This is a genomic window from Hyphomicrobium sp. 802 (assembly GCF_000526135.1).
GTDB lineage: Bacteria > Pseudomonadota > Alphaproteobacteria > Rhizobiales > Hyphomicrobiaceae > Hyphomicrobium_B.
On sequence record NZ_JAFM01000001.1, the window covers coordinates 4273197 to 4329135 of the forward strand.

Consider the following 55939-nt stretch of genomic DNA (forward strand, 5'->3'; position numbering starts at 1 on the left):
GGCACGGTGACGACCGTGGCAGACCAGACATTGGATCGCCCGGCGTCCACCGCTCCGAACGCAGCCGGCTTACCGTCAGCGCATTAGGATCCGGACGAGAAAGCCAAACCTGCCTTCCGCGCGTTTCTCCTCAACGAAACGGCGCGAGTTCGTCGTGAAAAAATTGCGAGAAGGGATTGGTTGCGGGGGCCAGATTTGAACTGACGACCTTCAGGTTATGAGCCTGACGAGCTACCGGGCTGCTCCACCCCGCGTCACCAAAAAACGCAAGGTCTTCGAGACATATGCGCTTTGCCGGATAAACAATGCCGCTCGTTGGAGCGGCAGGAGGGGCCGTATAGCACAAAAAAAACGTCTGGGAACCCCCAACGTCGAAATTCTTCGGCATCCTGTTGAGAAGGCCCGAATTACGGGCCTCGCGCGCACCTGCGCCAATCGCTCAGTGATGGCACAGGCTTGTTGCGCCGCCGTCTGACGAGGCTCAGGGGAAGTGCTGCAGCCGCAGCGTGTTGACCGTCAGACCCGATTGGTCGAGCGCCTGGGCGATGAGGTACGTCGGCGTATCCCGACGCTTCGGCTGGTAGCTGGCGGGCTGCACACTGGCTGTCTGGCGGTGCATCGCGCGGTGTGCCGTCCGACTGGACTTTGCGGACCTGACCGCCTTCGCCTGATGATGGTGACGCTGGCGATGCTCGATCGCGCGGCCGAGATTGCCCCCCAATCCCATATAGCCCGTCGACCAGCCGCCGGTTAGGGCCAATGAAGCGGCGTCGCTGAGGCTCTGCGCGACACCGGCCTGAGCGCCGGAAAGCGAAAGCGCGGCGGACAAGACGAGAGTGGGGAAAAGCCGGGGTATCTTCACGGGTTCAATCCGATGTGAAAGAGATGTCCATTGATTTCGAGTCCGCAGTGTTTCGGTTAACAAAAGATTAATTTCAATTCATTTCAATACAATTGGGACGATAAATTTTCATTTTTATGGATTCGGTCATTTATTCTCAGCTCCATTTCGCTCCAACCCACAATCTGAGATTCCAGGTGCGTTCCCGCTCCCGTTATGGTTTTTGCAATTCTGGGCACAAACGGATTACCGGCTGCGATTGGCCACAAAGAAAATCAGCAGCAATATAATTCCGATTGCGGTGCCCGTTGCGGCCGTCGTCGACCAACCGCCCCAATGCAATGTAATTGTTCCGAGCACTGATCCGATAGCGCCGCCAATGAAATTGATCGTCATATAAATCGCATTTACGCGTCCGCGTACTTCCTGGGGCACCGAGAAAATGATGCGCTGGCTCGTGATCTGATTGGTCTGAATAGCAGCATCAAAAAGAATCGTGATCACGACGAGCGCTGCGAGCCATTGCCAGCTAACTGCCAAATCTGCCGCGTAACTGGTGGCGGCAAGAACCGACATGGCTCCGATCGTCATGATGCGCGTATAGCCGCGGTCGGCAAAGCGCCCCGCAATCGGCGCAGCCAACGCTCCACCAGCACCTGCCAGTGCAAAAAGCGCGATGCTCTGCTGGCTCATACCGAATTGATCGGCGAGCATGATCGGGGCTGCCGTCCAGAACATGTTGAATGCAGTGAACATCAGCGCTTGATACAATGCCCGCTCGCGCAGGATTGGCATGCTGCGAAACAAGCCGACCATCGACCGCAGAATATGGAAATAATGCTTGCCGGTTGCTGGGCGATGGCTCGGCATTATTCGAAATAGCGTCGAACCGATCACGATCATCAATATCACCGAAAACCAAAAGACCGCGCGCCAACCGAAATGCGCCGAAATGAAAAGCGCGGCCGGGCGCGCCAGCATGATGCCGGTCAAAACGCCTGCCATCACATTGCCGACGATGCGGCCTCGCTTGGCCTCGGGAACGAGATGGGCGATGAATGGCAGGAGAACTTGCGCTGCTGTCGAGCACACGCCGACAATGAACGACGCCACAAAGAACGGAAGCGCGGATTGCGACGTGGCCGCGCCGACAAGGCCCACCGTTGTCAAAGTCAGAAGTGTCAGAACCAGACGCTTGTTCTCGACGAGATCAGCCAGCGAGACGAGCAGAAACAAGCCGACGCCGTACCCGATCTGAGTGACGCTCGAGATCGAGCCCGCAAGATCTGGCGTAATGTGGATCTCTTTGCCGATCTCGGCGATCAACGGCTGCGCATAATAGAGATTGGCGACGAGCGCTCCGGCAGCAATCGCAAATATCGTAATGAGCGTAGCCGAAGGCTCGGCGGTGCGCTTGTCTTTCGTCTGGACGTTCAAAGGACAACTCGCTGATATCAGATTTCAATGACGATTCAGCCCGCGCATCGTTCCTTGCAAACGACATCCGGCTTATCCGGAATTTGCGTCCAAAGCTTCTTGAGAGGCGGTGCATGGCGACAATTTCTCGCCGCGCGGGCAGGGCGGCGAACAGATAGTCGAGCGGGCCCGCATAAACAATGTGACGAATTCCGCCTCGGCGGGGAGATAAGCCAAAATATCTTCGCGTCGCTTGAAGCAGCTCAGGATATTATGCCCTATAATTCGAATACGGCATTCGGTTTCCGCCGCATTCTCCTGACGGTGAATATCCTCCACCTAGGAGGAGCCAACCGTTTGCCCCGGAATCTCCGCTTCAGTAGACACGCCACATCACAGGCGGATGCAATCGGCTTATCACAATTACGCGGGTGATTTTAAAACGGCCGGACGCGGCTTCGGCGTTCGATTATCGCATTTCACGACAGCAGCATAAAAGGACGAACATGCAAACAAAAGCCTATGCCGCGGCGGCAGCAAAGGCACCGCTTGGACCTATTACGATCGACCGTAGAGATCCCGGACCAAAAGACGTTGTGATCGACATTCTCTTTTGCGGGGTTTGTCATTCCGATCTTCACACCGCGCGCGGTGAGTGGCCCGGCATTCTTTATCCGTGCGTTCCGGGCCACGAAATCGTCGGCCGCGTCACGGCCGTCGGTAAGGACGTGACCAAGTTCAAAGAGGGCGATGTCGCCGCCGTCGGCTGTATGGTCGATAGCTGCCGGACCTGCGACTCCTGCGAGCACGATCTGGAGCAATATTGCGAGGGGCCGCACAGCTTCACCGGCACCTATAACGGCGCGGCGAAGGGCGGACTGCCCAATACGTTCGGCGGCTATTCAAAGCGGATCGTGGTCGATGAGCACTTCATACTGCAGGTCCGACACAAAGAAGATCAGCTTGCGGCCGCGGCGCCGCTGCTTTGCGCAGGTATCACGACGTGGTCGCCGCTGAAGCATTGGAACGTTGGGCCTGGCAAGAAGGTCGGCATCGTCGGCATCGGCGGGCTCGGCCACATGGGCGTCAAGCTCGCTCACGCACTCGGCGCGCATGTCGTGGCCTTTACGACGTCGGACTCGAAGCGGCAAGCCGCGCTCGATCTCGGCGCGGATGAGGTCGTCGTGTCGAAGAACGCCGACGAAATGGCAGCGCATGCCGGCACGTTCGATTTCATCCTGAATACGGTGGCCGCGTCGCATAACCTCGATGCATTCACCAATCTGCTCAAGCGGGATGGCGCGCTGACGCTCGTGGGCGTGCCCGAGCATCCGCATCCCTCGCCGTCAGTCGTTCCGCTTATCTTTGGGCGGAAGTCGATTGCGGGTTCGTTGATTGGCGGCATCGCAGAAACGCAGGAGATGCTCGATTTCTGCGCCGAGAGAGGCATCACCTCGGATGTCGAGATGATCTCGATGAAGGACATCGACCACGCTTACGATCGTATGCTCAAGAGCGACGTCAAATATCGCTTTGTCATCGACATGGCGACGTTCGACTGACGCACAGGGCGCCGGCGGTCAAGCCGGCGCCAATGCCTTGCTTGCCGCAAGTGTCGGCACGTTGCGAGCCCTGAAGAAATCAATCACCGCGCGCACAGCAGCCGACATGTCCCTTTGGCGCGGATAGGTCAGATACCATCCAGGAAAGTGCGGTGAGAACTCTTCCAGCATTGGCACGAGCTTTCCCGTTGCGATCAGAGGTCGGACGTCCGACTCCGTCCAGAATGCAATGCCGACACCTTGCGTTGCGGCGTGGATCGCCATCTCGGCGCATGAGACCGTCAGCGGACCGTTGACGACCACCGACATCCAGTGACCGTCCTTGAAGAATTCCCAGTTGTAGATTCCGCGCCGGCCCGACCACCGCCAATTGATACAGCGGTGCTTGTTGAGTTCGCTCGGATCTCTCGGAATGCCGTGCTTCGAGATGTATTCGGGCGATGCGACAGCGCACATGCGGAGATCGTCACCCAGCTTAATCGCGACCATATCGTCTTCGAGAAGTTCACCCAATCGAAGTCCGATATCGAAACCTTCGTCGACGATATCGATGACGGCGTCGTCGACGGTGATATCGAGCACGATATCGGGATGCTCGGTCGCAAACCGGCCCAGATGCGGGGCGATCAGCGTGGCGGCCGCTTTGCGCGGTGCGAGAAGCCGCACCGTACCGGCCGGAACGACGCGCAAATTCTGCACGTCGCGCACGGCCTCTTCCATTTCCTCAAGCGCCGGCTTGAAGCGCGCCAGCAGGCGCTGCCCCGCCTCTGTTAGAGAGAGACTGCGGGTCGTGCGATTGAGCAAACGGACGCCAAGCCGCTTTTCCAGCTCGCGGATCGTCTGGCTCAATGTCGATGGTGAAATTCTGAGATGAGCGGCCGCCCGCGCAAAATTGCCTTGCTCGGCAATGGTTACGAAGGCGCGTAGCTCAGCGAATTCGCTTCCGCGCATTATATACTCAAAGCCAAAGGAGGTATTCGGATTGCCTCATATTATATCGGCACATGGCAGCTATTAAATGTGGCCGATGTTCGCGGAAGCCGGATTTTTTGTGCTTTCGACGCGAATTCCCCCCGAACATGGTTGAGAGGTGGCGCTGTGCTGGAGAAACGCAAGCTAGGCACGCAAGGGCTCGAGGTTTCGGCGCTCGGCCTCGGATGCATGGGCATGAGTTATGCTTACGGAGCCGCGGACGACGCGGAATCCGAGGCAACGATTGCGCGCGCGATAGAACTCGGCTGCACATTCCTCGATACGGCAGAGGCTTATGGGCCATTTACCAATGAGACGCTGCTTGGGCAGGCGCTCAAAGGCAAGCGGGATCAGGTCGTGATCGCGACGAAGTTCGGCTTCACATTTGACAGCAACGGCATCTCCGGAACCGACAGCCGACCAGCGCACATTCGCGAGGTCGTCGAAGCATCTCTTAAGCGGCTGCAGACGGACCGCATCGACCTTCTTTATCAGCACCGGGTCGATCCGAAGGTTCCGATCGAGGATGTCGCCGGGGCCGTCAAAGAGCTGATCGCAGAAGGCAAGGTGCTTTATTTCGGCCTCTCGGAGGCGAGCGATGAAACGATCCGCCGGGCGCACGCGGTGCAGCCGGTCTCGGCGCTACAGAGCGAGTACTCGCTGTGGGAGCGCAGCATCGAAGAGCACATTCGGCCAGCATTGTTCGAACTCGGCATCGGTCTCGTGCCGTTCAGTCCGCTCGGGCGCGGATTTCTGACGGGCAAAGCAAAGCGTGCTGAAGACTATCCGACCAACGATTATCGCTCGCGCAATGATCCGCGCATTCAGGGGGCGAATTTCGACGCGAACATGAAGATCGCCGAGATCGCGCGCGAGATTGCGGTCGCCCATCATGCAACGCCCGGACAGGTTGCCCTGGCGTGGCTGCTCGGCTGCAGTCCACATATCGTGCCGATTCCGGGGACGAAGCGGCGCGTCTATCTCGAAGAGAACCTCGGCGCGGCGAAACTTGAATTGACCACCGAGGAGACCGAACGTCTTGATGCTGCAGCAAAGTTGCTCGGTGTTGCGGGCGCGAGATACACGGAACGGATGATGTCGTTCGTCGATATTTAATGAGGAAACGGACTACTCGGGTTTTGGTTCTTTCTTGAGAGTCGAGCCCGCTTCCTTGAACTTCATCAAGTGAGCGTCGTCGGCGGAGCCTTTGGTTTCGGCGACGACGCCAAATTCCAGCGGCTCATCCTGCGCGTAGCGCTTGCCCAGGCGATAGGCGATTTCGGCGCGTGCCGTCTCGACGCCGAGATAAAACGCGTGGCCGGGATCGGCGCGGGTATCGAGATGCGGGTAAAGCTGGAACGGATCGTCTGAGACGTGATGGCCGTCGCGGTTGTAAATATGAATGCCATCTTCCGCGACCTCGATGCGATAATTTTGGTCGCGAATTTCCGACGCGAGCGATCTGATCTCTTCCGGCGTCGAGGCGAAACCTTTGCGATCACGCAAAGCCATGAGACCCGAGCCAAAACCTTGCGGCAGTGCATTGGCCTTGCGAGCGGCGAAGTACTCGCGGCGGGCGCGGTCGAATTCCTTGATCGCTGTCCGGCAATGCGGGCTCACCTGCACGGCAAGCACCGCCGTGATGTGAAGCTCGGAGCACATGCCCATCAGGATGGCGTTGATGCCCGTGGTGTCAGCGTCGGTCAATTCCGTGACGTTACCAATGCCCATCAGGATCGGAATGTCTGGGCGGCGCTTGCGCAGGTCGTAATAGCGCGCGACGGATGCCGTGAAGCCATAGTGGATCGGATCGAGGATCGGGTCGGCATAGAAGGGGCGGCCCTTCGCGATCATGATATCGATGACGCGATCCAACGAATCCATGTCGGCGGCACCAGCCGAAATGAGGATCGGCGCCGCAGGGCCTTCGTCGACAATCGAGATCGTCTTTTCCGATAGCGAGAAAAGATAGTCGGCCCCTGCGCGCGTGGCACGCGACAGCTCTTCCGGGTTAAAGGAATCGACGCTGACCTTCGCACCATCGGCATGCAAGGCTGCAATGGATGCTTCCAGATGCGGAAACGGACTGTCCGGCAGGCAGCCAAGGTCGATAACGTCGGCACCGTCAGCGCGATACTTGCGTGAGCGTTCGACAATCTGCTCCGGCGTCATCAGAGTTGCATCGACGATTTCGCCGAAGATTTTGACGTCCTGCTCGGACAGGTCGATCTTGCGGGCAGCATGGCCGAGATACTCAGGCAGATCGGCGATCTCTTCCGGGCCGCGCTCAAAGCGTGTGCCGAAATGGTCGGAGAGGCGTTCGAGATCGCCACGAAAACGGCCGGGCATGATGACCCGGTCAGCGTGCTCGGGCAGCTTCAGGCGGCGCTCGACGATTTCCGTCGTCATCAGGGCTGCGACCTTGACGCCGATATTGGCGACGACGGGCTCCAGGTCGGGATCATTGAGTTCTTCAGCGACGCGCTTGACGCGCGGCTCGGCCAGCGATCCGGTTACCAACACAATGCGCTTGGCCATCGACGGGCATTTCCCTTTACGAATTCGACCACCGTGAATTGGCACCGAATGCGGCCTCGTGCAATGTCCCGCATGTGCCCCATCGACAAATCGGCAGATTTACGGTTTCCGTCGCCCGTCACATTGGAGAAGCCTTGGCATGAAGAAAGTTCTGCTCATCGGGATTGGCGCGGGAAACCCCGACTACATCACCATGCAGGCGGTGAAGGCGCTGAATGCGGTCGATGTGTTCTTCTTTCTCGACAAAGGAGAAGTTAAGGCTGATCTCGCCAATCTCCGACGGGAAATCTGCGATCGCTTCATCGAGGAGAAGTCCTATCGGATCGTGGAGGTTCCAGGGCCGGTGCGGGACCAGGGCGGCGATTATAAATCCGGTGTCCATGCATGGCATCGCGAGAAGGCGCAGATCTTCAGCTCGCTTATTGCGGATGAACTGAAAGACGGCGAGGTCGGCGGGTTTCTCGTTTGGGGCGATCCCTCCCTTTACGACAGCACGATACGCGTCATCGACCAGATCGTAGCGCAAGGAACGCTCGCTTTCGAATATGAGATCATTCCCGGCATCACGGCCGTCCAGGCATTGGCCGCCGAGCATAAAATCGCGCTCAATCCGATCGGCGAGCCGGTGCACATCACCACGGGCCGCAAACTGCTCGAAGGATTGCCAGAAAAGGTCGATACGGCCGTCGTGATGCTCGATAACGGCTCAGGGCTCCGCGCGCTGATTGACGAGAACGTCGAGATTTTCTGGGGCGCCTATCTCGGCACGCCAGATCAGGTCCTGATCTCCGGCAAACTGAAGGAATGCGTCGACGCAATCGAGGAAGAGCGCGCGGAGGAACGGGCACGGAAGGGCTGGATCATGGACACCTACCTGCTTCGGCGCGCGCCTCCCCGGCCGTAACGAGGTGGAATTTTTGTCAGTGCTGACCTTCGAAGTCGTCCCAGGGTGGTGATTTGCCGAAGCGATCGACGAGAAAATCAATGAAGACTCGGGTTTTCGCGGCCAGATAGCGGTTCGGCGCGTAGAGTGCGTGAATAGTGAGGTCTGATGGCCGATTGTCGGGAAGGACGAGCTTCAGCCGTCCGGCAGCAATGTCCTGGCCCACGATAAATGTCGGCAAGTTTGCGATGCCGATGCCTTGCACGGCTGCGTCGCGCAGCACATCGCCATTGTTCGATGCCAGGCACGCGCCGATGGCGACGGAGACGGGCTGGCCCTTCTCGGTCAAGTGCCAGCGCTGCATCGATGTGGTGTGGCCGTAGCTCAGACATTTGTGATCGACCAGTTCGGCGGGCGTCTGCGGCATTCCGTGTTTTTCGAGGTATCCGGGCGAGGCGACGATCACGATCCGGGCCGGTGCGATCCGGCGGGCGATGAGGCTCGAGTCCGTCGGCGTCCCGATCCGCAGGGTGACGTCCGCGCCTTCTTCCAGCGGGTCGATGAAGCGATCGGTCAGCAGGAGTTCGACCTTGAGGTCATAATAGAGGGTCATGAAGTCGGAGATGGCCTTGCCGAGGTAGAGCATGCCGAACGACATCGGTGCGTTGACCTTCAGGATGCCCTTTGGCTCGTCATGGAGGCGGGAGACCTGGGCCTCGGTTTCCTCGATCTGGGAGAGGATGGAAACACAACGCTCATAGTACGCAAGGCCGGCTTCGGTCGGGGTCACGCGCCTCGTGGTGCGGTCCAGGAGACGGGCGCCCAGCGCCTGCTCGAGCTCCATGACGCCCTTGCTGACGGCCGAGCGGGTCAGCCCCAGGCGACGCGCCGCCTCAGCGTAGCTGCCGCTGGAGACGACTTTCACCAGCGCTCTCATGGCGTCGAGCTTGTCCATTTGTATCCAAATCGGAAACAGATTGCTCATATATTGATATATTGAGCGATTTTCGTCAACGAGCCATATTCAGAACGTCGGAGGGCTGATGCCTCCGCACAAAGCGAATTTCAAAGTGTCTGGAGGCATGCATATGACGAAGGTTTTGGTCCTCTATTATTCCAGCTACGGCCACATCGAGAAGATGGCGGAGGCGGTGGCGGCAGGCGCGCGCGAAGGCGGCGCCGAGGTGACGATCAAGCGAGTGCCCGAGCTAGTGCCGGAAGAGGTCGCGCGGCAGTCGCATTTCAAGCTCGATCAGGCGGCGCCGATTGCGACGGTCGATGAGCTTCCGAACTACGACGCGATCATCATCGGCGTGCCGACCCGCTTCGGCAACATGCCGGCCCAGATGAAAAACTTTCTCGATCAGACGGGTGGTCTCTGGTTCGGCGGCAAGCTGATCGGCAAAGTCGGCAGCGTCTTCTCATCGACGGCTACGCAGCACGGCGGTCAGGAGAGCACGATCCTGTCGACGCATACGGTTCTGCTTCACCACGGCATGGTGATCGTCGGACTGCCGTACTCGTTTCAGGGGCAGATGGGCGTCAGCGAAGTGACCGGCGGCTCGCCTTACGGCGCGACAACGATCGCGAACGGTGACGGCTCGCGTCAGCCCTCGGCCAACGAACTTGCAGGCGCCCAGTTCCAGGGCCGTCACGTCGCGCAGATCGCGGCCATGCTGAAGGCGTAAGCCTCACCAATTCGGACCGTTGCCGAATTGGCGACGGTCCGCTTCCACCGGCTCCGATTGAAGCGCCGGATCGACCCTCCACATAGCAGATCAACCTAGTGACATCTCGTGCGAACGAGAGAAAGGACAAGCCATGTCTGGTATTCACCACATCACTGCGATCGCTGGCGATGCGTCCCACAATCTCGACTTCTACACGCGCGTTCTCGGCCTTCGCCTGGTCAAGAAGACCGTCAACTTCGACGATCCCGGCACCTATCACCTCTACTTCGGTGATGAGACCGGCACGCCCGGCACGATCCTGACGTTCTTCCCGTGGGCACATGCGTCCAAGGGCCGGAATGGAGTCGGGATGGCGCAGCAGACGATGTTTCGCATTCCCGAGACCGCGATTGGCTATTGGACACACCGCTTCGTCGAGAAGGGCGTGCCGCATGAGGCGATCGAGAAGCGCTTCGGACAGTCGGTCCTGCAGTTCACAGATCCGGACGGCATGAGCCTCGCTCTCGTCGGCGTGGCTGGTGCCGAAGCCGAGGCCGCTTGGACCGGCAGTGACGTTGCAGCGGAAAACGCTATTCGCGGTTTCCACGGCATCCGATTGTTGCTTGAAGACGTGAAGAGCACGGGCGATATCCTGACGGATGTGTTGGGCTTCACGGAAGCGGGCAGCGAGGGCAACGTCACGCGGTTCGTGGCGAAAGGCACGAAAACCGGAAGCGTCGTCGAAATCCACGAGGCGAAGGGCTTTCTTGCGGCTCGCATGGGCCGGGGCTCTGTCCATCACGTCGCGTTCCGCGCGGCGTCGGATGAAGAGCAGGCCGAGATGCGCAAGAAGCTCGTCGAGAACCATCGCATCCAGGCGACGGAACAGATGGACCGCAACTACTTCCGGTCGATCTACTTCCGCGAGCCGGGCAGCGTGATTTTCGAGATCGCAACCGACCAACCAGGCTTTGCCGTCGATGAGCCGGTGGCCACCTTGGGACAGGCATTGAAACTGCCGTCGTTCCTTGAAGGTCAGCGGAAGGAAATCGAGGCAGTGCTGCAACCGTTGGAGAAGGCAGCATGACGACAAACGTCATTCGTGCGGGCGCACCTTTGGGTGCCGCCCGTGCGGCGATGATCTTGGTTCACGGACGTGGAGCAAGTGCCGAGGGTATGCTCGGCCTTGCGGACGCATTCGAAGCCAGCGACATCGCCTATGTCGCTCCGCAGGCGCGTTCGGGCAGTTGGTATCCGCAGTCTTTCATGGCGCCGATTGCCCAGAACGAGCCGCATCTCAGCAGCGCTCTGAAAACGCTTTCGGACGTCGTCGCGGATGTCGAGCGGCAGGGCGTGCCGTCCGAGAAGATCGTGCTTTTAGGATTTTCCCAGGGCGCGTGCCTCGCGCTCGAGTTCGCAGCCCGGAACGCTCGCCGTTTCGGCGGCGTCGCAGGCTTGAGCGGCGGCTTGATCGGACCAGAAGGAACGCCGCGTACTTATGCAGGCTCTCTCGCGGGCACGCCGGTATTCCTCGGATGCAGCGATGTCGACTTTCACATTCCGCTCAAGCGGGTGAACGAGTCGGCAGAGGTTCTTAAGGCGCTCGGCGGTAACGTGACGGAGATCATCTACCCCGGCATGGGCCACACGATCGTGCAGGACGAGGTTGAGCACGTTAAGAAGATCCTCAGGGATCTCTAACGGCCGCACAGGACAGGTGTTGGAATGGACTTCGACTTCGAAACACTTGCAGCGGACGATCGCTACAAGCTTCTCACCAGCACGATCGTTCCGCGGCCCATCGCCTGGGTAACGACACGAGCAAAGAACGGCGCCCGCAATGCGGCGCCGTTCAGCTTTTTCAACGCCATGGGCAAGGACCCGGCGCTGCTTGCCGTCGGCATCATGACCGACGGCGACGGCAGCATGAAGGACACCGCCCGCAATATCCTCGACACGGGGGAGTTCGTGGTCAATCTCGTGCCGCGCGTGGCGGCGGAGGCGATGAATTTAACGTCGCTCGATGCGCCGCCGGATGTCGACGAGCTTGCATTGACCGAGCTTGAGACGGTCCCGTCGCTCAAGGTCAATCCAGAGCGGATTGCGATCAGTCCGGTTTCGTTCGAATGCCGGCTGCATACGCCGCTCATATTTTCCAACCAGCTGCTCGCGATTGGCGAAGTCGTGCAGGCACATATTGCCGACGAGGCCATGCTCGACCCGGCGAAGCTCTATGTCGACACGCCGAAACTCGATCTGATCTCGCGGCTCCACGGCCGCGGGCTCTATGGAACGGCGGAGACGGCGTTTCAGATGCAGCGGCCCCGGTCGCATGACGCGCTGAAAAAGGAAAAGGCGCGAGATTGATCTCGCGCCTTTGTCCGAATTTCGTTAGTGGACCGCGAGCGTTTCTTACGCTTCGTGCGGAATATTCCGGGTCGATTCGAAGAGGAACCACACGCGGCGTTCGGCTTCGTCGATCCAGTTTTCGAGAAGGCTCGCCGTAGCGACATCACCATGCTCGTCGCAGAGATCGTGGAGCTGGCGCATTTCGTCCGCCAGCTGCAGATTGTCGTCGCGAAGCTCTGCCAGCATATCGTTCGGCGAAACGAAATCGGCGTCGTTGTCGAGAATGCGCTTTTGGCTGTTGATCTGGCCGATGGAGCGGATCGTCGTACCGCCGAGTTTGCGGGCGCGTTCAGCGATATCGTCCGTCGCCGCAAAAATCTGCTCGCTCTGATCGTCGAGAAGCAAATGGTAGCTCCGGAAATTCGGGCCGGACATATGCCAGTGGAAGTTCTTCGTCTTGATGTAGAGCGCGAAGAAGTCGGCGAGCAGCGCCGAGAGCGACGCGGAGATATCCTTGATGGCGTTGTCAGAGAAGTGCGACGGCGTATCGAGTGGAGCCTTACGCCGGGATTTGGTCGTATCCGCTTTCATGTTCATCTCTTCCTTGGCTATGCGTTGGGGGGGTGTGAAAAGGGCTTTGTAATTGATCAGGCGGTAGATACCGCCACATTGATCGAGGTCATCCGGCAGCCTCCTCGACGACGACTTTAATCAATGAGCACATTTTTTCTACGGTTGGCTGAATGGCGGGCGGAAGGTCATATCTTTTCGCGAGCCAGACTAAATCCTGATACGAAATCCATGTCGCGGAGCGCTCGTCCTGCCAGACCAACGCCTTCAGAGGCAGGTCCAAGCCGATGGTCTGCTCACTTTGCATAAGCACGGTGCCCGCCTTCGGGTTTCCGAAGAATAGCACTTCTGTCGGTCGGAGATCGAGGCCGGCTGCCGTTGCGCCCGCTTCATGGTCTATGCGTGCAAAAACCGTCATGCCGTGGCTGGACGCGGTCGCCGCCAGCCGGTCGGCCGTCTCCTTTGGACCATGGGAGCTTTGGAGAGTGATCAATCCTTCGACCATTTTTGCCGACGCTTCTTCCGGTTCCGGCGCGAGATTTTGGGGCCGCCACTGTTAGCTCCGACCGCCGGTCATTGTCCACCGGGCCCGACGCAAAATCGTGCATTCAGAAAAATTGCGACAAATGCCACCGCTTGGCGGCTCTCGCGGGTGACGACATTCGGGCGGTCGTCTAATCGTGTCTGGACTAATCCGACTCAAAGAGGGGAAGAATGATGCCGCGCCTTATGACGCTGCCGGCCGTGCCGGCCGTATTGAGTATTACGGCTGGCTACGTCGATACGTCGAGCTTTCTCGCTTTGAGTGGGCTCTTCACTTCACATGTAACGGGAAACTTCGTGACGCTCGGGGCATCGCTTGCCCAGGGTTCATCGGATACAATTGCCAAGATATTAGCACTGCCGCTTTTCTGCGCGGTGGTGTTTGCGACGCGACTACTGCGTTTCCAGCTTGAGAAAAGCGGCCTGCCGATTCTCGGCATCTGGCTTACGCTTCAATTCATTTTGATGACGATTGCCGGCGTGCTTGCCGTTCGCTACGGCCCCTTCCCCGATGCGGATACGGTTCCCGCCGTCGCTGTCGGTCTTATTCTGGTCGTGGCGATGGCCATTCAAAATGCGTTCCATCGCATTCACCTTGCGAACTATCCGCCGACGACCATCATGACCGGGACGACAACGCAGGCGATGCTCGATCTTGCCGATCTCGTTCATGGCGTGTCCGTCGATAAGAAGCCAGCCGTGACGGCACGGGTCACCAACTTGCTCAACGGCATCGTGGCCTTCGCGCTCGGTTGCGCAGCCGCTGCCGTGACTTATGCTCACGTCAAAGAGTGGGTTTTCATCGGCGCTCCAATTTTCGCAGCGATGACGATCGGCTTCTATATTCGGGAAAAGTCTATCGGCGCGCGATCTGGGTCGGCATGAAAAACGCCGACATTCGTCTGGCAGCGTTTCCGTATTGCATGTGCCGGTATCAAGCGTGGGCGTGGGCTTCCGTGTAGCGCGGCGCCGGCTTGCTAAGGGAGAGATTGGGACGAAGCGCCAGACGCGCGGCATTGAGATCGTTCCAGTCCTTGATGTTTGGTAGCGCCGGGATCGTGACCAATTCGCCGAGGTCCAAGCCTGCGAGCGCCGCATCGACCATCGGCTCGACGTCCATGATCATTTCCGGCGGATATTTGTTGACGTCGATGCCTGCACGTTCCCAGATTTCCGTTCGCGTCGCGCCGGGAAGGACGGCTTGAACGCGCACGCCGGCATCCGATAGCTCAGTATTGAGCGTGAGGGACAGATTCAGAACGTAGGCTTTCGAAGCGCAGTAGACGGCGCTGGCGATTTCAGGCGCAAGAGCCAGGACCGATGATACGTTGATGAGAGTGCCCGACTTTTTTCCGGAGAAGTTGGCAGCGGCAGCCGACGCCAAATGCGTCACCGCAGTGATGTTCAGATCAATCAGCCGGTCGGTGAGGGCGAGGTCGGCATTAGCCATGGCGCCGTTGTAGCCCATGCCCGCATTGTTCAGCAGAAGCGTTATCGCTTTGTCTTCCCGCAACCGCTTGGTGATAGCGGCGAGATCGGTTTTCGAAGTCAGGTCGGCCCCGGCGACCTCGACCGACCTGCCGGTTTCGGATTTGATGCGTTGGGCAAGTGCCTCGAGCCGCTGTGTATCCCGTGCCACGAGAAGTAAATCATACCCACGCTTGGCAAGCCGATCTGCGTACACAGCGCCGATGCCGGATGAGGCGCCGGTGACAAGGGCCGTTCCCTTAGAGTTCGACATTTGACGTTCCTTTTGTTGTCGTCGTGTGGGTCTCGAAATGGCGGGGTTTCGCCAATATATATATTTTATAAATCATATAAAATGGTGCACAGAATTATCATCCTGGCCAACCGGCCTAGCAGCGGCCATTCAAAATTTCGTCAGGTGTCCAACAGGGCGTCCCGCACCGCCTGCATAATCTCGTCGGAGACGGGCGAGCCCTTCGTCGATCGCGATAGAACCACTGCCCCAACGAGCATGGCGATCTGTGCCAAAGCGTCTTCGCGCGCGGCGGCTTTGTCCTTCCTTTTACGTGACAGAAGCGGTGTCAACCGCTCGACCATCACGTTAAAACCGGCGGCAAATGCCGTTCTGATCTGGCCTTTGGGGTTTTCGCGTGCCATGTCACCGCACATGGCGGCGGCCGGACAACCGAGGCCGATTGCGTCGCGGTGTGCTTTCGTCGTGTAGCGTTTGATAAATTCCACACGCGCTGATTTTTTATCGGCGCCGTTGCGTTGCTCGATCCCATCGTAAATGCTGCGGCGCTCTTTAAACGCGCGTTCACAGGCCTCGGCGACGAGCGCCTCTTTCGAATCGAAATGACCGTAAAATCCGCCGTGTGTCAGGCCGGCTTCGGCCATGACGGCGGGAACGCTCACGCCGTCGATGCCGTACTCAAGAAAGAGCTTCGATGCTGCATTGAGCACGTCTTCGCGGTGTTGATCTGCTTCCTTGCGCGATACTCGCGGCATTCTTTTTTCTCCTTGGGCCTAAGCGTGGGTCGACGCGCCGTTGCGTTGGCCCATGACCAAGCAAGTCTCTGTCCCGTGAGCGACAAGGTTCCCTTCCTTGTCGAAAACCTTCCCTTCCGAACTCGCAATGCGACCGCCGAGCGAAAGCACGACGCCTTCACACCGCAGGACACCCGTCGAGGCAAAAACTGGACGCACGAAATTGGTCTTGAGTTCCAGCGTCGTATACGATTGTCCGGCGGGCAACATGGATTGAATAGCACACGCCATTGCGGTGTCGAGAAGGGTTGCAATCCAGCCACCGTGAACCGTCCCCATCGGGTTATAAAATTGCTCAGTTGGCGTCCCTTCGAAAACGATACGGCCGATCTCAATCTCTTTCGGCAAAATTCCAGTCGCGCGGCTGAATGGCGGCGCGATAAGCGCACCATCCCGCAGCGCAACAAGAAAATCCAATCCCGACATCGCTCCCGCAACATGGGGCGACACAATCCCGGTCTTCATCGGCTCATCCAATTTCGTTTTCTCCCGGCGCGCGTTGAGGTGCGTCAACATTCGGCGTTGCGGGGCGATGCACTCACTTGCATTACGTCTATCATATATTATGTCGGCCATCATGAATAGCCAAGAAGGCGGAGGAGCCCCACCAATGCGTCAGGACCCGATTGTCATCGTATCTGCGGTTAGGACGCCTCTTGGGCGGTTTCTGGGCGATCTTGCCCCGCTCCAGGCTTCGGAACTCGGCGCGCACGCCATCCGAGCCGCACTGGAACGGGCTAAGCTGGCGCCAGAGAAAGTGGACGAGGTTCTTTTCGGTAATGTGCTGACGGCGGGACAGGGGCAGGCGCCGGCACGGCAAGCAGCACGCGCTGCCGGACTGCCCGATGCGACGGGTGCGACGACCGTAAACAAGGTTTGTGGGTCAGGCATGAAAGCCACGTTTCTCGCCCACGATCTGCTCGCCGCGGGCTCGGCCGATATCGTCGTCTCGGGTGGCATGGAATCGATGTCGAACGCGCCCTATCTGCTGCAGAAGGCCCGTGCGGGTTTTCGCGTTGGGCACGGACAGGTGCTCGATCACATGCTGCTTGACGGCCTCGAAGATGCTTACGAAAAAGGCCGCAGCATGGGCGATTTCGGCGAGGCAACGGCTGAGGCCTATCAGTTCACGCGGGCGGATCAGGATACGTTCGCAGTCGAGACACTGACGCGCGCGCGCTCCGCTATTCAGTCCGGGGCATTCAAAGCCGAGATTGCTCCGATCAGCATCGCGACCAAAGAGGGCGAGAAGGTCGTGGCCGATGACGAGAACCCGCTCAAGGTCTCACCGGAGAAAGTGCCGAAGCTGAAACCGGCGTTCCGGCCGAACGGCACGATAACCGCGGCCAGCTCGTCGGCAAACGCCGATGGGGCGGCAGCTCTGGTTCTAACGCGCCGCTCGCTTGCAGAGCGCGAAGGACTACCGATCCTTGCTGAGATCCGCGCACACTCGACGCACAGTCAGGAGCCGGCCTGGTTCACGACCGCGCCAATTCCCGCCATTCGCAAAGCCTTGGCAAAGGCCGGGTGGGAGGCTGGTGACGTCGATCTTTACGAGATCAATGAAGCGTTCGCGGCGGTCGCGATGGCCGCGCAGAAGGATCTTTCGATCGCGCGCGATAAGCTCAACGTCAATGGCGGCGCGTGTGCACTCGGACACCCGATCGGTGCAACGGGCGCGCGGTTGATCGTAACCCTGCTGCACGCGCTTGAGCGGCAGGGAGCGACGAAAGGGATCGCGTCGGCGTGTATCGGCGGTGGCGAAGCGACCGCAATCGCTATCGAGCGCGTTCAGCATTGAACTCTGCGTGAGATGGGCCTCAGGAGAGGCCCATCCGTGACTGGAGCCGATCGGTCGAAGCTCTGATCAGGCGATCTGAGACGATGCCGATAAAGGCGATGGCAAAACCGGCGGTCAAACCGCGACCCGCATCGGCCTTGGCAAGCGCGATGAAGACCTCCTGGCCGAGATCGCGCGTTCCAATCATGGCGCAGATAATGATCATGCTCAGCGCCAGTAGCACGGTCTGATTGATACCGAGCATGATCTCGGGGAGCGCCAGGGGAAGCTGCACGCGCCAGAACATCTGGCGTGGCGTGCATCCAGATACGGTCGCAGCCTCAATCAGGCTTTCGGGAATCTGGCGAATGCCGTGGTTGGTGTAGCGAATTGCCGGAACGATCGCGAACAGGACGGTTGCGATCATGGCGGTCACGTCGCCTACACGGAACAGCATGACCACCGGAATGATGAAGCAGAACGACGGCAGCGTCTGCAAGGTGTCGAGGACCGGCGTCAAGAACGCCGCGAAACGATCGCTGCGCGACGCAAGGATGCCAATCGCAATTCCGAACACGGCACAAATGATCGCCGACACGCCGCAGAGATAGAGCGTCGCCATCGACTTTTCCCAAAGTCCCGTGACGGCGCAGAATGACGTCATCAGAACGACGAGCACGGCAAGGCGCATACCGGACAGACGATACCCTGCCAGTCCGACGAGCAGAACCATTCCGAGCCAAGGAAAATCGACGAGAAAATCTCGGATCGGGTTCAGGATATAGAGCAGCAGGAAGGTGCGGAAAGCTTCGATGGCATCGAAGAAATGGATGTTGATCCAATCGACGGCCGCCTTCCAGTAGGGAGCAGTCGAAACCTTTATAGCGGCCGGGACGGCTGCGAACGCCGGCACATAGACGCTCAAAATCGTGGTGACAGCGAGAATGGCGACGGCCAGCGTCAGCATCGGGTTTCGCTGTATGAAGTTCTGGTCCTGCACGTGCATGGCGGGACGCTGACGGGCCGCCGCCTGACTCAACCGATCGAGAACGATCGCAAGCGCGACAATCGCAAGGCCGGCTTCCATGCCCTGGCCGATCTTCAGCGCTCGAAGAGCGAGAAGCACATCATAGCCGAGACCACCGGCGCCGATCATCGACGAGATGATCACCATATTCAGGGCCAGCATGATCACCTGATTGACGCCGACCATCAATGTCGCGCGCCCTGAGGGAACCAGCACCCACCACAATTTCTGGCGTTGCGTGCAACCGACCATTTCGCCGAAATCATCAATCTCGTGAGGCACGCGCTTCAGCGCAAGCACGGTGGCGCGCACCATCGGTGGCATTGCGAATATGGCAGTTGCGAGCATGCCCGACACCGGACTGTTTCCGAACAGGAGCAGCATCGGAATGAGATATGCGAACGTCGGCATCGTCTGCATCAGATCGAGCATCGGCTGGATGATCGTGCGATCGATCCAAGGTTTCCGAAAGGCGACGACGCCAAGCATCAACCCAACGATAACGCACAACGGCACGCTGATAACGATGAGTGCCAATGTCAGCATGGCGCTCGTCCACTGCCCGAAGAGGGCGATGTAGAGCATGCAGGCTGCGGCCAATGCCGAGAGACGCCAACCACCGAATTTGTAGCCCGCGATCGCAAATGCTGCGCACACACCGATCCACGATAGACGCGGTAGAACGACCGCCGTGGGGCCGTAACCGGACTTCCAGCCCTTGGCGAGTAGGTCAATCGCCCATTGCAGTGGCACGTTGAACACGTCGGTAATGCCGCGCGTCAACCACATGAAATTCGACTTGAGCCACGCCATGATTGCCGAGATCCACTTGGAAATCGGGATAATGGCGGCGTCGGGGTACTTAACGGCCCACGGGGCGACGCTCGGAATGAGATAGAGGATCGCGACAACGGCGATGGCCACAATCCAGATCAACGTCGGGGTAGAGATGGCGGACGGCCGGATGGGCGCCGTCGTGTCTGCGACGGTCATACACGTGCCTCTTTAGCGAAGTCGCGATCGGCAAGGATATCGATAACGTCATCGGGCGTCACTTCACCGAGCGGTCTGCCATCGGCGGCGGTGACAAGAAAGTTCTTGCGGACACCGACGATGCGAGCCGAAAACGATGAGATCTTATCTTTTGCGCCGACTGTTCCGCCGTAGTCGGCAGATGGCGAAACCGGGCGCATCAGACTTGCTGCCGACATCACCTTCGAGCGCTGGACGTCGCGCGTGAATTCGGCGACGTAGTCTGTTGCGGGATGGAGCACCAGTTCTTCCGGCGTGCCGATCTGTATGATTTCCCCATCCTTCATAATGGCGACGCGGTCGGCCAAGCGGATCGCTTCATCGAAATCGTGAGTGATGAAGACAATGGTTTTCTTCAGCACGCTTTGAAGGCGCAGCAGTTCGGCCTGCATCTCGCGCCGGATCAAGGGATCGAGCGCGGAAAACGGCTCGTCGAGGAACCAGATTTCCGGTTCGACCGCGAGGCTCCGCGCAATACCGACGCGCTGCTGCTGGCCGCCTGAAAGCTCACGCGGATAAAACTGCTCGCGCCCGCTGAGGCCGACAAGCTCAATAACTTTGCGCGCGCGTGCCTCGCGCGTCTTGCGTTCGACGCCTTGAACGGAAAGCGGAAAAGCGATGTTTTCGAGCACCGTCAGATGCGGCAGCAGGGCGAAGTGCTGAAATACCATACCCATGCGGTGACGACGGATCTCAATCAATTCATCAGGGGATGCTTTCAGCAGGTCGATGCCGTCGAGTTCGATCTTTCCCCACGTGGGCTCAACCAATCGAGAGAGACAGCGAACGAGCGTCGACTTGCCTGAGCCGGACAAGCCCATGACGATGAAATTTTCGCCGCGACGAACTTCAAGCGACGCATGCCGGACGGCGCCGACGAGCTGGGCTTTGCTCAGGTCTTCGGATGTCGGTGCGCCGTTGTGTTTCGCCAGAAAATTCTTCGCGCCTTCGCCGAAGACTTTCCACACATCCTGGCACAACAGTTTAACCGGACGATCGTCAGTCGCCGACGTCGTATCATCGCGCAGGGGCGCTTGGGTGTTCATTTTAGGATCGCTCCATCGCGCCAAGCGCGCCGTGTGGCCTCAAAAACAGACGGGAACCGACAGCCTGCGATGGCACACCGGTTCCCGTCGCGTCTTCACTCAATGCTGCAAAGGAAGATCAGCCGAACTCTTATTTCGCCCATTCCTTCCACTTGGCCTCGTTGGCATCGACCCAAGCCGCGGCGACGTCATCCATCGACTTGCCGTCGAGATCGATCTCACCTGACATCTTGTTCAGTTCGTCAGTATCGATCGTGTAGTTTTTGGCGACTTTGTAAGCGACGGGCCATTTATCTTTCAGGCCTTTCCAGGAGTACTTCCAGATTTCGCCGTGCGGCTTGCCGCAATCGTACTTCTTATCCGGGTTCACACCCCACTTCGGGTCAGTGTAGCAGGCCGGTTCATATTCCGGAAACTGAACCCACTCGCCTTTGTATTTCGCCGGGGCCCAATGCGGTGAATAAATCCAGAGCATGATCGGCGCTTTGCGCTGATAGGCGGAATCGAGTTCGGCAAACATCGCGCCGTCGGTGCCTGCGTGGACAACAACGAACGGCAGGCCGAGGGCTTCGACGCGCTCGTCATCAAAACCTTCCCAGGTCACGGGACCGCCGAGATAACGGCCCTTCGGCGCCGTATCGGGCGTCGAGAAGGCTTCGGCGCACTTGGGATCCTTCAGAGCTTTCCAATCAGGAAGGCCGGGGCACTTTTCTTTCATGTACTCCGGGAACCACCACTCTTCCTTGGCTTTGGGACCAAGCTTGCCGAGCCGCTCGGTCTGGCCCGTGGCGTCGGACGCCTTCATCGCTTCGCGCGCGGTCGTATCCCAGTACTCGACGCCGATATCGATATCGCCGTTCGTCAGGCCGGTGGTGAGGCTCGAGAGATAATCGGCCGTCGGGTATTCAACGTTGTAGCCGAGTTTGGTGAGAATGCCGCCAAGGATCTTGGCGTTGAGATTGACGCTCGTCCAATCGAACAATGCAATCTTGATTGGATCTTGCGATTCAGGAGCGCCCGCCATGGCTTGGCTAAAACTCGCCAGCGATACGATCGCGGCGCAGGCCCCCCCGGCCAAAACGCGTTTGACGGCAGTGTACATAGATCAGCCTCCAAGCCAAATCAGTTGAGGTCGAATTGCAGAAATCGCGTGCAGTGACTTTCCTGAGAGTGATGATTTTTGAATTATGATACCTATTTCAAAGTGTGTTCAAGGCCAAATTCAGGGCAGTTGGTGCAAATATAAGCAGCACGCGCGCGAATAAATGTTTCATAGAAAGTCGTCGTCTCACGCCGATTGCGCTGCAGCCAACCGCGCTCTTTGACCGATAGAATAACCCAAAAAAGAAAGCGAACGCAGATGACTTGCTCTGCGTTCGCTCCGATGAAATGCGTTGACCGATTATCGACCCTGAAGCGGCCTATTGCCGAATGGTCCGCATAAAATTGCGATAAAGCATTTCGGCATCCGCAGCGAAATTCGCGGTGTGGGGTTTAGCAGCTTCAGCCATGCGCGGCAGTGCACCAGGTCCATGCGTGCGTTCCAGCGCTTGCGCGTAAGCCGGGATATTTCCCCAGTCGTCGATCGTGTTGTCTTCGATTTCGACGTGATACTGCATGCTCCATGCCGTCTTGCCGACACGCATCGCCTGGCAAGGACAAATGTCCGATTTGGCAAGCACAACGGCGCCTTCAGGCGGCTGCGCAACGCGCACGGAGTGCCACTGAACAGCTTTGAATTCCTTAGGCAGATTGCCGAACACCGGATCGCTTTCGGCTTCCGTCGTCAGGGCGACATCGAGAATGCCAATTTCAGGCGGACGTTGCGGTCCGCATGTGCCTCCCAGGGCATCGGCCAGGAGCTGATGTCCGAGGCAAAGCCCCATGAAGGGTTTTTCCAATTCGCGAACCCATCGGCGGATCGCGCGCTTTTCATCGACAAGCCACGGGCATTCATCGACATCCCAGACGTCCATTGGGCCGCCCATCACCCAAAGCGCATCGTAGTTTTCAAGCGCCGGAATCGCAGCTCCTTCGTCGAGTTCGACGGCATCCCAAGCGATGCCGTCGGCGGCGAAGAATTTGCGAAAGATGCCTGGATGCTCACAAGCGATGTGCTGAAAAACAAGAAAGCGCACGTTTCCCCCTATTCCCTGTTCATGTACGTCATGATCGACCGGCCGACGACGCCAGGGCGCAAATATACGATGTGAACTCATCCGTCATCAGCGCTTCGATGCCCCTGGTTATTGGATGCCAGAGCTTCACAGGCCCGAACAAACGCGAAATTCCCCATATATTTCATATATGTCGCATAACCGTCATGGACATGGGGCAATGGTGAGAGGCGCGTTGAAGGGAACTCGATTTCGAAGCTGCTCTGTGGCGCAATTCGATAGCAAGCCGAGGCTCTCATGCTTGATGAAGTCCGTTCCGAAACTGCGTCCGGGTCGGGGATTGCACCACGCGCTTCAGCCGACACCCGCATCGGACAGTTCCGGCAGATCCTGATATGGCCGGTCGAGTTGATGCCGCCCAATCCTGAGCCGTCTCATCATGACTTCGCGGCGATCCTTTCGAAGCTCGGCCCCGACAATCCGTGGAAAGAGGTCGATGACGAGTTCACGTGCGATCCGAAAGATTTTCAGGAGCGTCACTACAATGAGTTCGTGACCTTCCTGCCGCCGGTCCAGCGCTTCCTTTACGGCGGACGAATTGGCAGATCGCCGGGATCGGTGTCATCGGAAAGTCCGGTCAAAACCTTCCGGCGTACCGATGTAGCGGCCGTGAGCGTGCAGCTCACGCCCGGCGCTGCCCCGATCGAACTCAAGGTGGCTCACGTCGATTTGTATTTCTTCTTCGAAATCGATGTCGCGATCCTGGCGTTAGAGCTTTATTCCGAAGACATCGGACTCTCCGACGTTCAAGACGTGATGTTCCGACTGGGACGAACGCATCCAGCCTATTGGGAGAAGGACACGGGCGTTGCCGGACATTGCCCAGTGAAGGTCGAATTTCTTTCAAGCCATGGTGACGTCCTGGCCGCCTCCGATTATGAGGATCGCGACAAGTTTCTGGCGCAGGTTTGCGCGAAGCGCGCGGCCCGCGTTGCTGCGCATTGGCAATATCTGCTGCATCCGCTGGTGCCGCATCATTCCGATCACCCGGGTGCGTTGCGCTACAAGCAGCTCGAATATTATCGCATGCCGCAAATGGCGCTTATTGCCGTGAAAGCCGGCAGCGAGCTGACGCGCGCCGATTACGTCCGCCTCGCTTTTGCATCCGGTCCAGGCGACTGCTCGGAGTTGCCATTCTCCCAGCGCCACCTTGAAGATTTCGAAGAGCGGTATTGCTACGATCGTTACTTCGGACAGCACAACGAGATTGAGTGGCCGCAGAGCCGTTATATGTCGTGCGGTCATGCCCTTGTCGTGACGGGCAGCGCCGACAACCCATTCTTCGTCGACCCCAACCATGGCTGCCTCAACAGCTTCCGGCATGAGCACTTCCTCGTCTTTCTGATCGCGCACTTCCACAAGGCATCGCTGCTGATGTTCTCCGATCATCTGACCGGAGCGATGAGCCGTCTCGATGCTAACAACAAGAGCGCGATTCTTGCGTTCAGAGCAGCGTCCCGGCGGGCGCTGCAAACCTTCCTGCGCTTCACGCATCGCTACTGGTTTCACTCGGTCAGCAATCAGACGCAGGCACACGATATTTTTGCATTGTGCCGCCGCCATCTCGATATTGACCGCCTCTACGACGACATTCGGCAGGAAATTCAGGAGATGAGCGAGTTCCTGGAAAACGAGGCTATGCGCCGTCAGAGCGATACCGTTACGCGACTGACCGTTGTTACGACGCTCGGACTTGTCGGCACCACCGTCACCGGCTTTCTCGGTATGAACCTGCTCGATTGGGCCAATCAATCGACGCCATGGCGATTGGTGGCATTTTCTGCAGTGCTTGTGCCGACCATCCTGCTGACGCTGATTACAATCGCTAAATCGCGCGCCTTGTCGGACATGATGGAATCGCTGTCCGACGGCTCGGCGAACTGGTTTCCCAGGCTTCGCCGTAAGACGCGCATTTGAACGGGGAATGTCAGAGGGACGTCGCTTCCATCATCTAGGCAATGGACAAGCGCATCTTTCGCTTAGAGGGGACGACTTCAATATGGTGCCGAAGCAGATTCTTTTGCGCGCATGCTTGTGCCTTGCGGTGCTTCTCAGCATCGCGCCGGCCCACGCCGATGCACCAAAGCACAACGTCATTCTTTTCGTTCCCGACGGCTTGCGGCGGAAGATCGTCACATCTGAGACGGCGCCGACGTTTGCCGATGTGCGCGACAAGGGCGTAAACTTCGTCAACAGCCACTCGTTGTTTCCGACGTTCACGATGCCAAATTCCAGTGGCATGGCGACAGGACATTACCTCGGCGATACCGGTGTGTTCGGCAACGTCATGTATGCCGGTTTTATCATTCGCTCGGCAAAGTCGGCGCGGTTGTCGTTCATCGAAAGCGATGGCGTTATCGGTGACATCGACGACCACTTCGGCGGCAATTTCATCGACGAAGAGACCATCTTGCACGTTGCCCATCGCTCCGGCTTCAACACGGCCGCAATCGGCAAGATCGGCCCGACGGCCGTATTCGATCACACCTCGCGCGGTGGCGCCGAAAGCGTCATCATCGACGATGCGACGGGTAGATCGGTCGGAATTCCGCTCGCTCCTTGGGTCAGCGAAGGTCTAAAGGCGTACGGGCTGCCGACCGAAGCTCCAAGCCGTCTGACCAACAAAGACCATGGCGATTTCAAAACGCCGGGCACAAAAGACGCCAACATCGTCCAGCAAGGTTATTTCGTGCAGGCCTTGACGAAAGTTGTGCTGCCGAAATTCAAGGAGGACGGCAAACCGTTCGTCATCGTGTTCTGGTCGCGCGATCCCGACGGGACGCAGCACAATCAAGGCGACAGTTTCCTGCGGGTCGAACCGGGCATTAACGGTCCGACGTCGATGGCGGCCATTAGCAATGCCGATTCCAATCTGGCCATGATCCGGCGCACGCTCGATCGGCTCCGGCTCGCTGATACGACAAACATCATCATCTCGTCGGACCACGGCTTCTCGACGATCTCGAAGCAGAGCCAAACGAGCGAAGCTGCGAAGGCCACCTATCCGAATGTGCCGCCTTCGCTGTTGCCGCCTGGGTTCCTCGCAATCGACCTCGCGAAAGCACTCGATATGCCGCTTTATGATCCGGACGAAGGCAATGCCAATGTCGCGCAGGGAACGCATCCGGTCGATGGCAATGGCTACATCGGCAAGGATCCGAATGCTCCGAACGTGATCGTCGCGGCCAACGGCGGTTCGGATCTCATCTATATTCCGAGCGGCGACCGGGAGCTCGTTCAAAAGACGATCGACGCCCTGATGGCGCAAGATTACGTCAGCGGCATCTTCGTCGAGGATGACCTCGGCAGCTTTGCGGGAACACTGCCGCTGAGCGCCGTCAATCTCAAAGGCGCGGCACTGATGCTCAGACCCTCGATCGTCGTCAACTTCAAGAGCTTCTCGACCGGTTGCTCGGAGCCGGCGACGTGCGCGGTGGTGGTCTCCGATACCGAATTGCAGCAGGGCCAGGGCATGCACGGCAGCTTCAACCGGGGCGATACCGAGAACTTCATGGCGGCGATCGGCCCTGATTTCAAAGAGGGCTTTGTCGACGAGGCGCCGGCCAGCAATGCCGACATCGGCAAGACGATCATTGCGATCCTTGGATTGCTGCCCACGAGCCATGGAAAATTGGTCGGCAGGCCGCTCATCGAAGCGTTTCCGAACGGTGCGACGCCGCAGTGGGAGCGCAAGACGCTGGCGTCAGCGCCATCTACTTCAGGCCTTCGCACGATCCTGAATTATCAGGTTGCGGGCGATACGAAGTATTTCGACGCCGCGGGCTTTCCTGGACGAACGGTCGGCTTGCATCCGGATGCGACCATCGCCGACACCCATAAGTGAACGCATCTGAAACGCCCGGCCTTGCAAGCCGCGATAGGGTCCGCTTCAGACTGGGCTCCGAACTGTCTGGCTTAGATCTTGTTGGTAACCGCGAGTTCGCGGTCCTGCTCGGCAACGCTCATATCGTTGCCGCGCCAAACGAAGGTATCTCCCACCCAGCCCTCGACCCAGAGCACAGGCAAAAGCGCATCACGCAGCAGCCACGTGAATGGCGAATGCCACCGCAGATGCCAGCCCGCAACGTGCGCCAGCAAAACTTCGGCACCCAACCAAATCGACAGCATCCCTGTGAGTGCCATTAACGGATCAACGTCGAAGGCCGTTGCGGCGACGGCAGCAGCGGCGGCAGGCAGAGTGCAGCCGGAAAGTATTTCCGGCGCATAGAACAACGGGAACGTTGCACGGCGCAGTCGGGCCCAGCGCACTTGCCGATCCCAGACTTGAGCCCTGGTTCTCAGGCCCAGGGGCTGCTCGAACGGGCGATCGACGAGCCTGACGTCAAGACCATGAGAGCGCACGATCTTGGTGGCGGCAGCGTCTTCGGCGATCTCGGCGCCCAATGCTTCGATGCCACCAGCATCGTCGAGGATATCGCGGCGCCAAAGCATCGATTTGCCCTGAGCAAATCCGAATCCGATCGTATCGGCCGCGCTTTGCCAGCGAGCCTGATAGGTGTTGAGGAATGCGCATTCGAGTTCAGCCCAGAAGCCGATCGGTCGACTTCCTATGGGCGGCGAACAGACGAGGCCCACACCCGGCGTGAAACTCTGGAACAGATCGTCGAGGTAGTGCGCAGGCATCAGGACGTTGTTGTCCGCCAGAACGATCCACCGATGGCGTGCGGCGGCCCATCCTTTGACGATGTTGTTGAGCTTAGGATTGCTGGTAGGCCGATCATCGCCGATCAGCAGGCGGGCTTGGATATGCGGGTGTTCGGCGATCAGCTTGCGAACAAGCGGTACGGCCGCATCATCCTCGCGAGCGGCGCAAAATATAATCTCATAGTCCGAGGCTTTCAGTTCGAACGTCGAACGCAATGTCATTTCATCGAAATGATCGACACCGCAAACCGGACGAACGATACTGACCGGCTCAACATTTGTCGCGCGCGATCGGCTGCGTGGCGCCGAAACGCGGTAGAGTGTCAAGGCGACAGTCAAAAGGTGGGTGGACACCGCCAAGATGCAGAAGACAAGAGCCGCCGTCGTCACGAGATCGGCCATAGCTCCTCCGTCGACAAGAATGAACCCGCTGCATTTCAAGATTCATTGAAACATTGACGACGGTTGCACGACAATTCTGCGACATCCAATAAGAATGCCCTAAAGTTGTAGCTCATCCACACTTTTGTCGCGTGAACTACGAACAGTTTGCGCGCTGCAAGATTTATGATTTCGGCGGGTTGGCCATGCGGCGCACGGCAGTCGTCGACAAGTAGGCGCCAACAAAGGCCGCCGCACAAAGGCCGATCACACCGGGCAAGCCGTCATTCAAGTTGGCAGCCAAAAGCCCTTCGTAGGCGATCGCCGCGCCGATAACGCCGCCGATCGCTGCGATAACAGTGTTTGACACGCCGCGAAGCGACAAACCGTAGAGAATGCCCACAATCAGGCCCGGATACATTGAAGGCCAGAAATGATCGTCCATGATTCCTCTCCCAGGCTTCACCAGCCTGCAGCTAACACCCGCGCCGCCAGGAAGGGGTTGATACCAGTCAATGACGGCTGGGACGAGATCGTCACGCAGACGACGTCTGGTCGCGGTTGATCTCAACTCGGAGAAAAGGAGACCGGCAGCGCCGAGTTGGCACCGCCGGTCTCAAGTCCTGTTCGCGGAAACGGCGATCAGGTCCAGGGAGCGAAAAAACATTACGGTCTGAGCTTCAGAATCCGCCTAGAAATCGGGCGATGGGCCGACGGGCGCGAGTTCAGACAGGGGCTCCGGCAACGGTTCATCGCGTGACGCTGCGACGATCAACGAGGGCCTTTCGTTGCCGCGAACGCGAGTTCCCGGCCGGTGGCGCGAGAAATCTTGCTCATGCTCTGGTGCAACGATGCGATATCGCTTTTCCGTCATAGCCCGACGCCTCTCGCAGCAGCTGCCCGGCCTCGAAACTGGCGCCGGGCCGATGCGTGCGCGATAGCTGCTCTTTCTGCCAGAAACGGATTGGCGAAGCGGCGTCCCTCAAGGGCGTCGTATGCCGCCAAAGCTGAGTGAAAGAGGTATTCGCGTTCTCCGTCCTCGCGAATGACTAGACCGGCTTGATCGTCTCCAACTTCGATGACGTATGATTTTGACATGTCTTTTTGTGCGCCGGCAGTGGCCAGCGTCCTCTGAACGATTGCGATTGGGGAATAAAAACGCAGGTTTCGGAGCGGTTTTGCGCGCTCAACAGCGGCAGAGACAACAGCTCATCCGACAACCGACGTTCATCGTCGTTTCGCGAGGAGAAAGACAGTCAAGGTTCGTCTGTTTCATAGCGGTCTCCAGTGGCGGAGCCCACGAGTGAGTCGTGGAGCTTAGCGTTTGATGACGCGGCGCAAGTCTCATCGAAATCACCGCGGCAAGCACGCCAATCGTGCCCGCAAGAGCCATAAGACGCTGTTCGGCACGCCGGATCAAATAAGAAGACGTGCATTGCTTAGAACCGTGCCGATGAATAAGCGCCATGCACGGAGCTTGCGACTTTTTTTCAGCATCGAGCTTAGCGTCATAACGCAATGATATAGCGCGGTTTTACCAACCCGTCAGAATGCAGCCCGTTCGCCGGAAATATAGGCTGGCGGTGTTCGCCGTTTGGTGGAATATCGTCCCTGTGGGATACGAGGGATTGCGACTATGAAGATCTGTATGATTGGAGCGGGCTACGTCGGTCTTGTTTCGGCGGCGTGCTTTTCCGATTTCGGCTGGATGGTCACCTGCGTCGACAAAGATCCGGACCGGCTGGCAGATCTCAAAGCTGGGCGCTCCCCGATCTATGAACCCGGCCTCGATGATCTTATGGAGCGAAATATCAAGGCCGGACGCCTGCTATTTACGGACAAGCTGGGTCCAGCTGTCGCCGACGCCGATGTCGTCTTTCTGGCTGTCGGCACGCCGATGCGCCGGGGCGACGGATACGCCGATCTCTCCTATGTCTTCACGGCCGTCGAGGAAGCAGCGCAATACCTTCAAGACTTCACTGTCGTGACGACGAAATCGACGGTGCCCGTCGGAACGAGCCGCGAAATCGAACGCCGTCTCAAAGCCAAGCGTCCGGACGCCGATGTGGCCGTCTGCTCCAATCCGGAATTCTTGCGCGAAGGATCGGCGATCCAGGACTTCACGCATCCCGATCGCGTTCTGGTCGGGACCGACGACGAGCGTGCGCGCGAGGTTATGGGACGCCTCTATAAGCCTCTGGCACTGCGCGGTTCGTCCGTCATGTTCGTCGAACGCGAATCGGCTGAGCTCGCGAAATACGCGGCGAACGCCTTCCTGGCGCTCAAGATCAGCTTCATCAACGAAATTGCCGATCTGTGCGAGAGCGTGGGAGCCGACGTGCAGGAGGTTGCATCGGCTATCGGCAAGGACCGTCGCATTGGCGATAAGTTCCTGCATCCGGGGCCGGGTTATGGCGGGTCCTGCTTCCCGAAAGACGTCTCGGCGTTGATCCGAACTGCGCGGGAATTCAAGGCGCCGATCTCCATCATCGAGCAGGTCGAACGTGTCAATCATGAGCGCAAGCTGGCGATGGCCATCCGTATCGAGGAAGCCGCTGGTGGATCAGTGCGCGGCAAGACGATTGCGGTGCTTGGGCTGACGTTCAAACCCAATACCGACGACATGCGCGATGCACCAAGCCTTGTCATCGTGCCGATGTTGCAGGAGCGTGGCGCAACGATCAGAGCGTGCGATCCGCAAGGGCGGCGCCAAGCGGAGCCTCTGCTTCCGGGCATCACCTGGTGTGAGAACGCGAACGAGGCGGCCGAAGGCGCCGACATCCTGGTGGTCGTCACCGAATGGAATGAGTACCGCGCACTCAATCTTGAGGCCATCAAAGCGCGCATGACCGGCAATACCATCGTTGACCTCAGAAACGCGATCGACGCCGAAACGGCGCGTAGCCTCGGCTTCAATTATTCCGGCATCGGCCGAGGGAACGCCGCAGCCGAGATATCCGAACCGCAGCCGCGACCGCTGTCTGCGGACCTGCATTCCGCACAAGCCGCAAAATAGGCGCCCCGGCGTCCGACGCGCCTTGAGTTGCGGATGTCACTCTCCGCGATCGGCTGAGTCATCCCATTGACGCGGCCGGAATTTCCGGAATTTTTGTATTTTTCTCCGCTGTCCGTGATCCGATGACGACCTCGCGCAAGCTTCGGGTAGGAAGCTCGCCCCAAAGCGCGAGGGGTCTCTTTTCATGGCTGCGACGAAAACCGCTGCTCAGGGTGGCATCGATTTAGGCTTGGGTCAGCGCGATGCCGGCTTGGCTGTCGGCATCGTCGGCATCCTGACCATTCTCTTTCTGCCGCTCCCTGCCTTCATGATGGACCTGGGGCTGGCGCTTTCGATTGCGCTGGCCATTGTCATCTTGATGGTTTCGTTGTGGATACGACGTCCGCTGGAGTTCTCGGCGTTTCCGACGATTCTTCTTATCGCGACGCTGCTGCGATTGTCGCTCAACGTTGCGACGACCCGGCTTATTCTTTCGCAGGGCGCCGAGGGGCCAGGTGCGGCCGGACACGTGATCGCCGGTTTTGCTCAGTTCGTCATGGGCGGCAATTTCGTTATCGGCATCATCGTCTTCATCATTCTGGTGACGGTGAATTTCGTCGTCATCACCAAGGGCGCAACGCGTATCGCCGAAGTCGGCGCGCGTTTCACCCTCGACTCGCTGCCCGGCAAGCAGATGGCCGTCGACGCCGACTTGTCGTCCGGCTCGATCGACGAAAAAGAAGCCATCCGCCGACGCAAGGAACTGGAAGAGGAAAGCCAGTTTTTTGGCGCCATGGACGGCGCTTCGAAGTTCGTGCGCGGTGATGCCATCGCTGGCCTCATCATTACGGCCGTCAATATCTTCGGCGGTATCATCATCGGCATAACGCAACACGACATGCCGTTTGAAAATGCCGTCGACACCTTCGTCAAGTTGTCCGTCGGCGACGGCCTCGTCACGCAGATGCCGGCTCTCATCGTTTCGCTCGCGGCCGGCCTTCTGGTCTCAAAAGGCGCGACACAGGGATCGACAGAAGGCGTCATCGTCAGCCAGCTCGGCAACTATCCGCGCGCGCTGATGGTGGCTGGCGGCGTCATGTCCATCCTCGCGTTGGCGCCAGGTCTGCCGCTGCTGCCGTTTGCAGCCATCGGCGGTCTGCTTACCTTTATCAGCGTGGGGCAGCTACGACAGAAAGCCGCCGCGGAGCGCACTGCGGAGCAGGCGAAAGACGCTGCACAGGTCCCGTCGGCCGATGAGCAATCGAGGCAATCCATCCGGGATCAGCTCAAGACCACCGAAATCGAGATCTGCTTTGGCAAGCAAATCTCAACGGTTCTTATGCGTCCGACCGGCGACCTGCCGCAGCGCGTCGCCAAGATGCGTCGGAAGTTCGCGAAGCAATATGGGTTCGTCGTTCCGGAAATCCGTCTCTCGGAAGACCTGTCTGTGCCGACGAAAAGCTATCAGATCAAAGTTCACGGCACGGTCGTCGCAAGCGCCGAGCTTCGTCTCGGCGACGTGCTTGTCGTCGTCGGCGATGGTCCGAAGCCGGAAGCCCCAGGTGACGAGACGCGCGAACCGGCGTTCGGCATGAAGGCCTTCTGGATTCCGGATATATTCACCAACGCGCTTAAACGCGATGGCTTCGTGCCGGTTGAAAATACATCGGTGTTGCTGACGCACGTGGCGGAAGTCATCCGCAACAGCCTCGCGCAGCTGTTCTCATATCGTGATCTCCGGGCGCTGCTCGAGCGCCTCGATCCGGAATATCGCAAGCTGCTCGATGAAATCTGCCCGACGCAAATCTCATATTCCGGACTGCAGAGCGTTCTTAAAATGCTCCTCGCCGAACGCGTTTCGATCCGGAATCTGCATCTCATCCTCGAAGCCGTCGCCGAGATCGCGCCGTTTACGCGCAAGGCCGAGCAGATCTCCGAGCATGTTCGCATGCGGCTTTCGACGCAGATTTGCGGCGATCTCAGCGAAGGCAACTATCTCAAGGTCGTGCGCCTTGGGAACAAATGGGAACTCGCGTTCCATCAGGCATTGAAGCGCGACGCCAAAGGCGAAGTCGTCGAATTCGATATCGAGCCGCGTCTGATCGAGCAATTTGGAACAGATTTGGCTCGCGTCGTACAGCCGCTCATGGATGCCGGACATCAATTCGTGCTCGTGACCGCGGCCGAAACGCGTCCATATGTTCATACCGTTACCGAGCGCCTCTACGGCACGCTGCCTGTTCTTTCGCATTTGGAAATCAGCCGGGGCGTCCAGATCCAGTCGCTCGGCGCGATCTCATGACGGAACTGACGCATCAAACGCTGCTCGTTCCGTTTATCGTATTCTGCCGTGTCGGCGCTTGTTTCATGGTCTTGCCCGGCATTTCGAGCGAGCGCATTCCAGTGCAGCTTCGTCTCTTCGCGGCGATCGCTGTCGCGCTTGCGATAACGCCCTTGGTGTTTGACGTGGTCCAGCCGGCCGCGACGGAAACGTCCGGCAATCTCCTTTCGTTGATCGGCATCGAAACTCTGACCGGCATTCTTCTGGGCTTCCTTGTGCGCGTTCTATTCCTAGCGCTCGAGTTTGCGGCGACGGCGATGGCAAACCTTGCGGGCTATGGCTCGATCTTCTCGCATTCCGTCGACAACAACGATCCCTCGTCACCCTTCAGCTCAATGGTGACGATGCCGGCCGTGGCTCTGTTCTTTATGACGGACCAGCACATCAACGTCATTCGCATGCTGCAGAACTCATATGTCGGGCTCAAAGTCGGCACGGCGATTGCCTCGCCCCCCAACCTGCAATTGATCGTCTCGAATATCGATACGGCCTTCCGCCTCACGATTCAGCTCAGCGCGGCACTCGTCGTCTATTCGATCACGGTCAATTTGGCTTTCGGCTTCCTGAACAAGATGGTGCCGCAGATCCCGATCTACTTCGTGTCTACGCCGTTCGTCCTGCTCGGTGGTCTCGTTATTCTTCTGCAGATCGACAAATCCGTATTGGAAATTTTCGCATCCCTCGTCTCTCAAGCTATCCAGAATATCGGTCAATATGGCTAGATCATCGAGCAAAGTACGCCGTCTCGTTGATCTCTTTCGCGATCTCGAGACGACAGAGCGAGCCAAGGTCGGCGAGTTAGCGCGGCAGGTCAACGATTTGCGCTCGGCGCAGGACGCTTTGCTGGCGCGGGTCGCCAATCCGACGCCCGAAACCGAACCGTTCCTGGCACTCATGTCGCGTAGCATCGGCAATATGGACCGGCGCCTGCAGCGCCTCGCGAGGGAGCACGAGGCTGCCGTCCGCCGCTATGCGCAAGCGGCTGGCCGCACCCACGGCGCATCTGAGTTACTTGCCGATGTTCGCGCCGAAGAAGAACGCAAATCCGAACAAAAAGACCTCGAAGCTTTGCTCGAATTCCAGCAATCGCTCGCCGCGCAAGGCCGGTGTAAGTCTCCGCGTTCAACCTGATACCGTCGCACACATTCCAACGATGATTTTATGTCGAGCATCCCACCCGTTTCAGCAGCAGATCAGGCTATTTGGGCCGCGAAACAGAGCGTTCGGCTGACGTCGGCGAACAATGGCCAGACTGCGACTTCGTCGACCCAAGTCCCGCCGAACGACGCACGGCAGAAAAAGCTCAAGGAAGTGGGCCAGCAATTCGAGGCGCTCTATCTCCGACAGATGCTTGAGGAATGGCTGCCGAAGGATTCCGAAGCGTTGTTTGGGGAAGGCACTGCGGGTTCGATATGGCGTTCCATGCTGGCAGACCATATGGCGACGACGCTGTCCAAATCGGGGACGATCGGAATTGCTCAAATGATAATGAAGCACGAGCCTGATGGCTCGAAAGGAAAGTAGATATGGGCACGCTCATTGCAAATGATAAAGCCGGCTCTTCTCAGTTTCCGGCTGGCGGCGCGGCCCGCACGAATAACCAGGCCCGGGGCGACCGGCGCAATGCGCCACAACATCAGCCGCCGATGCACGATGCCGACGCCGCACGCGCCGTCGTCTTTGCAGTACTTAATCGCATCGAAGGGTATGTCGAAGAAGAGACGGTCGCCCTCGACAAGGCGCCCAATTTCGACCTCAAGACATCAAACGATCGCAAGAGCCAGGGCCTCGTGGATCTCAATCATGCGATGCGGCGCTTGAAAAGCGACGACATCAATGAAGATCTTGAATTGCGATTGCAGGTCTTTCGCGGCAAGCTCGCCGTCAATCTTCGGAAGATCCGCCTGCATCTTGATGCCGTTAAAGAAATCACGGCAATGCTGTCCGATGCGATCCAGAACGCCGAATCGGATGGCACATATACGCGCAATATCGGACCGATGCGGAGTAGCCCGTGATCCGATCGCTGGTCCTTGCACTCATCACCTGTCTGTCGACAATCGGCGGCCTTTATGGCGCGATGTCGTGGAAGGCTGCGGCAAAGGCCGCGAGCACGAACACCGAGCAAGGCCAATATCAAATGATGCGCACGCGCATGGTCAGCGTGCCGTTGCTGTCGAACGGCGAGGTCCTTGGTTACATCGTGACGCGCCTGCAATTCCTCGCCGACACAAGCCTCTTGAAGATCAGCACGGTGCAGCCTGAGGCCTTCGTGGCGGACGAAGCATTCCGACAAATCTACGAGAAAGCGCCGGAAGACATGAAGAGCGGGCGCAAACAAGTGATCAACGACCTCGCCAACAACGTGGCCGCCGGCGCGAACAAGCGCATGGGGCGCGATGTCGTTAAAGACGTAATGATTGATAGTTGGGCCTATCTCTCCAAACAAGACATGATGAGAAAACTATGACAGCCATTGATACTGATTTCGGCTTCGATGCCGTTTTCCGGAAGTCTGCTGCCGAACTCAAAGTCCGTCTCACGCGCGACGTCGAGCTTGGGATCAAACCGCAATCGGTTCGACGGCGCGGCACTCTCGCCGCATTCTCTGTTTTTGCCGGACTTGGCGCGCTTTCGGTTGGCATCTTTATTATCGGCTGCTCGGCTCTTCGGTCCGATTCGCCGGAAATCTGGATTCACCGATTGATGGCGCTTGCGATCGTGCAGAGCATCTTGATCGCTGCCGTTTCGATGAAAATTCTCCCGGTTCTCGAGCGCGGCCGTTCGCTGACGAAGGTTAGCGCAACGCCTCGGAGGGCACCGGCCCTCGAACCGCCTCGCATGTCGCCGATGCCAATGCCGACACCGCCGCCCCTGCCGTCGCCGCCCAAAGCTGTTGTTGGCGGCCAGCTCGCAGGACGCGAATTTCTTGAATACGGCGACGGTTCGATCGAGATCGACACGCTCGTCGGGCGTCGCCGCTTCGCCTCGCTTGACGCTGCCCGGGAATTCGTCGGCGCCTAGCTCAACGCGGCATCGGCCAGCTATCGAAATCGTCAAAATCGCCGGTCGCGTTCTGGCTACCGGCCGTCTGTCCCGTCAACCGCTGGGCGACATCAGCGAGCTTGATCGTCTTGGCGGCGCTTGCGACATCGACTTTCCAGGCGGGCAGCGCGCTTTCCGAAAGGCCATTCAGAAAATCGGCAATGGCGTCGAGGTTCTGGCAAAGCCGGTCCAGATTTTGCAGTTCGTAAATGGACTGCGAACCGCCGAATGCGCCGGCGACGACGAGATTGCCAATCAAATTCTGAAGATCCGCAGCCGAGCCAGCGAGCATCCGCACTTCGTCGGACGTCGTGCGCAGAACATCGGGAACGGGCACGTTCACAGACTGCTGGAGTCCGCCATTGTGGTTGTTCATTTTCATCCCCCAGCTTAGTGCCACTAAAAAAGTTCGAGTTCGCCAGCATTGTCGACGAGCGAGGCAACCGGCAGTTTCACCGGCCGTTCGATCTCCGTCGGCCCAGTCAGCAGGATTTGCCGCGCGCGGCCGGAAACCGGCCAATACTGAATTCTCCGCCCCTGCGCACCTCCAGTGCTGCCGCCGACGTAGGTGATGCCTTCGGCCTTGAGAAAGCGCATCGCGAAGTCGGCGTTGTTCTTGCCGATGTCGGAGCGTGATCGCACTGTTCGTGCCCCACCGAACACCTTGGCTTCGAGGCGATCGCGTCGTGCGCCGGCTTTCAGCAGTCCGTTCACGAGCAGCTCCATAAGATGGACGCCCATGCGTTCGGCCTGCTGCGTGCTCCCAAGCTCGCCCGGCAGCAGAAAGTGATTGATCCCACCGACACCCGCCAGCGGATCGCGAATGCACGCCGCCACACACGATCCAAGGATCGTCGTCACCATCACATTGCGGTCGTCAGTGACGAAGAACTCGCCCTGGATGATGTGGACCCGCTTTTCCGCCGTGGACGCGGTAGTCATGTCAGCTTACCAACCACGGCCTCGATGCAGGTCTTCAATTGCGGGACCGAAAAGGGCTTTGCGAGAAAGTTGTTGAGCCCCCACTTCTTGCCTTCATCAATCAGCGCTTTGTCGCCTTTGCCCGTCACTAGAATGAAGCCAACCTTGCTTGTTGGGGCATGCTGGCGGAGCGCGCGAAGAAGCTGAATGCCATCGATTTTCGGCATGTTGAAGTCTGAGATAACGAGATGGCAGGGTGCCGTCATCATCATCTTCAGGCCTTCTTCGCCATCCTTCGCAACCTTGAACGACTTCAATCCGATCTGATCGAGTCCGTCCGTCAGAAGCGCTCGGCTGACCGACGTATCGTCGACAACCAGAATCGATAATTGCTGCATTGCAGGCATAGTGAAGGCCTCCTAGTGATTCTTGTACTTGGACGTTTCTACAATGATGGCCGAAGCCAATTTATCGAGCGGGAGTTGCCTTTCCACGGCGCCCATTTCAAAAGCGGCTTTGGGCATGCCGTAGACGATGCAGCTGGCCTCGCTTTGTCCGTAGGTCTTTGCGCCTGCCTGGCGCATCGAGAGCAGGCCGGCGGCGCCGTCTTTACCCATGCCGGTCAGGATGACGCCAATTGCGTTGGCTTTGCAGGCCTTCGCAACAGACTGAAAAAGAACGTCAACCGATGGGCAGTGACCGTTGACGCGGTCGGCAGTCTTCAATCGGCAGCGAAGGTCCGCCGTGATTTCAAGGTGCTGCGTACCGCCCGGTGCAAGGAAAACGTGTCCGGGAAGAAGCTTAGCCCGGTCGGTCGCTTCTTGAACTTTCGGCGCACACTGCCTGTCGAGTCGCATTGCAAAGCTGCGCGTGAACGTCGGCGGCATATGCTGCGTGATGACGGTCGGCGGACAATTTTCAGGAAACTGGGAAAGGAGCGCCATGAGCGCTTCGACGCCGCCCGTCGAAGCACCGATGGCGACGATGCGGCCATCGGGTTGATAGGACTCATGCGGCGCACGGGCATTTGAAGCCTCCGGCGCATGGATGTCCGATTTGACGAGCGGACGGACACGCGCTGACGCCGCGATCTTGACCTTGTACGGAAGCTCCTCGAAGCTGTGCTCGTTGCCGGGACGCGGCTTCTCGATACAATCGACGGCGCCGATTTCGAGGGCCTGAATCGTCTCATCGGCGCCTCGGCCCGTCAGCGTCGAGACCATGATCACCGGCATCGGCCGCAGACGCATGATCTTCTCGAGAAAATCGAGACCGTTCATGTTAGGCATCTCGACATCGAGCGTGATGACGTCAGGATTGAGCGCTTTGATGGCCTGACGCGCCTGAATTGGATCTTCAGCCTGCCCGACGACTTCGATATCGGGATCTTTGGTCAACGCCGTTGCGATTAGCCCTCGCATCGTCGATGAATCGTCGACCACAAGGACTTTTACTTTCTTCATGACGTCTTGCCGCCTTTCTTACGATAGGTCGTGATGCCGTCAGCCATCAGCACTGCGGCGGCAGGGCCTGCGACACGTTCGGAATGACCGATGTAAAGTGCGCCATCGTCTCGCAACATGCGCGCCAATCGTCCCCAGATCGCGCTTTGCGTTTCGCGATCGAAATAGATCACGACGTTTCGACAGAAGATCGCGTCGAACGGTCCGTGAAACGGCCACGACCCCATCAGATTGAGTTCGCGGAACGACACGAGCGAGCGTGCTTCCTCTGCGACGCGCATGATGCTGTTATCGCCACCAGGCGCCGCTTCGAACCACTTGCTCCGAAGGTTAGACGGAATGTCCTGCAGTTCTTCTTTCTGATAGCAAGCCGTCTTACCACGAGCGACGACGTGCGGATTAAGATCGGTCGCCAGAATACGGATATCGAGAGACGCGGCCTCCGGGAGCACGGATAGCACCGTCAGAGCCATCGAATAGGGTTCCTGGCCACTGGAGCAGGCCGCCGACCATAGCCGAACGCGTTTGCCGCGGCGCGCGGCATCGGCCAGTGGCGCGATGATTTGAGCGCGGAGATGCTCGAAATGATGGGGTTCGCGGAAGAATCGCGTGACGTTGGTCGTTAGCGCAGCGATCATGCTGTTGCGCTCGTCGTCATTTTCACGAACAGCGGCGCAATAGTCGGAAAATGTCGAGATGCCGAGGGCGCGCAGACGCTTGGCCAGACGCGAATAAACGAGGGTTGCCTTCGACTGCGGCAGGTCGATACCCGCTTCTTCCTTGGCGATGCGCGCGATCTCGCGGAAGTTTGCATCGGAAAATGCAAACTCTCCCGTCACGAGGGCGCCTGACGGCGCCGCAGAAGATCCTCGCGGCTCCGGCGTCATGCAGCAGCCTTTTCGCTGATTGGCAGAACACAATCCAATGCCACGATGCTGATCATGCGCCCGTCAACAGGATACACGCCCTTCACAAACGTCTTTGCAAGGCCCGAAGCGATATCCGGTGTCGGCTGCATTGCAGCTTCGGAGACCGTTAGGATATCCGACACGGCGTCAACGAGAAGACCGATGACCTGCTGGTGGACTTGAACGACAATGATGACACTCCGGGGCGTAGGTTCGGTCAGGCCCAGTCCGAAGCGCATCGCGAGATCGACGATCGGCAATACCGCGCCGCGCAGATTGATGACGCCGCGAACATAGGGCGGCGCATGGGGCAGCGGCGTGGCCTGCGTCCAGCCCCGAATTTCGCGCACGCCCATAATGTCGATACAGAATTCCTGATCGCCGACGCGAAACGCGACGAACTCGCGATTGACGTTGTTGGCGGGGGAGCTTCCGTCTTGCATGGTTGTTATCCTCCTGTCCCGTAGCGCAGATCATCGCTTCGAAGGTTATCGAACGAGCTGGTAAGCAAGGCGTCCACATCGAGAATGAGCGCGACGCGGCCGTCTCCGAGAATGGTTGCGGCTGCGATTCCAGCAACCGTCCCATAGTTCGTCTCAAGGCTTTTGATGACGACCTGGCGTTGATCCTGGATCGAATCGACGAGAAGAGCATTGCGCGTGCCGCCGTCGGTTTCGACCAGGATCGCGACACTGTTTTCGGGATCGGCCGGCGTATCGCGAAATCCGAGCTGGGTGCCTACGTCGATGAGAGGAACGAACGTGTTCCGGATCGACATCACCCGGCCGTCTTTGCCAAGTCCGTGAAGCTCGGCCTTCTTCGGCTTCAACGTCTCGACGATGGCGGTGAGCGGCACGACGAGCGTCTGACCGGCAACAGAGACGGCCATGCCGTCGAGGACCGCCAGCGTCAGCGGCAAACTCATTGAGAAGGTCGAACCTTGTCCCGGCCGCGAAGAAATGGCGATGCGCCCGCCAAGCGCAACGATCGAACGCTTGACCACGTCCATGCCGACACCACGACCGGAAATGCTCGATATGGTTGCGGCGGTCGAGAAGCCCGGCAAGAACAGCAGATTGTCGATGTCGTTATCGGACAGTTGCACGTCAGGCGATATCAAGCCCTTCTTGATTGCCGAGGCACGCACCTTCGGACGGTCGATACCGGCACCATCGTCGGATATTTCGATCACGATCCGGCCCGAGCGATGTGCCGCGCTCAAGCGAATGGTTCCTTCTGGCGGCTTCCCCGCAGCAATGCGGGCTTCCGGCGATTCAATGCCGTGATCCACCGCGTTGCGGATCATGTGCGTCAGAGGCTCGGCGAGTCGCTCGACAACCGTCTTGTCGACCTCAGTGGCTTCGCCCTCCGTCTTGAGGCGAACCTCCTTGCCGGTCGCATCCGCTACTTCGCGAACAATGCGCGACATGCGCTGGAACAACGGCTTCACCGGCTGAGCGCGGATCGCCATTACGCTTTCCTGGATTTCGCGCGTCAGCTGCTCGAGCTCCTCAAGGCCGATGACGATCGACGACGATCCTGCGAGGTTTGCCTCGACCACGCGTTGCGACAGCATCGCCTGATTGATCACGAGCTCACCAACGAGATTGATCAGGCGATCGACGCGGTCGAACTCGACTCGGATCGTGGTCTGGGCCGGAACGGCAGCCGCTTTTGGGGTTTCCGTCGCCTGCGCGGCCTGAGGAGCAGGTTCAGGCGCGGCGACCGGCTCTGCAGGCGTGTTTGCTTGCAGTTCCGATTGCGGCACAGCGGCTTTGAATCCCGCGTCCGGTATTTCCGCGGCGGGCGCTTCAGCTTCCGACGCGGATGAGCCTCCAAGCGCCTTGGCGAGCAGCGCAGCTATGTCGGCGTCGGAAACGCCGGGCTGACCATCCGTCTCGATGTTGATTTCCGCTTCGCCGTCGACAAATTCGAAGACTTCGCGAACGGCCTCGATGGGTTCTTGCGATGAAAGTTTGATATCCCAGGTGAGATAGGCACCTTCGGCCTCGATGGCTTCGAGGTCGGGAACGGCCGTTGCATCGCACGAAACTTCGATGCTGCCGAGACGGGATAATTCCCGAATTATGAGCGCCGCTTCGTTGCCATTGGCATAAAGCTCGGGGCGCGGCACAAACCGAATGAGATATTCGTGCAGCGGCGGAGCTTCCGGCTCCGTCGCTATGGCCGGCATCTCGAAAGCGATAACCGACGGCTGGAAGTCTATGACTTCTTCGACGTCCTCTTCTTCGTTGGCGGCCGTCAGCGCTTTGACCTCGGCAGCGACTGCCGCATACGACGATTCGTCGATGTCTCTGCCGTCGCGCGAGGCTTCCACAAGATCAGCCAGGACATCGGCGGCACGGAGCATCGGCTTCATCACATCCGCCGTCGGCGCCAGCTTACCACTACGAACGTGATCGAGTGCCGTTTCAAACGTGTGTGCGAACTGTACGAGCGCAGTCAGCTTGAATGCGCCGGCACCACCCTTGATCGAATGTACCGCCCGAAAGACGGCATTGACTGTTTCTGAATCCGCATTGCCCTCGTCCATAGCGAGCAGGCCGGTCTCCATTTCGGAGAGTTGCTCCTCGCACTCCTGGAAGAAAGTCTGGCGGATAGCGGCCATCGTATCGACGGTCATTGCACTTCTCTTTTATTTTATGCCGCGACGCGCCGAATGGCTGCGATCAACTTCGTGGGTTCGAAGGGCTTGACGATCCAGCCCGTGGCTCCGGCTTCCTTAGCGCGCAGCTTTTTGGCGGCATCGCTCTCGGTCGTCAGGACGAGAATCGGAACGCGGCGATAGCGGCTGTCCTTGCGAACGGCTTCTATCAATCCAAAACCGTCCATCTTCGGCATGTTGATATCGGTGACGATGACGTCAGGTGTCGCCGTCTGCAGGACTTCGAGACCGTGGACACCGTCTTCAGCCTGCAGGACGTTGTATCCCGCTTCGGCCAGCGCCATTCGCAACATGTCACGCATGGTTCGAGAGTCGTCGACGGTGAGTATTGTCTGTGTCATCCGGCCATTCCTTCGAGAAAGATCTGCTCGCGCGTCAGTCCGACAAGTGTGATCGTGTCGAGAAACTCGCTGCTGGGATTCGTTACTGCATAGCTATGCCCGTCAGCCTGCCAAGTCCTTGCTGCCGCGATCAAGATCTGGACGGCCTGCATACCCGTTCGGCGCACCTGCCCGGCATCGATGACCAACGGCGAACCGCGGCGTTCCAACAGCATGTTTCTCACCGACATCGCACACGCCGAATCGAGTGTTTCCGGCAGCACCAATGGCTCAGGAATCGTTGCTTCGGGAAGAGCTGCGACCGACGTTTCCGTCTCCTCGCTCAGCACCGCCCCTTGCGTCGCTTTCGCTGCCGGTGCTTTGCGCTGGCCGGCTTTAGCGGCCTTCGCGCGTGCCGGTTGTGCCCTCTTTCGTGCCATTAAAATTCCTCCCAGCCCGCATCAGCTGCTGCGGCTACACTGTGACGGCTACCGCCACCGGCGGCGGCTTTCATTTTTGCGGCGGCCTGCGCAAGACGAGCGGCCGGCTTTGGCTGCTGCTGCTCGCGACGCGGCGTCAATTCGACAACCGTGTCTGCACCCGTCCGGAAGCGGCTGACGAGACGCACCAGCTCTTCCGTCTGCTGGGCGAGCGTCTGTGTGGCAGCCGTTGCTTCCTCGACCATGGCCGCGTTCTGTTGGGTGACTTGATCCATCTCGTTGACGGCCGTGTTGACCTGTTCGAGACCGTGCGCCTGCTCGTTAGCGCTTGCCGCGATTCCCGTGACGATCTCGTTAATTTCTCCGACCTGCGAAACGATGCGCGTCAGAGCCTGGCCGGTTTCACCGACCAATTGGACGCCCTGAGCGACCTGGCCGGTCGACGCGGAGATCAATCCCTTGATCTCCTTCGCAGCCTCGGCGGACCGTTGCGCCAGAGCGCGGACTTCCGAAGCAACGACAGCGAATCCCCGACCAGCATCACCTGCACGCGCCGCCTCGACGCCGGCGTTGAGCGCGAGAAGATTGGTCTGGAATGCGATCTCGTCGATGACGCCGATGATCTGGCTGATCTGCTTGGAGGACGTCTCGATGCCGTTCATTGCAGCGATGGCTTTGCGAACAACCTCGCCGCTCTTTTCGGCATCCGACTTTGCGACGGAAACCGTATCGCGAGCATGCGTCGCGCCTTGTGCCGTCTTGCCGACGGTATCGGTGATTTCCTTGACCGCGGCTGCTGTCTCTTCAAGGCTTGCCGCCTGGTTTTCGGTGCGACGCGACAAGTCATCGGACGCTTGCGAAATTTCTTCAGTGCCGATTCTGATGCTGCTGGCGCCCTTTTTCACGAGTTCGATCGTACTCTTGAGCTGCGAGGCTGCCGTATTAAAGTCTCGCTTCAGCTTTTCGAATTCCGGAGCGAATTCGGCATAAACCGTCGTTTCAAGATTGCCGTCGGCAAGCTCGGAAAGCGCCGTTCCGAGAGATGCAACAACGACGTTGATCTGGTTCTCAGCCTCGAGCTTTCCAGATTGAGCCGCTTCGAGTTGACCCATCATCAGGTTCATTTGGTTGATGATGGCTTCGTACTCGCTGATAACATTCTCCGTAATGCGATGCGCGAAATCTCCGCTCGCAATACGTTCCGCCGCCGAGGTAAATGCAGCCATGAAGCGCTCGTGCTCACGGGCGTAGTGCTCGCTCTGTTCCTGCTGTTCCTTGGCCGCCGAAACAATCGAATCCGTCATCGATTTGTTTTCCAGCAACGCTTCCTTGAAGCGCGCCAGGGCGCCGGCGATCTTGCCGTTCTCGTTGGTGTCAGAGAGGTAAGGAATGCTTACGCTCAGGTCCTTGTGGCTCAGCTGCTCCATGGAGCGGACGAGATTAGAAAGCCGGAGCGACGTTCCCTTCGAAATGAGAGCAACCAGAACGATTGCGAGGATCGTTGCCGATACCAGAAGGCCAAGCGTCCAGTAGAGCGCGCCCGATTCAGCGTTCACGCGCCGCTGGGCAATCTGAAGGAAGGTGTCACCGAGCGAACTCGCTACCGCTCCGATCATGTCGTTGGCATCAGACAGAGAAGCTTGGAACGCGCCGCCCAGTGCCGTACGCTGATAGTTCGCAGCTTTGATCTGCGCGGCAATGCCGTCAAGCTTCGCCACGAGCTGTGCAGGCTCATCCCCAATGGTGCGCTTGAGTTCGCCCGTTGCATCCTCGCCAAATAGCTTGCGCAACGAGGCCTTCAACTTGGCGTTGGTGCGTGACAGCACGGCATAATTCATCGCCAGATCGGTTTGATCGCCCGCGGTGGCCGGCGTCGAGAGCGTGTCCTGCAATTCGACGACTGCCTGCTTCACGCCCGAGAGGCGCTGAATAAAGATATCCTGGGCGTAAAAGCCGTCGTCAGACGCGTCTGTCGCGAGGCCGGACGCATTTGCGATCTGATCCAAAAGCTCGAAGCCGTTGTGGGCCTGCTCACTCACCGTCTTGGCATTTTCGAAAGCGCCCAGCGCCGATCCAACCCCAAGCGCTTTTGCCGCGCTTGCAAGCTCGTCGCTCTCTCGGCCCGTCACCACTCCGTCCTTGCTGGTAGGCATCTTCGCCCAAACGGCTGACGCGAGTTTGGCACCCTCAATTTCGCGATCGATCGCGCCGATGTGCCGGAACGTATTATCTGCATAGAGATAAAGTTGTGCCAGCGACGGAATAAGAAAAACCGAAGCGATTAGCACAAGCCGACGGGGCATCGACCACTTGCTATTAATATACTCAACGACCATGGCGTGCTTCTCTCCTCGTATTTTTTCGTATTCGTTTTGAGATGGACCGGCTTTCGCCTTTGACGGTGGGAGGACGAATTTCGTTTGGTGGGGAGCGACCGAACTATGCGCGCGCGACTTCGTTCGCCGCGATCCACGTGCGCGAGCGAGCGATGACGTTTCGGATGTCCAAAAATGCGCAGCGACGACCGGCAAATGCCGGGCGCAATCGACCATTGCCCATGAAAGGGTGTTCCTGCTCGAATAGGCCGGAACATGTCGGATCTAAACCGACACGGCTGCGCGGCGTCATGCCTTTGATTGCTTAATCAAGCTGCCGTGCGATAACCGTATTCGGCAATGCTATCGAATTCGTTTACGACGTAAATTTATTTCTCATTAATTGAATAAATATCGAGATATCACCAAAACTCTAATTCCGCCCCAATAATGGACTTTTGCAGCACCCTCTTAACCTCGCGGCGCGGCACAATTTCTAATTTGCCAAACCTTGAATCATTTCAAGCAATTGCCGACTCGCGGCGCGCTATTTCTTAACCCAGGACAATCGGCGCGGCGGCTTGATATAGCGCAGGCCGACGATACCGGAGTCGACCCGAATAACGCGGCATCGGACAATCAAATCGTCGCTCGGCACTTCAAAAAAAATTCGCCGGTCAATAAATTCGGATTCGGCACTTTAATTTTAGCGCCGCCCTCCGAAAGATCGAGAATGGTGCCGTCAATACGTTGACCATCGTCAAGCACGACGGTACCCGGCTTGAAAACCGCGCGCCGGCCGAATTGCCTCTGATCTTTTGGACGTTCTATCGCCAAGTTGCTGACCTATCTTCTGAGTGATTGACGTATTTGTTACACTTGCATCTACGCTCATTACGATGGCGCCGACGCGCCTCTGCTGCCAATAACCTACTGTAGATCCAGCCTTCTATCTGCCCGGGCGATTTGCGGGCTTTAGCATGCCAAAACACATATCCGTATACAGACGAGTTATGACTAACCTGATTCGACTGAAAATCAGATAATCGGACCTTAAGAGATTTAAGACCAATTATGCGAATAGATGAGGTCTGTCAGTTTCAGAACTGGCAAAATGTAAAATAATGTGGACGTGACGAGCCGACGCATGGTCGGCATCATAAAATGAAAAAGTTGGGCCCGCTCGAAATCCGAACGCAAGGGATTTCGTTCAGTATTCGGCCAGAATGTAAACGGGCGGGACGATGCGGGGCTCAGCAGCTAAGGGCGTTACGGCTTTCAAGCCCAGCGAACGTACGCAAACTGCTGCGGCTAAGAAAGCGGCCCGTAAGGCAAAAACTGCAGCCGCCCCTCCTAGCCTGTCTGGACACGTCAAAGCGCTGGCGTCGGCGCTCGATCCGTTCGGCTGTGTATCGATCACAGACAATGAAGGTCGCATCATTCATGTGAATGACGCGTTCGTGCGGATCAGCCGCTACGCGCGCGATGCGCTCTTGGGGCAAAACCATTCAATCTTGAGTTCAGGCCATCATTCCCGCGCATTCTGGAGCGCGGCTTATGAAGTTCTCAACCGCGGTGAAACTTGGCATTCACGCATTCAAAATCGAGCCAAGGACGGAACTCTCTATTGGGTCGACGCGACCATTCGGCCGCTCAAGGGCCGGAGCGGACGCATCATAGGGTTTGTATCGCTTCAGGCAGAAACGGCCGCCCCCGTTGAAACCCACGTCGCACGGCCGAATAATGATGTGTTGCTGCAGGCTGTCGCTGAAAGCTTTCCGGGCGGACTGACCGTTTTTGATCGCGATCTGCACATGGTGCTGATCAATGAACGACAAAAGCAGCTTTTGGAATATCCGGACGATCTCTTCAAACGCGGTCTTCCTACTCTTGAGGATCTTTATCGCTTCAATGCCGAGCGCGGCGAATACGGGCCGGGAGAAACTGAAAAGCAAATCCGCTCTCGCTTCGATCTCACGACGAAAGGTGAGGCGCAGGCGTTCGAGCGGCGCCGGCCCAACGGCACCTGCCTTGAAGTCCGTAGCACGCCGCTTACTGACGGCGGGTTTATCGTTTCCCACTTTGATATTACCGAACGCAAACGCGATCAGGAAACCATTGGGCGCCTTGAGCATCAGGATGCACTAACCGGACTACCCAACCGCACGCTGTTTCAAGAGCGCGTGCGCTCGGCACTTGCGCAAGCCAAGGGCGGCTGGGCGCTCGCCATTCATTGCCTCGATCTCGATCGCTTCAAGTCGATCAACGACACTCTCGGCCATCATGTCGGTGATGCGCTGCTCTTTGCAGTCGGAGAACGGTTAAAAAGCGAAGTCCGAGATACCGACACGGTCGCACGGATCAGCGGCGATGAGTTCGCGATTATTCAGATGGCGCCGCAATCCATCGAAGAAGTCGAATCGCTGGCAAAGCGCATCCTTTCGGCGTTTTCAGAGCCCTTCGAACTCGGAGATAATACGCTCACCGTCGGCACAAGCATCGGGATCGCGGTCGGCCCGTCCGATGGGAACGATGCCGAGAAGCTACTTACGAATGCCGACATGGCGCTTTACCGGACAAAATCCGTGCGGCGCGGAAGCTTCGGCTTCTTCGAACATTCGATGCATGAGCGCTTGCAGAAGCGTCACCAGATCATCATGGGACTGCATGAGGCGATTGCGAACAGCAAATTCGAACTTCACTACCAGCCGATCGTAAACGTCAAGACGCGGCGCATCGTCGGTTGCGAAGCTCTGATACGCTGGTCGCATCCGGTCCGCGGAATTATTCCTGCGTCCGAGTTCATCCCAATTGCGGAGGAATGCGGGCTTATCGGCCAAATTGGTGACTGGGTTTTGAAGCGCGCGTGTGCGGAGGCGAGCCTCTGGCCCGATGACATCTGGGTTGCCGTCAATATCTCCCCGGCTCAGTTTCGCGAGCCGGACCTTGTTGAGAAAGTCACCAACGCGGCCAAGAATATACCGCTGTCCCGTGTGATCCTGGAGATTACTGAAACGCTCCTGATGAAGGATCGTGACGCGGCTTCTGCGACGCTTGAAACGCTTCGGAAGATGGGGGTCCGCTTTTCGATCGACGACTTCGGTACAGGGTTTTCTTCGCTGAGCTATCTGCAGGACTTTCCGTTCGACAAAATCAAAATCGACCGGTCGTTCGTGTCGGCGGTCGCGAACATCAAGCGGTCAGCGACACTTCGCAGATCAATCATTCAGCTCGGGTATAATCTTGGAATGACGAGCGTCGCAGAGGGCGTCGAGACTGAGCAGCAGCTTGAGCGACTGCGCGCAGAGGGCTGCGTCGAGGCGCAAGGCTTTCTTTTCTCGCGGGCCGTGCCTGCGGCGAAGCTCAGGACGCTGTTCGCCAACCCGCTCTAAGAACGGCGTGTAATCCGTCAGTGTCTAAAGCGAAGCTCTTTCGACCGACTTAGTCGTCGACGACAACACGATTACGTCCTGCAGCTTTCGCTTCGTACAATTTGGAATCTGCGCGATCAAGGAAATCGTCGTATTCTTCGCCTTGCCGCAATTCGGCGATGCCGAACGATGCCGTCACCTTCCCGATTGGCTGCCCCGTGCGATGATGCATCCATTTCTTAGACTCGAGTTCACCGCGCATTTGCTCGCCGAGATTTCTGGCGCCCGCGAGCCGCGTTTGGGGCAGAACGACGATGAATTCTTCACCACCATACCGGGCCGCCGTGTCTCTGCCCTTGATATTCTTGGAGAGGAGTTCCGCGAAGCGCCGCAGGATCTCGTCGCCGACGGCGTGGCCGAACGTGTCATTGATGCGTTTGAAGTGATCGACGTCGGCCATGATGATGCTGAGCGGTTCCTTGGCGTGCGACGCCGCTTCCACTTCTTTAGGAAGATGGACATCCAGCCAGTGCCTGTTCTTCAGTGACGTCACAGCGTCCAACATGCCTAATCGATGGCTGTCACTCAGGCTGACGCGTAGCTTATCAATTTGCAGCTGCGACTGCTGAAGACGGTTGTTCAGCTCGTTGACCTCGGTCTGCACCTTTTTGTTTTCGCTGATGAGGTACTGGATGATCGCCCGGATACCATCTGGCGACGTCGAAGAGACGAGACCATCAGCAGCTTTCGTCAACGATTCCGAATGAGATCCGCTCAAATCCAGATGCTGCTTCAAGAGGCGCATCACGGACGACATTTCGTCGTCGAGTTCTTTGCCGACTTTTTCGAGCCGGTCCGAGAGGCCCTCGTCCGCCTCTCGTTGCGTAGGCCTGCGATCGATGAACTTCCAGGCGCCCCAAGCGAAGCTCATGCAGCAGGCCGTGACGAGGCCGAAAAGAAGTGCCAGTCCGAAAGGATGGGCTCCAAGACGAACGATACGACCTCTTGCATCGACCTCGGCTATTTGCCAGGAAACATCGGACCAGCTCAGAAGCGATGCTAAATCGCCCTCGGAGCGCATCGAGATGTTCCACACGAGAAACGTGCAGGCGATGGCCGCAAGGCTTGCCAACATGAAAGCCGCGGAGGACGGTAGCTGCCGGAGTGCAAATGTGCTCATGGTTCGTGCTCGGCTCGAATTGACGGAACTCGCAACCCAATCGGACGTGTTCCCGGCGGCAAAGACGCGGCGAGGCTCAATGAAGAGTGGAACTTCCCGGCAATGAAGCCGACGGCACTAAAGTCGTAGCTATGATTAGGCTGCGTACTTATTCAAATAAATGCCGCCAGCATCCCGACCACGAGTCGGCTACTGGCGCAATGCTCTTTTTGCGCATTTTCGAAATAGTCTGTTTATATTACCATTTACGCAACGTGATAGATCAGAAAACGCTATTTAAAACCCGCAGCAATTCGCATGAATATCTGTTCGGTAAATACTTTCAGCAAACTTCCGCTATAACTTCCCGTCAGCAGAAGTATGACAAATCCGGCAATTATCTTAGGCACGAACGTCAGCGTCATCTCTTGGATTTGCGTGAGCGCTTGAACAAATGCGACGCCCACGCCGATAACCATTGCGGAACCCACAACTGGGCCAGCGAGCACAATCGTCAACCAGATAGCCTGTTGAACGAGCTGAAGTGCATCACCTTCTGTCATGACGATATGGGATATCCTATCGATACGCCTGCGGTGATCGGGACTTGAGTTCCGTCTGTCAGGATCGCGGTCGAGCCTGAGGAGTCGATACGGACCGACTGAACCACGCCCTGCGTGCCATCCGTTCCCGTTATGACCAGCCCGATCATCGTGCTTGCCTGGGAAATATTGGAATTCACCAGAAGCTGGTCGAGCTTCGAATTCGCGTTGATGCTCTGCTCGACATTCGAGAATTGGGCAATCTGCGACATGAATTCGTTCGTATCGGTCGGATTGAGTGGATCCTGATTCTGCAATTGCACGACCATCAACTTAAGAAAATCATTATAGTCGAGCGTCGTTGTGGACTGACTGCTCGAAGACGTCTGCGTACCCGACGTACCGCCGGTGGCTGGAACCGTGGTCATGCGACCTCCTTGCTGCGTTCTTCCGAGGCGTTTGCCGCGACCTCTAACGGAAGCAGCGTTCTCACTTTCTTCAAAGCATCGAACGGCCGGTCGCCATCGAGCATGTCGCCCGCCTCCCTGAGACCGTCAAGTATCTTGGGATCGCGGATGCTCGCCGAAAGGTTCGATACCGATTCCCTCGCCATCGTCCGTGCTTTCATGTAGAGCGCCGGATCCATGAGCATCATTTGAATCATGAAATACAATTGCCGCAGAGGCGTCGTTGTATCTTCCGGCTTCATCACGTGTTGTTCGAGCAGGAAAACGACGTCGTTCATGAGCTCGAGGCTGACTTTGCGATCAACGCGCAGAACGCCGCCGTTGATGAAGATGCGTTCACCGGCTCTCAGGGTAATTTTCAGGCCGCCAGCCATCAAAGACCTTCCGCGATGACATTTGATACGTCGATAAGGCCCGCGAAATTCCGCGACTTGCCGTTGCTGATCGCCTCGGCTTCTTTGAGCATCCAGATCCCTATTGAGATCAACTTGGCGCGCACATCGTCCGGTAACCCGTTTTCGGGTTTCGCGAGATCTTCAAGAAAGAAGCTCCAAAGCCTGTTCAAGAAGATGATGGCGTCTATGGCTTCGCGCGACTGCGGTCCCGCCTTCTCTGCCGTCTTCAATAGGGCCACGGATTGCTCGAGGGCCAGGCGCTCGTTCTCGCGCTGCCGATTGCCGGACTCGCTTAATGTTTCTTCATATGAGAACTTATACATCTTTCGCCTTCCGCAATCCGCCCTTGGATGCCGTCGTTAGTTATTCAGGTAATCGAGGATACTGAGTTTGTTGAGCTGGCTCGTCAGCGAATACGCCGCCTGAAGCGCCGTCGAAATCTGCGACAACTGCGTCGTGACTGCGGCAGGATCGATCTGTTCCAGATTGTCGATCGACTTCGTTAGAAAATCGACTTGCGAGTCGATCTGACTGTTGGCGTCAGTAACGCGCTGTTGCGTGACGCCGAGAGCCGACTGAACTTGCGTGAGGCCGCCCGTCACGTCTCCGGTGAGGTCGCGAGCCTTCGAGATTATTACCTGCTGCGTACCGCTATTCAGGTTTGCAAAGCCGAGGCCGGAAATCATTGCGAAAGCTTCGCCCAACGACCGGAATGTGCCGTTGTCGGCTGTCACTGACGTATCGATGATTTGGTTCCGAGAGATTCGGCTGCTCACCGGTTTGTCCGATGCGGCCGACCAGGTGCTCGACCAGTTTGCATCCGAGAACAGATTGGCGAACTCATTGTTGAGAAAGTCGCTCATATCATTGGGCGAAATACTGGAGACGTTCGGGTCATCCGGACTCATGCCGAACTTGGCGGTAAAGGCGGCGGTGATCGCCTGCGCGCCAGCCGATGGCGGCGTTCCAAAAAAGTCTTCCATGGGCTGGACGTCGGAATTGATGCCCGCGAACAGATACTGGCCGTCGAGCGAGGCGTTGAGCTGATCCTGAAGCGTCTGCATCCCGGCCTTCGCCGATTGGATCAACGTATCCTGAGACGTGGCGGCCGTTTGCGCCGTGATCAGACTCGAGAGAAAATTGGACGTGCTCTTCGCCAGCGTATCAAGCGCTGATTGCGACGCGCTGAGACGGTTGAGCACAAGATTGTTTGAACCTTGGATGGCCTGGATCTGATCCATGTCCTGGCGCATCGAGATGCTGACGCCCGTCGTCGCACCCAGGGTTACACCCACGTCTGCGTGCCTGCCCGTCGCAAGCTCTTTTTGGGCGTCGACGAGCTGCTGCTGGTACTTGGCTATCGATCTGAGCGTTTCATTGGAGATCGAAGCGGAAGAGATGAATGACGAGGAAATCATGAATGTCAGCTCGCTGCCTGTAAGAGCGTCGAGATCATATTGTCGACGGTGCTGATGAGACGGGAGGAGGCTTGAAACGTTCGCTCTAGCGAGAGCAAATTGGTCATTTCCTCGTCGAGGTTTACACCGGTGGCTTGCGACAGTGAGGTGGCGGCGCGATCAGCAATCGTTTGGCGCGATTCCGCCTCGTTACTTGACGATTGACGCAGCGCTTCGAGCCACGAGACCGACGACTTGGCGAAATCGAGCATCGATCCCGTCGAATGAATCTGGGTCGAGGAATCGAAGGCTTGGGTGGAACCGAGATTCGTTATCAGCTGCTGGATGCGGTCCGTATAAGATGCGCCGCCGTCGCTGTTGTAGGTGTAGCTCGCGCCGGCAATACCGCCATCACGAATGAGCTCGGCGTTTCCGCCCTGGGTCGGATCGGCGCTTGCGTTGATCTTGATCGAGCCTGCTAGACCTGGAACGATGCTTGTCGGCACTGATGAGGAGCCGCCGTCGGTAAACAATCCGGCTGCATCCGGCAAACCACTTCCAGATTGATCGCTCTCGGCAAACGTCGAGATCAGACCGCGGGCCATTTCATCGAGTTGGCTTTGATAGGTCGGGGCGATGCTGTCGCGGACTTCAACGAGACCAGCAAGCTTGCCGGAGCTGATCGACATCATGTGCGGTGTGCCCGCAATCGGCACACCATCAGCATAAACTGGCGATCCGACGGAGTTCGCGGACAGATTCGCAGATTGCTGGAAGGTCACCGACCTTGCCGTTTTGTCGAACAGGGTGACGCCACTGTCCGTGTAGATGGCCATATCGCCGTTGTCGCGCGTGGCCGTCCGAATTCCTATTTCATTCGACAGCTGTTTCAATACTGTATCGCGTGCGTCCAAGACGTCCGTGATGTCCCTACCGCTACCCGAGGCCGACACGACCTGCTGATTGAGCGTTTGGAACTGCGAAAGAAGGCTGTTGATGTTGCCGACCGACGTCGCGATGTCGGAATCGGCCTGATTTCTAACGTCAGTGACTGCCTGTGTAGCTTCGTTGAGAGACGTCACCAGCTCTTGTGCGGCGGTTACGACTGTTGCCCCAACGGCGCTATTCTGAGGGGTAGCGGAATAATTCTGAAGTGCCGTGTTTAGCTTCGACATCAAGGCGGCGGGCGACGTATCCGAGTCCGTGTCGCCCACCGTATTCTGTAACTGATCCAAGGCCGAATTGACGGCCGATTGCGTTTGGCTGCTTGCGTTTGCGTCGAGGTACGTGTCGAGAAGCAGCTTGTTGGCCGTTCTCGTCACGCCCGCGATGCTGACGCCACCGCCCGGCCCGCTGACGACATTCGCGACTTTTCTGCTTGCGTCCGTATTGTTTACGCGCGCGATGTTCTGTGAGACGACAGAAATCTGCTCGGAAACCGTCGAAATGCTTGAAAGCGCATTACTCGTGCTCTGCGTAAGCGACATCAGCTGGGCCTTTATTTCCTATGTTTCCGTCACCGAACGAGGTTGACGAGTACGTCCAGGAGTTCGGTACCGGTCTGAAACACTTTCGAGTTTGCAGTGTAGTTGCGTTGCGCCTGGACCATCGTCGTCAGCTCGGAAGCAAGATCGACGGTGCTGCTTTCCAATGCGCCAGAGATGATTTTGCCACGACCGCTCTCGTTAGCGGTGCCGAGCTGCAAATCTCCGGACTCCTTGTTCGTGGCGTAGACGTTCCCGGAGATCGCCGTGAGATTGTCTGGGCTCGCGACGGTCGCCAATGGAATCTTGAATGCGTCAACGCGTGAACCGTCCTTGTAGACTGCCGTCACGATGCCTTCGTCGCTGATCTCAAGACGGTCAACAGCAGACGGAGGACTGCCATTTGCGCTCGGTGCTTCGGCGCCGGTCTGGGGCGAATAGCTCGCCGCCAGCTGTGTCATCTTGCTGATGTCGAGCGAGAATGTTGAGCCATTGGGGATGTTGAAGCTCAGCGCTTGCGGGCTCGTCGAGGTCAATGCGCCAGTCGTGCCGTCGAACGTCACGTTCGTCGTCGTCAACTGCGATCCCGCAGCGTAGGGGAAGCCACCGTTGGTCGCGCCGGCCGCGTTGTATACGGTTATCTGCCAGGTGTTATCGGCCGTTTTCGCGGAATAGACGTCGAGCGTCACTTGATGGCCGAGGTTATCGTAAGTGACGATCGAGGTCTTGCCGGCATATTCCGCCGTCGCGGCGTTCGCAGCCGGGAGGTTGGCCGCGGCAGTAATGTCCGCGTCAGCAGGGAGGTTTACGCCGAACTTGCCGCTTGTCGAAGGCGTTGCCTTCAGGCCAAGGCTGCTCGTGCTCACGACCTGAAGGCCGGCGGCACTGTTTACGACGGAACTCGAGCTGCCGTCCAAAAGGTTGTAGCCGAGCAGCTTGAACCCTGCAGCGTTCACCAGATCGCCATTGGAGTCCGGAACGAAATTGCCTGCACGCGTCAGGAAGGGCGTTCCAGAATCGCTTTCGACCATAAAGAACCCGTTGCCGCTGACCGCGAGGTCGGTCGGCGACTTCGTGTAGGTGAAGTCTCCCTGCTGGGAGACCGCCCGGCGAGCGATGGTCGAAACGGAACCCGGCACATACTCGGCGACGCTGCCTTCCGCGATGAGCGTTGCAAATTCCGTTGATGCGCCTTTGTAACCAGTGGTGTTGATATTTGCGATGTTGTCCGCAACCGTACCCATACGGTCAGACTGGACAGACATGCCCGAGACGCTGGTAGTCATTACTCCGTAAAGACCCATCGACATTCTCCTCGTCGCGAATGATGCTCGGCGCAATTGAAGCATCTGGGCCTTGCGTGAGACTGGTTTGCGCTGCTTCCGCGGGCTGTGCAGCATCATCGCTGGCAAGGTCTTTCAAGCGGTAGCCGAGGAAACGCTGGGAATCGATCGGATCGTGACCGAGTCTCTGCTTCAGCCGCTTGCGCAGGCGGCTGATGTGGCTTTCGATGACGTTCTCATGAATTTCGTCATTGAAGATGCCGTACACGCGATTGAAGATCTGGGTCTTCGTAATGCGGGTGTTGCGGCTCAGCACGAGACACTCGAGGATCCGCCGCTCACGACGCGGCAGGGGCAGCACTTCTCCGTTCACGATCGGATCGCGACCGTCGAAGAAAATCCGGATGCCACCAACATCGACACATTCGTCGACGATCTGCA

Annotated in this window: 56 protein-coding genes, 1 tRNA gene and 1 pseudogene (2 of these 58 only partly in view); 21 read left to right on the plus strand and 37 right to left on the minus strand. The window is 58.2% G+C overall.

Features of this window, described 5'->3' with window-relative positions:
- Positions 1–87, plus strand: partial view of a hypothetical protein gene (locus HYP802_RS0121610; protein WP_013949829.1) — the 3' portion only. The gene continues 177 nt to the left of window position 1, outside the view; the window shows 87 of its 264 coding nt (coding positions 178–264); its start codon lies off the left edge, out of view; the stop codon is at positions 85–87.
- 90 nt (positions 88–177) lie between these two features.
- Here HYP802_RS0121610 and HYP802_RS0121615 read toward each other — a convergent pair.
- The 3 genes from HYP802_RS0121615 to HYP802_RS0121625 all read right to left on the minus strand — a co-directional run bounded on the left by HYP802_RS0121615 (position 178) and on the right by HYP802_RS0121625 (position 2278).
- Positions 178–254 (minus strand) — tRNA-Met (locus HYP802_RS0121615).
- Positions 255–481: 227 nt separating this feature from the next.
- Positions 482–862: a hypothetical protein gene (locus HYP802_RS0121620; protein ID WP_013949864.1), complete on the minus strand. Its 381-nt coding sequence runs from the start codon at positions 860–862 to the stop codon at positions 482–484.
- Positions 863–1087: 225 nt separating this feature from the next.
- Positions 1088–2278 (minus strand): MFS transporter, encoded by a 1191-nt coding sequence (locus HYP802_RS0121625; RefSeq protein ID WP_024276523.1) that lies wholly within the window; start codon positions 2276–2278, stop codon positions 1088–1090.
- Between the two features lie 485 nt (positions 2279–2763).
- Between HYP802_RS0121625 and HYP802_RS0121635 the strand changes: the two genes are divergently transcribed.
- Positions 2764–3819, plus strand: a complete 1056-nt coding sequence (locus tag HYP802_RS0121635) for an NAD(P)-dependent alcohol dehydrogenase (protein WP_024276524.1) — start codon at positions 2764–2766, stop codon at positions 3817–3819.
- 18 nt (positions 3820–3837) lie between these two features.
- Here HYP802_RS0121635 and HYP802_RS0121640 read toward each other — a convergent pair whose 3' ends face one another.
- Positions 3838–4770: a LysR family transcriptional regulator gene (locus tag HYP802_RS0121640; RefSeq protein ID WP_013949867.1), complete on the minus strand. Its 933-nt coding sequence runs from the start codon at positions 4768–4770 to the stop codon at positions 3838–3840.
- Between the two features lie 150 nt (positions 4771–4920).
- Here HYP802_RS0121640 and HYP802_RS0121645 point away from each other — a divergent pair, with 150 nt between their 5' ends.
- The gene (locus HYP802_RS0121645; RefSeq protein WP_256380137.1) at positions 4921–5907 is read left to right on the plus strand and encodes an aldo/keto reductase; all 987 of its coding nucleotides are present in this window, start codon (positions 4921–4923) and stop codon (positions 5905–5907) included.
- A gap of 12 nt (positions 5908–5919) precedes the next feature.
- Here HYP802_RS0121645 and HYP802_RS0121650 read toward each other — a convergent pair whose 3' ends face one another.
- The gene (locus HYP802_RS0121650) at positions 5920–7329 is read right to left on the minus strand and encodes a DUF6513 domain-containing protein (RefSeq protein ID WP_024276525.1); all 1410 of its coding nucleotides are present in this window, start codon (positions 7327–7329) and stop codon (positions 5920–5922) included.
- A gap of 139 nt (positions 7330–7468) precedes the next feature.
- Between HYP802_RS0121650 and cobF the strand changes: the two genes are divergently transcribed.
- Entirely contained in the window at positions 7469–8233 is a 765-nt protein-coding gene (cobF, locus tag HYP802_RS0121655; RefSeq protein ID WP_013949870.1) for a precorrin-6A synthase (deacetylating), read from the plus strand.
- Between the two features lie 16 nt (positions 8234–8249).
- Here cobF and HYP802_RS0121660 read toward each other — a convergent pair whose 3' ends face one another.
- Positions 8250–9167, minus strand: a complete 918-nt coding sequence (locus tag HYP802_RS0121660; protein ID WP_013949871.1) for a LysR family transcriptional regulator — start codon at positions 9165–9167, stop codon at positions 8250–8252.
- Between the two features lie 133 nt (positions 9168–9300).
- Between HYP802_RS0121660 and wrbA the strand changes: the two genes are divergently transcribed.
- From wrbA to HYP802_RS0121680, 4 genes are all read left to right on the plus strand, one after another.
- Positions 9301–9900, plus strand: a complete 600-nt coding sequence (gene wrbA / locus HYP802_RS0121665) for an NAD(P)H:quinone oxidoreductase (RefSeq protein ID WP_024276526.1) — start codon at positions 9301–9303, stop codon at positions 9898–9900.
- A gap of 133 nt (positions 9901–10033) precedes the next feature.
- Entirely contained in the window at positions 10034–10969 is a 936-nt protein-coding gene (locus HYP802_RS0121670) for a ring-cleaving dioxygenase (protein ID WP_013949873.1), read from the plus strand.
- Positions 10966–11583, plus strand: coding sequence for a dienelactone hydrolase family protein (locus HYP802_RS0121675; protein WP_013949874.1), 618 nt, complete (start codon positions 10966–10968; stop codon positions 11581–11583). Before HYP802_RS0121670 ends, HYP802_RS0121675 begins: the two co-directional genes overlap by 4 nt.
- Before the next feature lie 24 nt (positions 11584–11607).
- Positions 11608–12249, plus strand: a complete 642-nt coding sequence (locus HYP802_RS0121680; RefSeq protein WP_013949875.1) for a flavin reductase family protein — start codon at positions 11608–11610, stop codon at positions 12247–12249.
- Between the two features lie 45 nt (positions 12250–12294).
- On the opposite strand, the gene HYP802_RS0121685 is transcribed toward HYP802_RS0121680, so the two are convergent.
- Positions 12295–12822, minus strand: a complete 528-nt coding sequence (locus tag HYP802_RS0121685) for a DNA starvation/stationary phase protection protein (RefSeq protein ID WP_013949876.1) — start codon at positions 12820–12822, stop codon at positions 12295–12297.
- An 88-nt stretch (positions 12823–12910) separates the two neighbouring features.
- Entirely contained in the window at positions 12911–13306 is a 396-nt protein-coding gene (locus HYP802_RS0121690) for a DUF302 domain-containing protein (protein WP_013949877.1), read from the minus strand.
- Between the two features lie 209 nt (positions 13307–13515).
- Between HYP802_RS0121690 and HYP802_RS0121695 the strand changes: the two genes are divergently transcribed.
- The gene (locus HYP802_RS0121695; protein WP_013949878.1) at positions 13516–14229 is read left to right on the plus strand and encodes a YoaK family protein; all 714 of its coding nucleotides are present in this window, start codon (positions 13516–13518) and stop codon (positions 14227–14229) included.
- Positions 14230–14278: 49 nt separating this feature from the next.
- Here the strand turns inward: HYP802_RS0121695 and HYP802_RS0121700 are convergent, their stop codons facing one another.
- From HYP802_RS0121700 to HYP802_RS0121710, 3 genes are all read right to left on the minus strand, one after another.
- Positions 14279–15085 carry an SDR family oxidoreductase gene (locus HYP802_RS0121700; protein WP_024276527.1) on the minus strand — a complete coding sequence of 269 codons (807 nt, stop codon included), beginning with the start codon at positions 15083–15085 and terminating at the stop codon, positions 14279–14281.
- A gap of 140 nt (positions 15086–15225) precedes the next feature.
- Positions 15226–15819 (minus strand): TetR/AcrR family transcriptional regulator, encoded by a 594-nt coding sequence (locus HYP802_RS0121705; protein WP_013949881.1) that lies wholly within the window; start codon positions 15817–15819, stop codon positions 15226–15228.
- An 18-nt stretch (positions 15820–15837) separates the two neighbouring features.
- Entirely contained in the window at positions 15838–16323 is a 486-nt protein-coding gene (locus tag HYP802_RS0121710; protein ID WP_245261521.1) for a PaaI family thioesterase, read from the minus strand.
- Positions 16324–16468: 145 nt separating this feature from the next.
- On the opposite strand from HYP802_RS0121710, the gene HYP802_RS0121715 reads away from it, so the two are divergent.
- On the plus strand, positions 16469–17659 hold the full coding sequence (locus tag HYP802_RS0121715) for an acetyl-CoA C-acyltransferase (RefSeq protein ID WP_024276529.1): 1191 nt from the start codon (positions 16469–16471) through the stop codon (positions 17657–17659).
- Positions 17660–17678: 19 nt separating this feature from the next.
- Here the strand turns inward: HYP802_RS0121715 and HYP802_RS0121720 are convergent, their stop codons facing one another.
- The 4 genes from HYP802_RS0121720 to HYP802_RS0121735 all read right to left on the minus strand — a co-directional run bounded on the left by HYP802_RS0121720 (position 17679) and on the right by HYP802_RS0121735 (position 22881).
- Positions 17679–19658 (minus strand): ABC transporter permease subunit, encoded by a 1980-nt coding sequence (locus HYP802_RS0121720; protein ID WP_013949884.1) that lies wholly within the window; start codon positions 19656–19658, stop codon positions 17679–17681.
- The gene (locus HYP802_RS0121725) at positions 19655–20743 is read right to left on the minus strand and encodes a betaine/proline/choline family ABC transporter ATP-binding protein (protein WP_013949885.1); all 1089 of its coding nucleotides are present in this window, start codon (positions 20741–20743) and stop codon (positions 19655–19657) included. The genes HYP802_RS0121720 and HYP802_RS0121725 overlap by 4 nt, the downstream gene beginning before the upstream one ends.
- A gap of 130 nt (positions 20744–20873) precedes the next feature.
- Positions 20874–21767 carry an ABC transporter substrate-binding protein gene (locus HYP802_RS0121730; RefSeq protein ID WP_244421068.1) on the minus strand — a complete coding sequence of 298 codons (894 nt, stop codon included), beginning with the start codon at positions 21765–21767 and terminating at the stop codon, positions 20874–20876.
- 397 nt (positions 21768–22164) lie between these two features.
- Entirely contained in the window at positions 22165–22881 is a 717-nt protein-coding gene (locus tag HYP802_RS0121735) for a type 1 glutamine amidotransferase (RefSeq protein ID WP_013949887.1), read from the minus strand.
- Positions 22882–23157: 276 nt separating this feature from the next.
- Between HYP802_RS0121735 and HYP802_RS0121740 the strand changes: the two genes are divergently transcribed.
- Together HYP802_RS0121740 and HYP802_RS0121745 are read left to right on the plus strand one after the other, a co-directional pair.
- Complete coding sequence (locus HYP802_RS0121740; RefSeq protein WP_013949888.1) at positions 23158–24837, plus strand: CorA family divalent cation transporter; 1680 nt, start codon at positions 23158–23160, stop codon at positions 24835–24837.
- Positions 24838–24919: 82 nt separating this feature from the next.
- Positions 24920–26764 (plus strand): alkaline phosphatase family protein, encoded by a 1845-nt coding sequence (locus tag HYP802_RS0121745; protein WP_024276530.1) that lies wholly within the window; start codon positions 24920–24922, stop codon positions 26762–26764.
- A 71-nt stretch (positions 26765–26835) separates the two neighbouring features.
- Here HYP802_RS0121745 and HYP802_RS0121750 read toward each other — a convergent pair whose 3' ends face one another.
- The 3 genes from HYP802_RS0121750 to HYP802_RS0121760 all read right to left on the minus strand — a co-directional run bounded on the left by HYP802_RS0121750 (position 26836) and on the right by HYP802_RS0121760 (position 28840).
- Complete coding sequence (locus HYP802_RS0121750) at positions 26836–27987, minus strand: ceramide glucosyltransferase (protein WP_024276531.1); 1152 nt, start codon at positions 27985–27987, stop codon at positions 26836–26838.
- A 163-nt stretch (positions 27988–28150) separates the two neighbouring features.
- Positions 28151–28411, minus strand: coding sequence for a hypothetical protein (locus HYP802_RS0121755; protein WP_013949892.1), 261 nt, complete (start codon positions 28409–28411; stop codon positions 28151–28153).
- 246 nt (positions 28412–28657) lie between these two features.
- Positions 28658–28840 (minus strand): hypothetical protein, encoded by a 183-nt coding sequence (locus HYP802_RS0121760; RefSeq protein ID WP_024276532.1) that lies wholly within the window; start codon positions 28838–28840, stop codon positions 28658–28660.
- A gap of 744 nt (positions 28841–29584) precedes the next feature.
- On the opposite strand from HYP802_RS0121760, the gene HYP802_RS0121770 reads away from it, so the two are divergent.
- From HYP802_RS0121770 to HYP802_RS0121805, 8 genes are all read left to right on the plus strand, one after another.
- Positions 29585–30982, plus strand: coding sequence for a UDP-glucose/GDP-mannose dehydrogenase family protein (locus tag HYP802_RS0121770; RefSeq protein WP_348623923.1), 1398 nt, complete (start codon positions 29585–29587; stop codon positions 30980–30982).
- Between the two features lie 184 nt (positions 30983–31166).
- Complete coding sequence (gene flhA, locus HYP802_RS0121775) at positions 31167–33263, plus strand: flagellar biosynthesis protein FlhA (protein WP_013949896.1); 2097 nt, start codon at positions 31167–31169, stop codon at positions 33261–33263.
- Positions 33260–34024: a flagellar biosynthetic protein FliR gene (locus HYP802_RS0121780; protein WP_013949897.1), complete on the plus strand. Its 765-nt coding sequence runs from the start codon at positions 33260–33262 to the stop codon at positions 34022–34024. The genes flhA and HYP802_RS0121780 overlap by 4 nt, the downstream gene beginning before the upstream one ends.
- Entirely contained in the window at positions 34017–34433 is a 417-nt protein-coding gene (locus HYP802_RS0121785; protein ID WP_013949898.1) for a hypothetical protein, read from the plus strand. The genes HYP802_RS0121780 and HYP802_RS0121785 overlap by 8 nt, the downstream gene beginning before the upstream one ends.
- Before the next feature lie 30 nt (positions 34434–34463).
- Positions 34464–34826, plus strand: coding sequence for a rod-binding protein (locus tag HYP802_RS0121790; RefSeq protein ID WP_013949899.1), 363 nt, complete (start codon positions 34464–34466; stop codon positions 34824–34826).
- Positions 34827–34828: 2 nt separating this feature from the next.
- A complete protein-coding gene (locus tag HYP802_RS22675; RefSeq protein ID WP_013949900.1) occupies positions 34829–35320 on the plus strand; it encodes a hypothetical protein in 492 nt (163 codons plus the stop codon).
- Complete coding sequence (locus HYP802_RS0121800) at positions 35317–35772, plus strand: hypothetical protein (RefSeq protein ID WP_013949901.1); 456 nt, start codon at positions 35317–35319, stop codon at positions 35770–35772. Before HYP802_RS22675 ends, HYP802_RS0121800 begins: the two co-directional genes overlap by 4 nt.
- Positions 35769–36326 carry a hypothetical protein gene (locus tag HYP802_RS0121805; protein ID WP_013949902.1) on the plus strand — a complete coding sequence of 186 codons (558 nt, stop codon included), beginning with the start codon at positions 35769–35771 and terminating at the stop codon, positions 36324–36326. Before HYP802_RS0121800 ends, HYP802_RS0121805 begins: the two co-directional genes overlap by 4 nt.
- Position 36327: 1 nt before the next feature.
- On the opposite strand, the gene HYP802_RS0121810 is transcribed toward HYP802_RS0121805, so the two are convergent.
- The 10 genes from HYP802_RS0121810 to HYP802_RS0121855 are packed head-to-tail and all read right to left on the minus strand — an operon-like array spanning position 36328 to position 45421.
- A complete protein-coding gene (locus HYP802_RS0121810) occupies positions 36328–36723 on the minus strand; it encodes a hypothetical protein (RefSeq protein WP_013949903.1) in 396 nt (131 codons plus the stop codon).
- A 23-nt stretch (positions 36724–36746) separates the two neighbouring features.
- Entirely contained in the window at positions 36747–37289 is a 543-nt protein-coding gene (locus HYP802_RS0121815; protein WP_013949904.1) for a chemotaxis protein CheD, read from the minus strand.
- Positions 37286–37675 carry a response regulator gene (locus tag HYP802_RS0121820; protein ID WP_013949905.1) on the minus strand — a complete coding sequence of 130 codons (390 nt, stop codon included), beginning with the start codon at positions 37673–37675 and terminating at the stop codon, positions 37286–37288. The genes HYP802_RS0121815 and HYP802_RS0121820 overlap by 4 nt, the downstream gene beginning before the upstream one ends.
- A 12-nt stretch (positions 37676–37687) precedes the next feature.
- Positions 37688–38731, minus strand: a complete 1044-nt coding sequence (locus HYP802_RS0121825; protein WP_013949906.1) for a chemotaxis response regulator protein-glutamate methylesterase — start codon at positions 38729–38731, stop codon at positions 37688–37690.
- Positions 38728–39618, minus strand: coding sequence for a protein-glutamate O-methyltransferase CheR (locus HYP802_RS0121830; RefSeq protein ID WP_013949907.1), 891 nt, complete (start codon positions 39616–39618; stop codon positions 38728–38730). Before HYP802_RS0121830 ends, HYP802_RS0121825 begins: the two co-directional genes overlap by 4 nt.
- Positions 39615–40082, minus strand: a complete 468-nt coding sequence (locus HYP802_RS0121835; protein WP_013949908.1) for a chemotaxis protein CheW — start codon at positions 40080–40082, stop codon at positions 39615–39617. Before HYP802_RS0121835 ends, HYP802_RS0121830 begins: the two co-directional genes overlap by 4 nt.
- A gap of 5 nt (positions 40083–40087) precedes the next feature.
- Positions 40088–42283, minus strand: coding sequence for a chemotaxis protein CheA (locus tag HYP802_RS0121840; protein WP_029671162.1), 2196 nt, complete (start codon positions 42281–42283; stop codon positions 40088–40090).
- Between the two features lie 17 nt (positions 42284–42300).
- Positions 42301–42666, minus strand: coding sequence for a response regulator (locus HYP802_RS0121845; protein ID WP_024276535.1), 366 nt, complete (start codon positions 42664–42666; stop codon positions 42301–42303).
- Positions 42663–43085 carry an STAS domain-containing protein gene (locus HYP802_RS23090; protein WP_013949911.1) on the minus strand — a complete coding sequence of 141 codons (423 nt, stop codon included), beginning with the start codon at positions 43083–43085 and terminating at the stop codon, positions 42663–42665. The genes HYP802_RS0121845 and HYP802_RS23090 overlap by 4 nt, the downstream gene beginning before the upstream one ends.
- Complete coding sequence (locus HYP802_RS0121855; protein WP_024276536.1) at positions 43085–45421, minus strand: methyl-accepting chemotaxis protein; 2337 nt, start codon at positions 45419–45421, stop codon at positions 43085–43087. The genes HYP802_RS23090 and HYP802_RS0121855 overlap by 1 nt, the downstream gene beginning before the upstream one ends.
- Positions 45422–46644: 1223 nt before the next feature.
- Here HYP802_RS0121855 and HYP802_RS24150 point away from each other — a divergent pair.
- Positions 46645–48792, plus strand: a complete 2148-nt coding sequence (locus HYP802_RS24150; RefSeq protein ID WP_013949914.1) for an EAL domain-containing protein — start codon at positions 46645–46647, stop codon at positions 48790–48792.
- A 49-nt stretch (positions 48793–48841) separates the two neighbouring features.
- Here HYP802_RS24150 and HYP802_RS0121875 read toward each other — a convergent pair whose 3' ends face one another.
- From HYP802_RS0121875 to HYP802_RS0121915, 9 genes and pseudogenes are all read right to left on the minus strand, one after another.
- Entirely contained in the window at positions 48842–49951 is a 1110-nt protein-coding gene (locus tag HYP802_RS0121875; RefSeq protein ID WP_013949915.1) for a GGDEF domain-containing protein, read from the minus strand.
- A gap of 272 nt (positions 49952–50223) precedes the next feature.
- Positions 50224–50493, minus strand: coding sequence for a flagellar biosynthesis protein FliQ (fliQ, locus tag HYP802_RS0121880; RefSeq protein WP_024276537.1), 270 nt, complete (start codon positions 50491–50493; stop codon positions 50224–50226).
- Positions 50490–50900 carry a flagellar hook assembly protein FlgD gene (flgD, locus tag HYP802_RS0121885; RefSeq protein WP_013949917.1) on the minus strand — a complete coding sequence of 137 codons (411 nt, stop codon included), beginning with the start codon at positions 50898–50900 and terminating at the stop codon, positions 50490–50492. Before flgD ends, fliQ begins: the two co-directional genes overlap by 4 nt.
- Positions 50897–51313 (minus strand): flagellar biosynthesis repressor FlbT, encoded by a 417-nt coding sequence (gene flbT, locus HYP802_RS0121890; RefSeq protein WP_013949918.1) that lies wholly within the window; start codon positions 51311–51313, stop codon positions 50897–50899. The genes flgD and flbT overlap by 4 nt, the downstream gene beginning before the upstream one ends.
- Positions 51313–51657, minus strand: coding sequence for a flagellar biosynthesis regulator FlaF (gene flaF / locus HYP802_RS0121895; RefSeq protein WP_013949919.1), 345 nt, complete (start codon positions 51655–51657; stop codon positions 51313–51315). The genes flbT and flaF overlap by 1 nt, the downstream gene beginning before the upstream one ends.
- A 36-nt stretch (positions 51658–51693) precedes the next feature.
- Positions 51694–52752, minus strand: a complete 1059-nt coding sequence (locus HYP802_RS0121900) for a flagellar hook-associated family protein (RefSeq protein WP_013949920.1) — start codon at positions 52750–52752, stop codon at positions 51694–51696.
- 5 nt (positions 52753–52757) lie between these two features.
- Positions 52758–54218, minus strand: coding sequence for a flagellar hook-associated protein FlgK (gene flgK, locus HYP802_RS0121905; protein WP_024276538.1), 1461 nt, complete (start codon positions 54216–54218; stop codon positions 52758–52760).
- Positions 54219–54247: 29 nt separating this feature from the next.
- Positions 54248–55519 (minus strand): flagellar hook protein FlgE, encoded by a 1272-nt coding sequence (locus HYP802_RS0121910; protein ID WP_013949922.1) that lies wholly within the window; start codon positions 55517–55519, stop codon positions 54248–54250.
- Between the two features lie 103 nt (positions 55520–55622).
- Positions 55623–55939: pseudogene (locus tag HYP802_RS0121915) on the minus strand (response regulator transcription factor) (its annotated part continues 355 nt past the right edge of the window); the annotation flags it as partial.

What these genes read in the sequence shown, in the direction of transcription:
- HYP802_RS0121635 (WP_024276524.1), top strand. Translation starts at nt 2,764, where the DNA reads ATGCAAACAAAAGCCTATGCCGCGGCGGCAGCAAAGGCACCGCTTGGA.
- HYP802_RS0121640 (WP_013949867.1), bottom strand. Translation starts at nt 4,770, where the DNA reads ATGCGCGGAAGCGAATTCGCTGAGCTACGCGCCTTCGTAACCATTGCC.
- HYP802_RS0121650 (WP_024276525.1), bottom strand. Translation starts at nt 7,329, where the DNA reads ATGGCCAAGCGCATTGTGTTGGTAACCGGATCGCTGGCCGAGCCGCGC.
- cobF (WP_013949870.1), top strand. Translation starts at nt 7,469, where the DNA reads ATGAAGAAAGTTCTGCTCATCGGGATTGGCGCGGGAAACCCCGACTAC.
- HYP802_RS0121660 (WP_013949871.1), bottom strand. Translation starts at nt 9,167, where the DNA reads ATGGACAAGCTCGACGCCATGAGAGCGCTGGTGAAAGTCGTCTCCAGC.
- wrbA (WP_024276526.1), top strand. Translation starts at nt 9,301, where the DNA reads ATGACGAAGGTTTTGGTCCTCTATTATTCCAGCTACGGCCACATCGAG.
- HYP802_RS0121670 (WP_013949873.1), top strand. Translation starts at nt 10,034, where the DNA reads ATGTCTGGTATTCACCACATCACTGCGATCGCTGGCGATGCGTCCCAC.
- HYP802_RS0121675 (WP_013949874.1), top strand. Translation starts at nt 10,966, where the DNA reads ATGACGACAAACGTCATTCGTGCGGGCGCACCTTTGGGTGCCGCCCGT.
- HYP802_RS0121680 (WP_013949875.1), top strand. Translation starts at nt 11,608, where the DNA reads ATGGACTTCGACTTCGAAACACTTGCAGCGGACGATCGCTACAAGCTT.
- HYP802_RS0121685 (WP_013949876.1), bottom strand. Translation starts at nt 12,822, where the DNA reads ATGAAAGCGGATACGACCAAATCCCGGCGTAAGGCTCCACTCGATACG.
- HYP802_RS0121690 (WP_013949877.1), bottom strand. Translation starts at nt 13,306, where the DNA reads ATGGTCGAAGGATTGATCACTCTCCAAAGCTCCCATGGTCCAAAGGAG.
- HYP802_RS0121695 (WP_013949878.1), top strand. Translation starts at nt 13,516, where the DNA reads ATGATGCCGCGCCTTATGACGCTGCCGGCCGTGCCGGCCGTATTGAGT.
- HYP802_RS0121700 (WP_024276527.1), bottom strand. Translation starts at nt 15,085, where the DNA reads ATGTCGAACTCTAAGGGAACGGCCCTTGTCACCGGCGCCTCATCCGGC.
- HYP802_RS0121705 (WP_013949881.1), bottom strand. Translation starts at nt 15,819, where the DNA reads ATGCCGCGAGTATCGCGCAAGGAAGCAGATCAACACCGCGAAGACGTG.
- HYP802_RS0121710 (WP_245261521.1), bottom strand. Translation starts at nt 16,323, where the DNA reads ATGAAGACCGGGATTGTGTCGCCCCATGTTGCGGGAGCGATGTCGGGA.
- HYP802_RS0121715 (WP_024276529.1), top strand. Translation starts at nt 16,469, where the DNA reads ATGCGTCAGGACCCGATTGTCATCGTATCTGCGGTTAGGACGCCTCTT.
- HYP802_RS0121720 (WP_013949884.1), bottom strand. Translation starts at nt 19,658, where the DNA reads ATGACCGTCGCAGACACGACGGCGCCCATCCGGCCGTCCGCCATCTCT.
- HYP802_RS0121725 (WP_013949885.1), bottom strand. Translation starts at nt 20,743, where the DNA reads ATGAACACCCAAGCGCCCCTGCGCGATGATACGACGTCGGCGACTGAC.
- HYP802_RS0121730 (WP_244421068.1), bottom strand. Translation starts at nt 21,767, where the DNA reads ATGGCGGGCGCTCCTGAATCGCAAGATCCAATCAAGATTGCATTGTTC.
- HYP802_RS0121740 (WP_013949888.1), top strand. Translation starts at nt 23,158, where the DNA reads ATGCTTGATGAAGTCCGTTCCGAAACTGCGTCCGGGTCGGGGATTGCA.
- HYP802_RS0121745 (WP_024276530.1), top strand. Translation starts at nt 24,920, where the DNA reads ATGGTGCCGAAGCAGATTCTTTTGCGCGCATGCTTGTGCCTTGCGGTG.
- HYP802_RS0121750 (WP_024276531.1), bottom strand. Translation starts at nt 27,987, where the DNA reads ATGGCCGATCTCGTGACGACGGCGGCTCTTGTCTTCTGCATCTTGGCG.
- HYP802_RS0121755 (WP_013949892.1), bottom strand. Translation starts at nt 28,411, where the DNA reads ATGGACGATCATTTCTGGCCTTCAATGTATCCGGGCCTGATTGTGGGC.
- HYP802_RS0121760 (WP_024276532.1), bottom strand. Translation starts at nt 28,840, where the DNA reads ATGACGGAAAAGCGATATCGCATCGTTGCACCAGAGCATGAGCAAGAT.
- flhA (WP_013949896.1), top strand. Translation starts at nt 31,167, where the DNA reads ATGGCTGCGACGAAAACCGCTGCTCAGGGTGGCATCGATTTAGGCTTG.
- HYP802_RS0121780 (WP_013949897.1), top strand. Translation starts at nt 33,260, where the DNA reads ATGACGGAACTGACGCATCAAACGCTGCTCGTTCCGTTTATCGTATTC.
- HYP802_RS0121785 (WP_013949898.1), top strand. Translation starts at nt 34,017, where the DNA reads ATGGCTAGATCATCGAGCAAAGTACGCCGTCTCGTTGATCTCTTTCGC.
- HYP802_RS0121790 (WP_013949899.1), top strand. Translation starts at nt 34,464, where the DNA reads ATGTCGAGCATCCCACCCGTTTCAGCAGCAGATCAGGCTATTTGGGCC.
- HYP802_RS22675 (WP_013949900.1), top strand. Translation starts at nt 34,829, where the DNA reads ATGGGCACGCTCATTGCAAATGATAAAGCCGGCTCTTCTCAGTTTCCG.
- HYP802_RS0121805 (WP_013949902.1), top strand. Translation starts at nt 35,769, where the DNA reads ATGACAGCCATTGATACTGATTTCGGCTTCGATGCCGTTTTCCGGAAG.
- HYP802_RS0121810 (WP_013949903.1), bottom strand. Translation starts at nt 36,723, where the DNA reads ATGAACAACCACAATGGCGGACTCCAGCAGTCTGTGAACGTGCCCGTT.
- HYP802_RS0121815 (WP_013949904.1), bottom strand. Translation starts at nt 37,289, where the DNA reads ATGACTACCGCGTCCACGGCGGAAAAGCGGGTCCACATCATCCAGGGC.
- HYP802_RS0121820 (WP_013949905.1), bottom strand. Translation starts at nt 37,675, where the DNA reads ATGCCTGCAATGCAGCAATTATCGATTCTGGTTGTCGACGATACGTCG.
- HYP802_RS0121825 (WP_013949906.1), bottom strand. Translation starts at nt 38,731, where the DNA reads ATGAAGAAAGTAAAAGTCCTTGTGGTCGACGATTCATCGACGATGCGA.
- HYP802_RS0121830 (WP_013949907.1), bottom strand. Translation starts at nt 39,618, where the DNA reads ATGACGCCGGAGCCGCGAGGATCTTCTGCGGCGCCGTCAGGCGCCCTC.
- HYP802_RS0121835 (WP_013949908.1), bottom strand. Translation starts at nt 40,082, where the DNA reads ATGCAAGACGGAAGCTCCCCCGCCAACAACGTCAATCGCGAGTTCGTC.
- HYP802_RS0121840 (WP_029671162.1), bottom strand. Translation starts at nt 42,283, where the DNA reads ATGACCGTCGATACGATGGCCGCTATCCGCCAGACTTTCTTCCAGGAG.
- HYP802_RS0121845 (WP_024276535.1), bottom strand. Translation starts at nt 42,666, where the DNA reads ATGACACAGACAATACTCACCGTCGACGACTCTCGAACCATGCGTGAC.
- HYP802_RS23090 (WP_013949911.1), bottom strand. Translation starts at nt 43,085, where the DNA reads ATGGCACGAAAGAGGGCACAACCGGCACGCGCGAAGGCCGCTAAAGCC.
- HYP802_RS0121855 (WP_024276536.1), bottom strand. Translation starts at nt 45,421, where the DNA reads ATGGTCGTTGAGTATATTAATAGCAAGTGGTCGATGCCCCGTCGGCTT.
- HYP802_RS24150 (WP_013949914.1), top strand. Translation starts at nt 46,645, where the DNA reads ATGCGGGGCTCAGCAGCTAAGGGCGTTACGGCTTTCAAGCCCAGCGAA.
- HYP802_RS0121875 (WP_013949915.1), bottom strand. Translation starts at nt 49,951, where the DNA reads ATGAGCACATTTGCACTCCGGCAGCTACCGTCCTCCGCGGCTTTCATG.
- fliQ (WP_024276537.1), bottom strand. Translation starts at nt 50,493, where the DNA reads ATGACAGAAGGTGATGCACTTCAGCTCGTTCAACAGGCTATCTGGTTG.
- flgD (WP_013949917.1), bottom strand. Translation starts at nt 50,900, where the DNA reads ATGACCACGGTTCCAGCCACCGGCGGTACGTCGGGTACGCAGACGTCT.
- flbT (WP_013949918.1), bottom strand. Translation starts at nt 51,313, where the DNA reads ATGGCTGGCGGCCTGAAAATTACCCTGAGAGCCGGTGAACGCATCTTC.
- flaF (WP_013949919.1), bottom strand. Translation starts at nt 51,657, where the DNA reads ATGTATAAGTTCTCATATGAAGAAACATTAAGCGAGTCCGGCAATCGG.
- HYP802_RS0121900 (WP_013949920.1), bottom strand. Translation starts at nt 52,752, where the DNA reads ATGATTTCCTCGTCATTCATCTCTTCCGCTTCGATCTCCAATGAAACG.
- flgK (WP_024276538.1), bottom strand. Translation starts at nt 54,218, where the DNA reads ATGTCGCTTACGCAGAGCACGAGTAATGCGCTTTCAAGCATTTCGACG.
- HYP802_RS0121910 (WP_013949922.1), bottom strand. Translation starts at nt 55,519, where the DNA reads ATGGGTCTTTACGGAGTAATGACTACCAGCGTCTCGGGCATGTCTGTC.